Source organism: Selenomonadales bacterium 4137-cl, from assembly GCA_032334055.1.
Taxonomy (GTDB): Bacteria; Bacillota; Negativicutes; order Sporomusales; family UBA7701; genus Anaeroselena; species Anaeroselena agilis.
In genome coordinates, this window is the sequence record JAUOZS010000001.1 from 2498205 (window position 1) to 2551672 (window position 53468).

Annotated in this window: 75 protein-coding genes, 1 tRNA gene and 2 pseudogenes (2 of these 78 cut by a window edge); 4 read left to right on the forward strand and 74 right to left on the reverse strand. The window is 58.8% G+C overall.

Annotation, left to right across the window (positions count from 1 at the left end; genetic code table 11):
• The 40 genes from Q4T40_13095 to Q4T40_13290 all read right to left on the reverse strand — a co-directional run.
• Positions 1-196, reverse strand: the start of a protein-coding gene (locus tag Q4T40_13095) for a hypothetical protein (protein ID MDT8902186.1). The gene continues 401 nt to the left of window position 1, outside the view; 196 of the gene's 597 nt are visible here — the first part of the coding sequence; the start codon lies at positions 194-196; the stop codon falls past the left edge of the window.
• Between the two features lie 63 nt (positions 197-259).
• On the reverse strand, positions 260-652 hold the full coding sequence (locus Q4T40_13100; protein MDT8902187.1) for a hypothetical protein: 393 nt from the start codon (positions 650-652) through the stop codon (positions 260-262).
• Entirely contained in the window at positions 649-1038 is a 390-nt protein-coding gene (locus Q4T40_13105) for a hypothetical protein (GenBank protein MDT8902188.1), read from the reverse strand. The genes Q4T40_13100 and Q4T40_13105 overlap by 4 nt, the downstream gene beginning before the upstream one ends.
• 56 nt (positions 1039-1094) lie before the next feature.
• A complete protein-coding gene (locus tag Q4T40_13110; GenBank protein MDT8902189.1) occupies positions 1095-2087 on the reverse strand; it encodes a hypothetical protein in 993 nt (330 codons plus the stop codon).
• A gap of 61 nt (positions 2088-2148) precedes the next feature.
• Positions 2149-2865 carry a hypothetical protein gene (locus Q4T40_13115; GenBank protein MDT8902190.1) on the reverse strand — a complete coding sequence of 239 codons (717 nt, stop codon included), beginning with the start codon at positions 2863-2865 and terminating at the stop codon, positions 2149-2151.
• A gap of 64 nt (positions 2866-2929) precedes the next feature.
• A complete protein-coding gene (locus Q4T40_13120) occupies positions 2930-3292 on the reverse strand; it encodes a DUF2829 domain-containing protein (protein MDT8902191.1) in 363 nt (120 codons plus the stop codon).
• Between the two features lie 66 nt (positions 3293-3358).
• Entirely contained in the window at positions 3359-3697 is a 339-nt protein-coding gene (locus Q4T40_13125; protein ID MDT8902192.1) for a hypothetical protein, read from the reverse strand.
• Positions 3698-5374 (reverse strand): portal protein, encoded by a 1677-nt coding sequence (locus tag Q4T40_13130; protein ID MDT8902193.1) that lies wholly within the window; start codon positions 5372-5374, stop codon positions 3698-3700.
• Positions 5374-5697 carry a hypothetical protein gene (locus Q4T40_13135; GenBank protein MDT8902194.1) on the reverse strand — a complete coding sequence of 108 codons (324 nt, stop codon included), beginning with the start codon at positions 5695-5697 and terminating at the stop codon, positions 5374-5376. The genes Q4T40_13130 and Q4T40_13135 overlap by 1 nt, the downstream gene beginning before the upstream one ends.
• A 15-nt stretch (positions 5698-5712) precedes the next feature.
• Positions 5713-7089, reverse strand: a complete 1377-nt coding sequence (locus Q4T40_13140; protein MDT8902195.1) for a hypothetical protein — start codon at positions 7087-7089, stop codon at positions 5713-5715.
• Positions 7001-7471: a phBC6A51 family helix-turn-helix protein gene (locus tag Q4T40_13145; GenBank protein MDT8902196.1), complete on the reverse strand. Its 471-nt coding sequence runs from the start codon at positions 7469-7471 to the stop codon at positions 7001-7003. Before Q4T40_13145 ends, Q4T40_13140 begins: the two co-directional genes overlap by 89 nt.
• Entirely contained in the window at positions 7464-8087 is a 624-nt protein-coding gene (locus tag Q4T40_13150) for a putative metallopeptidase (protein MDT8902197.1), read from the reverse strand. The genes Q4T40_13145 and Q4T40_13150 overlap by 8 nt, the downstream gene beginning before the upstream one ends.
• A complete protein-coding gene (locus Q4T40_13155; protein MDT8902198.1) occupies positions 8071-8334 on the reverse strand; it encodes a hypothetical protein in 264 nt (87 codons plus the stop codon). Before Q4T40_13155 ends, Q4T40_13150 begins: the two co-directional genes overlap by 17 nt.
• A 12-nt stretch (positions 8335-8346) precedes the next feature.
• Positions 8347-8607, reverse strand: a complete 261-nt coding sequence (locus tag Q4T40_13160) for a hypothetical protein (protein MDT8902199.1) — start codon at positions 8605-8607, stop codon at positions 8347-8349.
• A gap of 87 nt (positions 8608-8694) precedes the next feature.
• Entirely contained in the window at positions 8695-9063 is a 369-nt protein-coding gene (locus Q4T40_13165; GenBank protein ID MDT8902200.1) for a hypothetical protein, read from the reverse strand.
• Positions 9060-9341: a hypothetical protein gene (locus Q4T40_13170; protein MDT8902201.1), complete on the reverse strand. Its 282-nt coding sequence runs from the start codon at positions 9339-9341 to the stop codon at positions 9060-9062. Before Q4T40_13170 ends, Q4T40_13165 begins: the two co-directional genes overlap by 4 nt.
• 20 nt (positions 9342-9361) lie before the next feature.
• A complete protein-coding gene (locus Q4T40_13175) occupies positions 9362-10267 on the reverse strand; it encodes a phage Gp37/Gp68 family protein (GenBank protein ID MDT8902202.1) in 906 nt (301 codons plus the stop codon).
• Entirely contained in the window at positions 10257-10535 is a 279-nt protein-coding gene (locus Q4T40_13180; GenBank protein ID MDT8902203.1) for a hypothetical protein, read from the reverse strand. Before Q4T40_13180 ends, Q4T40_13175 begins: the two co-directional genes overlap by 11 nt.
• A complete protein-coding gene (locus Q4T40_13185) occupies positions 10522-10755 on the reverse strand; it encodes a hypothetical protein (protein MDT8902204.1) in 234 nt (77 codons plus the stop codon). The genes Q4T40_13180 and Q4T40_13185 overlap by 14 nt, the downstream gene beginning before the upstream one ends.
• The gene (locus tag Q4T40_13190) at positions 10748-11008 is read right to left on the reverse strand and encodes a hypothetical protein (protein ID MDT8902205.1); all 261 of its coding nucleotides are present in this window, start codon (positions 11006-11008) and stop codon (positions 10748-10750) included. Before Q4T40_13190 ends, Q4T40_13185 begins: the two co-directional genes overlap by 8 nt.
• On the reverse strand, positions 10995-11771 hold the full coding sequence (locus Q4T40_13195; GenBank protein ID MDT8902206.1) for a hypothetical protein: 777 nt from the start codon (positions 11769-11771) through the stop codon (positions 10995-10997). The genes Q4T40_13190 and Q4T40_13195 overlap by 14 nt, the downstream gene beginning before the upstream one ends.
• Entirely contained in the window at positions 11768-12022 is a 255-nt protein-coding gene (locus tag Q4T40_13200; protein ID MDT8902207.1) for a hypothetical protein, read from the reverse strand. Before Q4T40_13200 ends, Q4T40_13195 begins: the two co-directional genes overlap by 4 nt.
• Complete coding sequence (locus tag Q4T40_13205) at positions 11991-12875, reverse strand: hypothetical protein (GenBank protein ID MDT8902208.1); 885 nt, start codon at positions 12873-12875, stop codon at positions 11991-11993. The genes Q4T40_13200 and Q4T40_13205 overlap by 32 nt, the downstream gene beginning before the upstream one ends.
• Positions 12875-13369: a hypothetical protein gene (locus tag Q4T40_13210; GenBank protein MDT8902209.1), complete on the reverse strand. Its 495-nt coding sequence runs from the start codon at positions 13367-13369 to the stop codon at positions 12875-12877. The genes Q4T40_13205 and Q4T40_13210 overlap by 1 nt, the downstream gene beginning before the upstream one ends.
• 1 nt (position 13370) lies before the next feature.
• On the reverse strand, positions 13371-13697 hold the full coding sequence (locus Q4T40_13215; protein ID MDT8902210.1) for a VRR-NUC domain-containing protein: 327 nt from the start codon (positions 13695-13697) through the stop codon (positions 13371-13373).
• Positions 13694-14290 (reverse strand): MmcB family DNA repair protein, encoded by a 597-nt coding sequence (locus Q4T40_13220; GenBank protein MDT8902211.1) that lies wholly within the window; start codon positions 14288-14290, stop codon positions 13694-13696. The genes Q4T40_13215 and Q4T40_13220 overlap by 4 nt, the downstream gene beginning before the upstream one ends.
• A complete protein-coding gene (locus Q4T40_13225) occupies positions 14287-14799 on the reverse strand; it encodes a hypothetical protein (protein MDT8902212.1) in 513 nt (170 codons plus the stop codon). The genes Q4T40_13220 and Q4T40_13225 overlap by 4 nt, the downstream gene beginning before the upstream one ends.
• Positions 14789-14992: a hypothetical protein gene (locus Q4T40_13230; protein ID MDT8902213.1), complete on the reverse strand. Its 204-nt coding sequence runs from the start codon at positions 14990-14992 to the stop codon at positions 14789-14791. Before Q4T40_13230 ends, Q4T40_13225 begins: the two co-directional genes overlap by 11 nt.
• Before the next feature lie 13 nt (positions 14993-15005).
• Positions 15006-15677 carry a hypothetical protein gene (locus tag Q4T40_13235; GenBank protein MDT8902214.1) on the reverse strand — a complete coding sequence of 224 codons (672 nt, stop codon included), beginning with the start codon at positions 15675-15677 and terminating at the stop codon, positions 15006-15008.
• A 26-nt stretch (positions 15678-15703) separates the two neighbouring features.
• Positions 15704-15895: a hypothetical protein gene (locus Q4T40_13240; protein MDT8902215.1), complete on the reverse strand. Its 192-nt coding sequence runs from the start codon at positions 15893-15895 to the stop codon at positions 15704-15706.
• A 61-nt stretch (positions 15896-15956) separates the two neighbouring features.
• On the reverse strand, positions 15957-16682 hold the full coding sequence (locus Q4T40_13245; GenBank protein ID MDT8902216.1) for a hypothetical protein: 726 nt from the start codon (positions 16680-16682) through the stop codon (positions 15957-15959).
• Positions 16682-16990 (reverse strand): hypothetical protein, encoded by a 309-nt coding sequence (locus Q4T40_13250; protein ID MDT8902217.1) that lies wholly within the window; start codon positions 16988-16990, stop codon positions 16682-16684. Before Q4T40_13250 ends, Q4T40_13245 begins: the two co-directional genes overlap by 1 nt.
• Before the next feature lie 24 nt (positions 16991-17014).
• Positions 17015-17581, reverse strand: a complete 567-nt coding sequence (locus Q4T40_13255; protein MDT8902218.1) for a hypothetical protein — start codon at positions 17579-17581, stop codon at positions 17015-17017.
• Positions 17582-17595: 14 nt separating this feature from the next.
• Positions 17596-18417, reverse strand: coding sequence for a PD-(D/E)XK nuclease-like domain-containing protein (locus Q4T40_13260; protein ID MDT8902219.1), 822 nt, complete (start codon positions 18415-18417; stop codon positions 17596-17598).
• Positions 18377-19309, reverse strand: a complete 933-nt coding sequence (locus Q4T40_13265) for a hypothetical protein (protein ID MDT8902220.1) — start codon at positions 19307-19309, stop codon at positions 18377-18379. The genes Q4T40_13260 and Q4T40_13265 overlap by 41 nt, the downstream gene beginning before the upstream one ends.
• Before the next feature lie 2 nt (positions 19310-19311).
• Complete coding sequence (locus Q4T40_13270) at positions 19312-19554, reverse strand: C2H2-type zinc finger protein (GenBank protein ID MDT8902221.1); 243 nt, start codon at positions 19552-19554, stop codon at positions 19312-19314.
• Entirely contained in the window at positions 19544-21118 is a 1575-nt protein-coding gene (locus tag Q4T40_13275; protein MDT8902222.1) for a hypothetical protein, read from the reverse strand. Before Q4T40_13275 ends, Q4T40_13270 begins: the two co-directional genes overlap by 11 nt.
• Entirely contained in the window at positions 21021-21608 is a 588-nt protein-coding gene (locus Q4T40_13280) for a hypothetical protein (protein MDT8902223.1), read from the reverse strand. Before Q4T40_13280 ends, Q4T40_13275 begins: the two co-directional genes overlap by 98 nt.
• A gap of 222 nt (positions 21609-21830) precedes the next feature.
• Positions 21831-22034 (reverse strand): helix-turn-helix domain-containing protein, encoded by a 204-nt coding sequence (locus Q4T40_13285; protein ID MDT8902224.1) that lies wholly within the window; start codon positions 22032-22034, stop codon positions 21831-21833.
• Between the two features lie 63 nt (positions 22035-22097).
• Complete coding sequence (locus Q4T40_13290; GenBank protein ID MDT8902225.1) at positions 22098-22343, reverse strand: hypothetical protein; 246 nt, start codon at positions 22341-22343, stop codon at positions 22098-22100.
• Between the two features lie 170 nt (positions 22344-22513).
• Here Q4T40_13290 and Q4T40_13295 point away from each other — a divergent pair, with 170 nt between their 5' ends.
• From Q4T40_13295 to Q4T40_13305, 3 genes are read left to right on the forward strand one after another with little or no spacing between them, the layout of a single operon-like run.
• On the forward strand, positions 22514-23149 hold the full coding sequence (locus tag Q4T40_13295; protein ID MDT8902226.1) for a S24 family peptidase: 636 nt from the start codon (positions 22514-22516) through the stop codon (positions 23147-23149).
• Between the two features lie 15 nt (positions 23150-23164).
• Positions 23165-23476, forward strand: a complete 312-nt coding sequence (locus tag Q4T40_13300; GenBank protein MDT8902227.1) for a hypothetical protein — start codon at positions 23165-23167, stop codon at positions 23474-23476.
• 3 nt (positions 23477-23479) lie between these two features.
• Complete coding sequence (locus Q4T40_13305; protein ID MDT8902228.1) at positions 23480-24757, forward strand: tyrosine-type recombinase/integrase; 1278 nt, start codon at positions 23480-23482, stop codon at positions 24755-24757.
• An 84-nt stretch (positions 24758-24841) separates the two neighbouring features.
• Here the strand turns inward: Q4T40_13305 and Q4T40_13310 are convergent.
• The 34 genes and pseudogenes from Q4T40_13310 to Q4T40_13475 form a co-directional block, all read right to left on the reverse strand.
• Positions 24842-24917 (reverse strand) — tRNA-Ala (locus Q4T40_13310).
• A 124-nt stretch (positions 24918-25041) separates the two neighbouring features.
• Complete coding sequence (locus Q4T40_13315) at positions 25042-25653, reverse strand: Fe-Mn family superoxide dismutase (GenBank protein ID MDT8902229.1); 612 nt, start codon at positions 25651-25653, stop codon at positions 25042-25044.
• The gene (locus tag Q4T40_13320) at positions 25610-26542 is read right to left on the reverse strand and encodes a S1-like domain-containing RNA-binding protein (GenBank protein ID MDT8902230.1); all 933 of its coding nucleotides are present in this window, start codon (positions 26540-26542) and stop codon (positions 25610-25612) included. Before Q4T40_13320 ends, Q4T40_13315 begins: the two co-directional genes overlap by 44 nt.
• A gap of 4 nt (positions 26543-26546) precedes the next feature.
• Entirely contained in the window at positions 26547-26891 is a 345-nt protein-coding gene (gene rsfS, locus Q4T40_13325; protein MDT8902231.1) for a ribosome silencing factor, read from the reverse strand.
• A 178-nt stretch (positions 26892-27069) separates the two neighbouring features.
• Positions 27070-28074, reverse strand: coding sequence for an LCP family protein (locus Q4T40_13330; GenBank protein ID MDT8902232.1), 1005 nt, complete (start codon positions 28072-28074; stop codon positions 27070-27072).
• A gap of 50 nt (positions 28075-28124) precedes the next feature.
• The gene (gene yqeK / locus Q4T40_13335; protein MDT8902233.1) at positions 28125-28691 is read right to left on the reverse strand and encodes a bis(5'-nucleosyl)-tetraphosphatase (symmetrical) YqeK; all 567 of its coding nucleotides are present in this window, start codon (positions 28689-28691) and stop codon (positions 28125-28127) included.
• Positions 28692-28834: 143 nt separating this feature from the next.
• On the reverse strand, positions 28835-29092 hold the full coding sequence (locus Q4T40_13340) for an RNA-binding protein (protein MDT8902234.1): 258 nt from the start codon (positions 29090-29092) through the stop codon (positions 28835-28837).
• Positions 29093-29264: 172 nt separating this feature from the next.
• A complete protein-coding gene (locus tag Q4T40_13345) occupies positions 29265-29726 on the reverse strand; it encodes a hypothetical protein (protein ID MDT8902235.1) in 462 nt (153 codons plus the stop codon).
• 7 nt (positions 29727-29733) lie between these two features.
• Positions 29734-31386, reverse strand: coding sequence for an EAL domain-containing protein (locus tag Q4T40_13350; protein MDT8902236.1), 1653 nt, complete (start codon positions 31384-31386; stop codon positions 29734-29736).
• Between the two features lie 320 nt (positions 31387-31706).
• Positions 31707-32615, reverse strand: a pseudogene (locus Q4T40_13355) (ABC transporter substrate binding protein).
• Positions 32616-32813: 198 nt separating this feature from the next.
• Positions 32814-33428: a nicotinate-nucleotide adenylyltransferase gene (nadD, locus tag Q4T40_13360; GenBank protein MDT8902237.1), complete on the reverse strand. Its 615-nt coding sequence runs from the start codon at positions 33426-33428 to the stop codon at positions 32814-32816.
• Between the two features lie 98 nt (positions 33429-33526).
• On the reverse strand, positions 33527-33673 hold the full coding sequence (locus Q4T40_13365) for a hypothetical protein (protein MDT8902238.1): 147 nt from the start codon (positions 33671-33673) through the stop codon (positions 33527-33529).
• 52 nt (positions 33674-33725) lie between these two features.
• Positions 33726-34940, reverse strand: coding sequence for an ABC transporter permease (locus tag Q4T40_13370; GenBank protein MDT8902239.1), 1215 nt, complete (start codon positions 34938-34940; stop codon positions 33726-33728).
• Positions 34916-35629, reverse strand: coding sequence for an ABC transporter ATP-binding protein (locus Q4T40_13375; protein ID MDT8902240.1), 714 nt, complete (start codon positions 35627-35629; stop codon positions 34916-34918). Before Q4T40_13375 ends, Q4T40_13370 begins: the two co-directional genes overlap by 25 nt.
• A 12-nt stretch (positions 35630-35641) precedes the next feature.
• A complete protein-coding gene (locus Q4T40_13380) occupies positions 35642-36724 on the reverse strand; it encodes an efflux RND transporter periplasmic adaptor subunit (protein MDT8902241.1) in 1083 nt (360 codons plus the stop codon).
• Positions 36725-37056: 332 nt separating this feature from the next.
• Positions 37057-38310 carry a glutamate-5-semialdehyde dehydrogenase gene (locus Q4T40_13385; GenBank protein MDT8902242.1) on the reverse strand — a complete coding sequence of 418 codons (1254 nt, stop codon included), beginning with the start codon at positions 38308-38310 and terminating at the stop codon, positions 37057-37059.
• Between the two features lie 14 nt (positions 38311-38324).
• A complete protein-coding gene (gene proB, locus Q4T40_13390; protein MDT8902243.1) occupies positions 38325-39449 on the reverse strand; it encodes a glutamate 5-kinase in 1125 nt (374 codons plus the stop codon).
• Positions 39450-39915: 466 nt separating this feature from the next.
• A pseudogene (locus tag Q4T40_13395) lies at positions 39916-40197 on the reverse strand (YhbY family RNA-binding protein).
• Positions 40198-40257: 60 nt separating this feature from the next.
• On the reverse strand, positions 40258-41532 hold the full coding sequence (gene obgE, locus Q4T40_13400; GenBank protein ID MDT8902244.1) for a GTPase ObgE: 1275 nt from the start codon (positions 41530-41532) through the stop codon (positions 40258-40260).
• Between the two features lie 61 nt (positions 41533-41593).
• Positions 41594-41812, reverse strand: coding sequence for a Spo0B domain-containing protein (locus tag Q4T40_13405; GenBank protein MDT8902245.1), 219 nt, complete (start codon positions 41810-41812; stop codon positions 41594-41596).
• Between the two features lie 115 nt (positions 41813-41927).
• Positions 41928-42221 carry a 50S ribosomal protein L27 gene (gene rpmA, locus Q4T40_13410; GenBank protein MDT8902246.1) on the reverse strand — a complete coding sequence of 98 codons (294 nt, stop codon included), beginning with the start codon at positions 42219-42221 and terminating at the stop codon, positions 41928-41930.
• A gap of 5 nt (positions 42222-42226) precedes the next feature.
• On the reverse strand, positions 42227-42547 hold the full coding sequence (locus tag Q4T40_13415) for a ribosomal-processing cysteine protease Prp (GenBank protein ID MDT8902247.1): 321 nt from the start codon (positions 42545-42547) through the stop codon (positions 42227-42229).
• Position 42548: 1 nt separating this feature from the next.
• Positions 42549-42863 carry a 50S ribosomal protein L21 gene (gene rplU / locus Q4T40_13420; protein ID MDT8902248.1) on the reverse strand — a complete coding sequence of 105 codons (315 nt, stop codon included), beginning with the start codon at positions 42861-42863 and terminating at the stop codon, positions 42549-42551.
• Between the two features lie 233 nt (positions 42864-43096).
• Positions 43097-44530, reverse strand: a complete 1434-nt coding sequence (locus tag Q4T40_13425) for an Rne/Rng family ribonuclease (protein MDT8902249.1) — start codon at positions 44528-44530, stop codon at positions 43097-43099.
• 25 nt (positions 44531-44555) lie between these two features.
• The gene (locus tag Q4T40_13430) at positions 44556-45251 is read right to left on the reverse strand and encodes a TIGR03936 family radical SAM-associated protein (protein ID MDT8902250.1); all 696 of its coding nucleotides are present in this window, start codon (positions 45249-45251) and stop codon (positions 44556-44558) included.
• Complete coding sequence (locus Q4T40_13435) at positions 45248-47101, reverse strand: TIGR03960 family B12-binding radical SAM protein (protein ID MDT8902251.1); 1854 nt, start codon at positions 47099-47101, stop codon at positions 45248-45250. The genes Q4T40_13430 and Q4T40_13435 overlap by 4 nt, the downstream gene beginning before the upstream one ends.
• Positions 47102-47299: 198 nt before the next feature.
• Positions 47300-48172, reverse strand: a complete 873-nt coding sequence (locus tag Q4T40_13440) for a M50 family metallopeptidase (protein ID MDT8902252.1) — start codon at positions 48170-48172, stop codon at positions 47300-47302.
• Between the two features lie 4 nt (positions 48173-48176).
• A complete protein-coding gene (locus tag Q4T40_13445) occupies positions 48177-48908 on the reverse strand; it encodes a M23 family metallopeptidase (GenBank protein MDT8902253.1) in 732 nt (243 codons plus the stop codon).
• 124 nt (positions 48909-49032) lie between these two features.
• Complete coding sequence (locus tag Q4T40_13450; GenBank protein ID MDT8902254.1) at positions 49033-49476, reverse strand: DUF3795 domain-containing protein; 444 nt, start codon at positions 49474-49476, stop codon at positions 49033-49035.
• 11 nt (positions 49477-49487) lie between these two features.
• Entirely contained in the window at positions 49488-50594 is a 1107-nt protein-coding gene (gene rodA, locus Q4T40_13455) for a rod shape-determining protein RodA (protein MDT8902255.1), read from the reverse strand.
• 162 nt (positions 50595-50756) lie between these two features.
• Entirely contained in the window at positions 50757-51038 is a 282-nt protein-coding gene (gene minE, locus Q4T40_13460; GenBank protein MDT8902256.1) for a cell division topological specificity factor MinE, read from the reverse strand.
• Between the two features lie 2 nt (positions 51039-51040).
• Positions 51041-51841, reverse strand: a complete 801-nt coding sequence (gene minD / locus Q4T40_13465; GenBank protein MDT8902257.1) for a septum site-determining protein MinD — start codon at positions 51839-51841, stop codon at positions 51041-51043.
• A 16-nt stretch (positions 51842-51857) separates the two neighbouring features.
• Positions 51858-52484, reverse strand: coding sequence for a septum site-determining protein MinC (locus tag Q4T40_13470; protein ID MDT8902258.1), 627 nt, complete (start codon positions 52482-52484; stop codon positions 51858-51860).
• Positions 52485-52586: 102 nt separating this feature from the next.
• Complete coding sequence (locus tag Q4T40_13475; protein MDT8902259.1) at positions 52587-52802, reverse strand: KTSC domain-containing protein; 216 nt, start codon at positions 52800-52802, stop codon at positions 52587-52589.
• Positions 52803-52999: 197 nt separating this feature from the next.
• Between Q4T40_13475 and Q4T40_13480 the strand changes: the two genes are divergently transcribed.
• Positions 53000-53468 carry the 5' portion of a molybdopterin-dependent oxidoreductase gene (locus tag Q4T40_13480; GenBank protein ID MDT8902260.1) on the forward strand. It continues 1532 nt past the right edge of the window, so 469 of the gene's 2001 nt are visible here — the first part of the coding sequence; its start codon is at positions 53000-53002; the stop codon falls past the right edge of the window.

The following is a 53468-nucleotide window of genomic DNA, read 5'->3' on the forward strand; positions in this document are numbered from 1 at the left end:
TTTCGTTGGCAACCGCGGCCAGCTGCGCCCGCTTCATGCAGAAGTTCCAGGGATAATCCCGCAGCGCACTATCCCGAACATTAGGCCAAAAGAGGTTACAGGCCCGGGCGCTGGGGGATGCCTGATCCAGCGCGGTGATGGTTTGCCCGCCGAAGCGCTGCAGCGCCATATTGCAGATATCAACCAAACTAGCCACAGTTCCACCCCCTTGATAAATGAAGAAGGGGGCGCAAGCAGCACCCCCCTTTCATTTTTGCACTTATTCCGTTGCGGCCAGCGCCGCGAGAGCGTTGGCCAGTTCATCCTTCGTGGCGAAGATCTTTGCCGCGTCCAGCGCCGCGAAGATCGTGGCCTTGTTTGCGGCCGGTTCCACAGTAACGCCTTTTTCCGTGGCGAACAGGATCATGGTGTTTTTCGTGATTCGGTCCAGGCGCTTCATGTCGAAATCGCCGGCGTTCGCAGGCGGATCGGCGGGCGGCTGCACCGGGGGAGCAGCAGGAGGCGCGGGCGGCGGGGTAAATTCCGCCGAAACCACGGATCCGGCGCCGTCAGGTTTGAAGTGTTCGTTCGGCTGCGCTTCCTGTTCGATGAAATCGCCGGGATAGAACAGCCGGCCGTTGAAAGTGCAGTGAACTTTCGCTATCCACTTCATCCGATCTTCACATCCGGCTTGATGGATGCGAACACCTTACCGCCCGAAGGATCGGCGGTAGCAGCCATGGACAGCCTGATCCATTCGTCATGTTCGAACGGCAGGAATGCCTGCATCAGCGTTTTCCCGGCCACTTCCTGATTGATCCCTGCGGCCGGCGTGAAGGTGAACAGATCCACCGGCGTGGTGAACGCTTCGTCAGATGCGGTTTGCACCGTGATCCCGGTGATCTTCTTGCCGGCTGCGAAGGCAGCGGTCAGCGCCACATCGATCAGCAGCGGCCGGTAGGCGCGCCCTTTGCCGACATACACGGCGGTGGAGGTTTTCGGCGTGGCGTCGATGGTCAGGTTTTCGGCCAGGATCAGCTTGGCATCAATGTTAGCCATAGGTTTTTCCTCCTTAAATTAATCTAGGCAAGGGGGGATTCGCTCCCCCCGCCCGATCAGGTCAGTTCGGATTCGGTGTTCAGGATGGCATCGCAGCGCCGGAAGGGAACGCCCCAGAAATGGGTGATCTTCTTGCCGGCGAAGGTGTCGATGGTCAGGTTAACGTTGGCCTTGTTCTGCGCCAGCTGGTCGATCTTCGTCATGGCCTTCCGGTTCAGGTAGATCGCGGCCTTGCCCGCATCGATATCTTCGACACGGTTATAGGCGTCGATCAGGTAATTGATGAAGTTGTCAGCCGTGATCGTGGCCAGATCGATGTTGCAGAGGCGGACGCCATACCGGTAATCGCGGACAGACAGGCCAAGATCCCAATTGTATTGGGATTCATAGGCCCAGAACTCCTTGTTTTGATCGTCATACGCTTTGACGCGGCCATTATCCCGGTAGCGGAAACCGGCCGGCGTACCTTCGGGATAGAAACCGTGGATCTGGTTCTGCCCCCATACGACGATGTAGATGGAAGTCAGCGCGTTGCCGGCGCCGCCACAGTCGATCACGTATTCCGCGGCTTCGCACTTGGCGATATCCGGGGAATAGTAGTAGGCGCCCAGGCCGGTGAACTTGGCGGGGTTGATCTTCTCATCGCCATAGAACAGGGTGAGCGCCATTTCCTTGTTCATGGCCTGCTGATGCGCCTGGTTCTCGCCAAGGCGCCATTCGTTGCCGCGTTCGCTGTTCACTCCGCCGTTCTTTTCCAGCAGGCGTTCGTCCACCTTGGCCAGCGCTTCCATGCCGCCGCTGGTGAAGGTGATCTGCGAAGTCCCGCTGATGCCGGGAGTAACGCCGCGGTTGATCATGCGCCACGCGACTTCCGGCAGCTTCGTGCGCACCGTGGTCATGTGCGCGCTCTTTTCGTTGGCTTCGGTGACGATCATATCATCCAGGATCCGGTTCGTCTGCGATTGCATTTCGATGATCTTCTGGATGGTCTTGTCGAAGCCTTGCCGAGTGGCGAAGTCCTGATAGGTTGCGAAGTTAGTGGTGGCCATCGATAATTTCCCTCCAATCTTTTGATTGTCACCTTTTGGTGACGGTCAGGGCATAAAAAAACTACTGACTATTGTTGAAGAACAGCGTCTTGATGCTGGGCGCGTTGGCCGGATCGCTGCCCCCGGGCAGGCTATCTTCCTTGACCGTGTTGCCCACGGCCAGCAGGAACTTGACAACCTCCTTGTGATTGCCCAGGCCCGACACGTTGAGCAGTTCACGCAGCTTGCCTTCTTTGTCATAGGCTTTAAGCGCGCGGTCAGCAATGCCCAGGTTTTCCTGCAGCTTGGCGCCGCCGATCTCCGGATCCTTCTCCGTTTCCTCGCCCCAGGCGTTGACCTGCTGATCGATCTGCTCCTTGAATTGCGCGACTTCCTTCTGCCGCTGCGCCTGATACATGGACGCGAACTCTTTGGCCGCACCGTTCGGCAGCTTGTACTTCTTGCCGATATCGGTGAACTGTTTGGCCAAATCCTGATCCAGCTTTACTTCAGCCGGCAGGCCGAAGTCATAATCCCCTTCGGGAACCTTCAGATCAGGATTGTTCGGATCAGCGGGCGGATTCTGCGGATCTGCCGGATTCGCAGGCGGCGGCGTCCCAGGCGCCGGGGGATTAGCAGGCGGGGGAGAACCGGGGGGAGGATTCGCCGGGGGATTAGCGGGAGGATTGGCAGGAGGATTCCCGGGCGGATCTCCTTCGGCAAACAACTGCAGATCGAACGAACTCACTCCCGCACCGGTGTTATCCTTGGCGGGAACAGAGTGTTTTTGGAATAACATGGACAGACCCCCTTTTGATTTTTGGGCAAACGAAAAGCGCCTAGCAGGTACTAAGCGCCTTCGATTATTGGACTATGAACCAATCATCGGCTAGGATATCGGATCCGCTGGGAACCCAATGCGCGAAGTCACCTTGCGCGGTGAACAGCATCAGGTACGGCCGGAAGCGGCACACCGTTCCTTCGGGGATCCCGGTTGCTTCGGACGTGTTTTTATTCAGCGGGATGCCATCGGGATATCCTTTTTGCAGGAAGGCATACATCCCTTTGCCGTTCCAGCCAATGCGGGCCACCTTGCGGCCATCCTTTATAGCCGTGAGCGCCACGGCGAAACCACAAGTGGCCACCGGCAGCGGTTCGCCATTCTTCCACCGATTGCCGCAGCTGCCGCAGACATTATCGCCATCAGGCCGGCGTTCCGTTTCCACCCGCGGACTTCTGCATTTGGGACACAACATACTATCTTCCCCTTTCAATTCGGCCGTTTTGGGCCATTATTCTCCGTCAGCTTCGCGCTGTTCGGCCAGCTTGACCATGCGGGCATCGTCGTTTTCGCGGATCAGACTTTCCCGCTGCATGATAGGGAACAGATCCGGATCAGCTTCCATCAGATCCTTGAAAAGTTCCTGGCCGACAGCCTGCATCCCGCAGTTATAGAAGGTTTTCGAATTGCCGGTGAACGGATTGCCGAACGTGCCGCACATATTGAGCAGCCGCATGATGAACCGGCGCCCAGCTGGTTCCTTGGCCACCTGGACGATATCGGACAGTTCCCGATCTCGCAGGTATTCGGCCACTTCTTCCAGCGTCTGCGGTTGCCGCTTGCTTGTCATCTACGCAGCACCCCCCATCAGGACGGTCAGCGCGTTGGACCGCGACATATCGGCCTGCGAAAGATTCTTCGCGGCATCGGCGGCAGCGGCGGCGCTGGCCATCATCTGCTGCTGCTGCAGCGCCTGTTCGCGGGCGGCGCGGATCTTGCGCACGTCCTCTATGCTGCGGACGATTTCCGGCGACAGGCCAACGGCTTCGGAATACTTCCGGACAGCCTGATCCAGATCCAGAACGTCCAGCACATCCGGCTGCGCGGTTGCGACCTGCGTGGCGAACGCCACAGCCTGCGCAATGGTGTTCGTGGCCACCATCTTCTGCGCTTGCGCTAAAATGCTGATGTAATCGACCTTGATCACCTTGCCGTGAAGTTCCCGGGGGATCTCCGGAAGGAGATTGGCACGCTGCAGGATGGCGAAGGACCGCGCGATCATCGGATCATAGAAGTCATTCTGCAGCCGTTCCAGCGTAGGCCCGATTATGAGCAGCTTTTCTTCATGCCGTTCTGCGACTTCGCGGGCGGTGATCTCCCGGCGATCCGATTCCACCATCATCAGGAACAGATCGGCGTAAAAGGCGCGCCGCACCCGCTGTTCAACGCGGTCAATCTCTGCAGCCAGGTGCTGAATGTTCTGGTTGACCAGGAACAACGGCGTGACCCCGTTGCCGCCGTTGTCATCGGCAAACGTGATCGATCCCGGCAGCAGGCTGATCAGCGTGGCTTTTGCAGAGGACGGCGCTTTGATCGGCGGCCTGTTGGCCAGCTTGATCGTCAGCAGCTTGTCCTTTTCCATCACCTGCAGCTGCTTAACCCCGGGCAGCGCTTTCCACCCCGGCCCGCGGCCGTAGTAATCGGCGCTGCGGAATACCTGCCAGCGCGGGACCATGATCGGAAATTCCTCGAACCCGCGAACCGCAAGATAGCGATCCTTTACGTTCGGTTCCCAATAGACGGAGCGGAACGGCTTGTTCAGCGCGTCCACCATATCCGGGATCCGTTCGTCATTCGGTTCGATCAGGTGATAAACCATGAACCGTTCGCCCAGCTTGCCATCTTTATAGCAGTTCCTTACTGCGTCCGATACCATATCCAGGCCAAATTCCTTGACCATATCATAGACCGTCATCAGCCGCTTGCGGGCGAAGGTGTTCACCCTGCCGTCCGGTCCGCACGCCACCGCGTATTCGCCGATGGTGAACGATGTGCCGCGCATAACGTTTTCGAAATCTTCCAGGATAGCCATCGCGCCTGTTCCCGGCCCGCCTAGTTCTTCGTAAACGTTATGAGTGCATTCGTAAATGTTGGTTCGGGCATAGATCCCAAGGATCTGTTCGGCACATTTGTCCAGGAATCGGCGCACCGGCGCGTATTCGGACAGTTCCGGATCCAGCAGGCCCAGCCGGAACCACGGCCGGGATAGGCTTGTCATGCCGCTTTGCATACCCGCTGCCAGGATGCCGTTCGCGTCAACAGCTGTTTCATTAATGATCTGACCGTCCCGGCGTTCGCCGCGATTCGGTTCATCATCATCAAAAGCCCCGCGATACGGCGCGATGTAACTGCAGATCTCCTTCCACCGCGGGCGCCAATTTTCATATACCTGGTAGCAATCTTCGAAGCGGCGTTCAATGAACTTTCTTTCCGGTAAGCCCCCCAGCTTGCGGGCCAGATTGTCCATTACTGACCCAGCAGCGTTTTACGCTGCACCGGCGCCGCGCCAGTAACCCCGCGCGGGCTGGTCAGCAGCGTTTTGCGCATCCCGGCAGCAGCCATCTGCTTGCGCCGTTCGTCGGCTTGCGCGACCTGGACATTAACATCCGTGGGCGCTGCGGCTGCGCTAGGGGGCGGAGCAGCAGCCTGTTCAGTTGCCGGCGCGTTCGGGACACCGGGCATCATGCCTTCCATAGCGGCACCAGCTGCTGCACCCATGGCGACAGGCGCAACCACAGCCGCGGTACTGGCGCCCATGCCCAGGCCGGTAAGAATTGGTACAGTACACATCGCTTTTCCTCCCCTCTAATCTTTGAATGGATCAAAATCCTGCCTTGCGAATACAACACCCCCTTGCTGTCGATACTGCGCGATAGCTTCCATTCTATCTTTAGGCTGAACCGGGAACGCGAAAGTTACGGCCAGGCCATCCCCAAGATCCGGAGACTTGCCCAGCCGCTTTTTGATATCGTCCTTGCTTTCCAGCTTCATGCGATTGTTCGCGTCATAGCTGAATGTAGGGACCACCAGATCCGTTTTCAGTTCGGGCAGGTTCGGGATCGCGCCGCCGAGCAGGAACCATTCGTACATCAGCCCCCACATTTCGCTGCGCTTATCCACATACTGATTCGGCGCTATCGGCGTGCCTCCAAAAGCGACTTCGGTGATATCGACATATCCCAGCTGCCGCATCCTGTCGATTATTCCGGCGCCGTGGCCGGCATCGCAGAATGTCATATCCGGCCGAAATGATTCCACCTTCCGCGTCAGGTGGCCGACCAGCGTCATGTTGTCCACCTTGCGGTAAATCTCCGGATTCAGCATCTGCAATCCCCAGCGTGGAACGAACACGCTGCGATCATCACCGAAGCGCGCCGGATCGACGCCAAGGATCTTAGGCGATCCCTGCAGATCCCGCGGCGTGAAGATCTTGGCAGCTGCGGCCGTGACGATATCGATGGTAAGCAGAACATTATCGGCCGATGCCGTGAAGTCGCACAGAAATTCCTGGCGGAACTGCGCATCGGACATTGTACGGCGCATATCTTCCAGTTCCTGCGGACTAAGCACGCCGGTTTCATCGGCCCGGAACAGCGCGCAGTACCACGCTGGATTGTTTTCAGCCATAGCCTTCTGCGCGTACAGGTAGATATCATAAAACTGATTCTGGCCTTTCGGCGTACCCATGAACACGCACCAGCCGTTCCGATCCGCCAGCAGCGGCCGGATAACCGATCCCCAAACATCAGGCTTAAACTGGCCGTATTCATCCAGGATTGCGCCGTCCAGGTAGATGCCGCGGATCGCGTCCGGATTGTCGGCGCCCATGATGTAGATCCGGGAAGTAGTTCCGTTGCAGTTCGGGATCTCCACCCACAGTTCGGATTCATTGACCTTCCGCCCGGGGAAGGGGATCGTGAACCGCTTCAGGTAATCCCAGGCGATCATCTTGGCCTGTTTGAGCAGCGGCGCCATGTACGCATAGCGGCCATGCGGCAGGCGAAGGTTGACGGCCATCTTGATCATATGATTAATCGCCAGATAGGTTTTCCCCATCCGGCGATGCGCTACGACCACATTGAAGCGATGCGATTCAAGGTTCGGATGAATTACTGTCTGCGGAAAGCGCGGCCGGTATGGGATTATCACCCGCTGCGGCTGCATCGCCGGCGCCTGATCCATCTAATTCACCCTCCCAAACGCAAACAAAAGCATGTTGCACCGGCCCGCCCTTCGGTCCCGATACTTCATGCTTCTGCTTTATTTCGCCGCGCAGTTCGAAGAACAATTTTGCGGCCGGGATATCTCCCATCTTCATCTTCCGGATTATCGCCATGTAACCATCGGCCACGGCGCTATCGGTGTACTTGTGAACGCGGTCCTGCAGGTACTTGTTGAACGCAGGATCCTGGCGCCATCGCCAGAGGGTACTTTCCGCAATTCCGACCTGCGCGCATTTCGCTTTCGCCGGCCGCATATCGTCAGGATTTATCAGCAGTTCAATGATAGCGATCTGTTCAGCCGTTGGAACGAAATCCTTGCAAATCTTTTCATCTTCAGGCATCATTACCACCTTCCAAAAGATCAGGCACTTCCGCGCCCGGGCTATTCCATTCCAGGCCGGCTTCGGCCAAGATGCTGGCGAAATCCTCCACGCTATGTTCTTCGATCCCGCCGTCAAACTTGATATGCTTCAGTTCGTGCAGCATCAGCCATGCCCGCTGCCGTTCGTCCAGGCACATCCCCATTATGTTCGGTTCATAGAACGTGATGATGAACCTGAAATCCGTCAGCGCCCGAAAGCTGTCACGGACCGCGCGGCATTCAGCCAGAACCATCTTCGCGCTGCCCTTCTTCTTCTTCGGCTCCCAGCTGGTGACGTAGCAGATCCGTTCCCGACCTATAAACCCATCGATCACAGCCGCCACTTCCATGCGCACATCAATAACCTTATCGGCCAGCGCGCGCAGATCCGGATCCACGCGGCAATCGTAGCACTCCACTTCATCCGTATCGTATTCCTTCACGATCCGGTTCCCATCGGGCAGATCCAGGATGATATCGAACCGCTTATGCGGGGGATCGCCAAGTTCAGGATTGCCGTCCATTTCCTTCCGCGTGCGCCGGCGCAGGATGACGCCGCGAACCGGGACGAACACCCGATCACCTTCCAGGAACATAATTCACATCCAATCCCGGCCGCTTCACGCGGATCGCCGGCAGCGTCTTGCCCAGCAACGTCAGCGGCGTTGTCCTGCACTCCCGGCAAACATCGCCCACGGTAACAGAACGCCCCTCTTTTTTGCACTTCAGCAGGAAGTCATACACGCGCTGTTCTTTTCGGGATAGCCGCACGTCCAGCACCCCAAAAATTAAAAGCGCCACCCATTTCAGGCGGCGCCGGATAATTTTACTCGATATCAACATAACACGGTTTTTTCATTTTGCGGAACTTGTCTGATAAAAATTTTCCTCCTTTTCATTATCCATCAGCTGCAGCGTCAGATCACCTTTGTCGTTCGTGAGCATCAGCAGGCAGGTATCCGGATTGATTTTTTGCGCATCGGCCGCTGTCAGTACGATCTTGCCACCCTTCCTGGCGATCAAGGCGCCCAGCAGCAGCGCGGGATCTGGATTGGTTATTCCGTGAGAGCGAAGCGCGCGATGAAAAGATGATTTTGATGGACAGGCACTTGACATTTTCACCCCTCCGGGCAGATTTTTCCGATTAAGGTAATAGCTGTTATTCTTGACCGCTTAGTCAAATTCCTGCCTTTGTCAAATAATTTAATACAATTGTCCTAGCTTGTCGGACTTTATTCCTAGTTGCCGCAATCCCTTCACCTGCTCAATTATCACATCCACCAGGGCAATCGCGGCCGGAACGGATTCGGCCTTCATATGTTCCACGCGCTGAAGTCCAAAGGCCGGCCGCATCACGCTGCGAATCGCTTCATAAAGCATCCAGTATGGACGCCTTCGCGGTTGCTCTACCTCCTGGACCCGGTTAGATAAATGCTGGTGAACTTCGTACCAATGGGACCGGCGCAGGGGATGGCAGATCTTTTCGCATGGCTTGTTTGCCAGATCCAGTTCCCGCAATATTTCCAGCTTTATTTCCCGCTTCAGCGCGGCCACATCAACGGCGCCGCTCATGCTTCCACCGCGCTTTCTTCGAAAACATCCACCACCGGCCCCATGTACGCCACTTCATCCAGGCGCACCCGGAGGATCACCCCGGGCAGGCCATCGAACTCCACCAGCAACGTCCCATTGTTTACGCCGACCACCGTTCCCTTCGTTTCCGGCTGCAGCACCAGCTGGTTCGTGTGCATGCCGGCCACCTTCATCCCGCCGAACGGTCCCTGATCGGTGATCGCCGGCAGCGTGATCACCATGACCTTCGGAATCTTCAGCACAACATGTTCGACCACCCGCGTCACCATGAACGCCATCAGCTGTTCACCACCTTCGGGAACTCTTTGTGCAGCTGGCCGTCCAGAAGATCCCCAGGCATTTCTTTGCCACGCCTGATGAAGTTCATAGGCGGATCCTCCATCGTCCAGCACCCGCGGTTCGGATACATCACCCGCTGCGTGCAATCCATATCCGGCAACCACGTTCCCCAGCTTTTGAAGAAGAACGGCACACCCGCGGCAGCACATTGATCGCGCGCGCTGCGGAACCAATCCGGATGCGCCGGCCGCGCATCCGGCCCGGATTCGGCGCCGGCAATAAACCAATCTATAAAGGGTTGTGTCCAGTAATAATTTAAGCCATCAGGCATCCGCCGAGCGCCATTCCATCCAAACGGTAACTTGATCGGCCCCAGCGCCGGTTCATAGGACACGAACCGCACCGCTGCCGGCACTTGCAGTAAAACCGGGATGCGCTTGTCCGCCCACTCCTGATTCTCTGCGGTCACGCCCATCCAAACATTCGGATAATCGATGCGTCGGCCCCGGCCGTTCATCCACCGCGCAAACGCCAGCAACCGTTCCGGCCGCTTAGTCAGCACCTGAAAGATATGATTCGCGGATCCGGCTGGCCATACAGCCCCACAGTCGAAAAAGATATCCCATACTTTTTCAATGAACGCGAACGGCACTTCTTCATGGAACAGATCGCCCATGCTGCCGATAAAGATCTTCCGCGGTTTCCGCCACCGCAACGGAAGATGCAGCTTATTTTCAGCCAGCGTCACCCGAAACGGATCTTCCGGATCATAGCCAGGCGTACCCATAGCCGCCTGCCGTTTGGCCATGGTCCGGGCATAGCAGTTCGCGCAGCCCGGGGAAATCGGATCGCATCCGTGGAATGGATTCCAGGTTTCATCCGTCCATTCGATCTTAGTGGCCACCCACGGCGCCCCCTTTCACCAGCTGCAGCTGCCCAGGCCGCGGCGCGTACCAATCATAATCCTGGCCGCGCTCAACCGCCACCAGCACGCGATCAATCGCGGAACGGTCCTGCGCCATGATCCGATTTTTCGCCACCTGCTTCGGCAGCTGCGCGTACATGCTTTCCCCGGCCGGAATAAACGCGACTACTTCGCCGGTTTTCTCCTTTTCGTAGCTTCCCGCCTGCGAAGTCCATTTCACCCGCGACCCAACTTTAATTTTGAACATTTTCAATTCCTCCCTTTCCGATCCAATCGCTGCGCAGCAGTTGGTAATTCAACAGCACCACGCCGGTATAACCCTTCTCCTGCTCGATCAGGTTGCATATTTCGTGGATATCGTCAAAGTTCGAAATGGCCTGTTTCCTGATGATTTCAAGGCATCCGAACCCATCCAGGAAATAGTAACTGACAAAATACCGATGGATCCACCCCGATTGATCAGGCATGGCCGGCGCCCTCCCATTGCCATTCTTTTAAAGTTACATTGTCGTTTTCGTCCCGGCAATTCTGGCAGATGGCTATCATATCGTCAAGATCATCAAAGTTTTCTGGCCGAATGGAGCAGTTCCCGCAATTCCTCATCGCTGCGATCTGCGCCCGCAGTTCTTCGATCTTGATCTGGTCCCGGGTTTTCTCACAATGGATGCAAACATTCTGCTGGCACGGCCGCAGCAGGAAAACGTGATCATGCTTTTCCATTGCCGCCGCCACCCTTCGGATAATTTTTGCAGGCCGGCGAACAGCCCGCTTTTCCTCCCCGATACATGCAATCGCCGCACAAAACATCCTGAAGATCTGCCGGCAGCTGCGCGGCCCGCCTGTTTTCGTCGGCCACCGGATCCGTGAAATCGCATAGCATTTCCTGGCGGAACTGAACATCAGGCATCGGCCCCGGGCATTCCGGAAACTCATAATACCCGCGATCACGGTTCTTCTGCTGCACCTTCTCCTTCGCGGCCACCGGATCCACCCCATGCCGGCACTTCAGGATGTAAAGCAGTGTTTCGCAGCTGGTTTGCAGATCCACCAATTCTTCGGCCAGCGCCGGCCAATCTTCTTTTGCTAACTCTGCCCATACCTCCCGCAATTCGCTTTTGATGTGCCAATACTGCTGTTCGATACTGGCATTGGCGAACTTCAGGCCGGGGATCAGTTCGGACCGGCGCAGGCGATCCAGTTCCCGGGCCATCTTTTCGTTCTCCTGGTAGGCTTCGGCCACCATTACGAACTGCGCAAAGTGATCATAAAGCACCGTTCGGCCACTTCCCCTTGTGCAATTGGCGGCAATTCTGATCGGAATCGCATCCACGCCATACTTCTGGCGGATCATCCTGGCCTGCGATTCAGTTCCACATATCACACTTGCCCCGATCTTCCGAGCCGCTTCACAGATCGCCGTTGTTTTACCGGTCTGCCTTATCCGCATTTCAATATCCATAAAATCATTCAGCATTTCGGTCACTTTTCATCACCCTTTCCCAAATATTCAACCTTGCCCGCGGCGATCAGCGCCGCCTTGTCCGGATATCCGCAGCCTTCCGCATGCGCGTTCGTCAGTTCGGCCAGCAACCGACCGCAGACCAGACACCGGCAGGCGCCACGGAAATGAACCCCTTTGAAGTGCAGCGCCCGCGGCGGATCCGGCCGGCCCTGATTATAGACCGCCGCCTTGCTATGCTTGTCAACCCTCCGAGATCCCGCCATCGTGCGCATCAGCTTCACCCTTTCCCACAGATCCGGTAAACCCTAAAACCTCCTTGTATCTTGCCGGCCGCGACCAGATCTGATGAACCATCTTCCATTCATCCGAATAATCTTTCCATGCCCTGCCCTGATACAACTGCGCAAACGGTAGCGCCCCAAAATCAAAAACGGTCCGCAGCCTGTCCAGATTTTCTTCCATATCATTGCCGATCAGGACATACACCCGGATCTTCCACCGCGGGAACCCCGCCGCCAACAGCTTTTTGATCGCTGGTTCGACGATCCGAAGGGATCCCCGCGTATCAGCTGCCAGCCAAAGTTCTTCCACCCGCAGCCCACGCAGTTCTTCGACCACCCAATCAGTCAGCAGCGCCGCTTCAAGCCCGCCCTTGAACATGATCCTGGCCTGCCCCTTCAGCATATCGAACACCGAACGTAGATGCGGCGGGGAAGTAGCCAGCACGTTATTATCGCCGACGATATGCCCAGGCCAGATTTTAAGTTCGCGCAGCCTTCCTTCCCTGACAGGGACAAAGCAAGGCGCCAATTCATCCCCAAAATCCCACACGCAGCTGTTAGTACATCCCCGGCTAGTGATGGTTATCCCCTGCTTACAATACAGGCCAGGAGTAAATTCGCCGCCAGGATCATCGAACGCAGGCCCGCCAACCTTTACCGGCTTATCAGTTTGCGCCTGCCAATCCAACTGCAGTTTCAGCGCCCTTGGAATATCCCATGTGAAAACGCATACCACATGCACTTCATCATGGTCAGGTATAAACAGCCCCGGGCTACCAAAGAAGCAGAGATCATCATCCGGGCAGTAACTGGTCCGCCTTGCAAAAACCCTGATTATTCGCATCACAGCAACCCCCTGGCCACGGCCGCGCGAACCGTGATCTGAATGATGAAATCCCAATAGCCTTCCAGCGTCTGCTTGCTGCGGTATGTATCAGCTTCATCCTTGGCATGCAGCTTGGCCATTTCCGCCGCGAACTCCGTTTCCGCCTGCCGCATCCACCCCTGCGATCCCCGCTTCCACCGATGCTTCCGCCAGATCCGGATCACGATCAGGTACATTTCAGGCAGGCCGGCTTCGACCTCCCGGATCAACGCCAGCCAGCGCCGCACCTTTTCCGTATCTTCTTCCGCATCCAGGATCGCCATCGTTTTCCGGACAGTGGGATCCGATATCGCCGATGCGTTCCGGCATTGATCCCCCCGCAGAGAGGACGGCCCCGCTTCTTCCACATCCTTGATCCGTTCGGTCAGCAGCTCCAGCTGATCTTCATAATGCTTCATGTACTTTTCGGCCACGCGATTCTGCTTAAAATACCGGTCAACCAGATGCGCCATCTTATCCCCTCCCTATCAGATCCATGATATCTTCCAGACCGCGGACGATCCGGTATTCCCCGCCATGCGCCCGCACTTCGTTCATAAACTCGATCTGTTCCGGCTTTTGCCGGCCGGTTTTGGTCTTGTACTCCACGAACACTACGCGCCCCCGGCGAAGGATCAGCCGATCCGAAAACCCCTTCTTGATCCGGCGCTTGTTCTGGATCTCCCGCACATACCATCCGGCCCGCTGCAGCGCTTCGTCACATTCGGCTTCCACCGCCGATTCCAGGCGATCATCCGGCCGCTGCTTGAAATCAAACCCTTCCGGCCAGCGAATTGTCATAGTTGATACCCTTCCGGAACCGCCATTGCCGGCCTTCCGCGTTTCAATGCGTAAAGTTCATTCTGAACATCGTAATAACTGTCACGCCAATTCTTGATAGTCCGTTCATCCTCTGCTGCCTTGCTTTCCAATTTACGAACTTTCCTGACAGCGGCCTTTACTTTCTCTGTTTCCGAATAGGTTCGGTTGAAAACCAGATACTTGAAAACCTCGAAAAGTTTAGGCTGATCTAATTCTCGCCGACGCGCTTTTTTGATGATCGTGAGCGCGCCGCGCTCGTTGCAAAAGATTAGCCCTATCCCTTCGGGCAGTTCGTGCGGACCTACCATGTTTTCCGGAACCACAAAGTAGAACGACGAGCAAACCGGTAAATACTCTTGCCATTTAACATCCCGAAGGAAGTCGCTACGGCTGACTTTAACCTCAAAGCCTTCAGTAAACAGGTTGATAAATTGCCGGTCCTTGACCGCAAACCCATCCAGAATGCGCTGCTGGCGGCCGTAATAGCTCCCATCCTTTACGTGGGCAAAGAACCGAAACTTGCGTTTGCGGCAATATTCGCCCAATGCCCGAAGTATGTCAGATTCAGTCACCGCTGCACCTTCTCCCGCAGCTGGCGCCGCAGTTCTTTGTTTTCCACGTCCAGCATATCGGCCCGCTTCATCTGCTCATCACGCCCCCGGGCGATCACTTCACGCTGGTTCGTCACGCTATCCAGCTTATCAAGCAGCTGGCGGACCTTCACGATTACGGCGCCGGGATCGCATTTCGCTGCTTCCGCCTTCGGATCCACCAGCGCATCGATCCGCTGCAGCGCCTTCCACAGCGATTGATTGGAATAAGGGACAGGCGCAACCGTCCCGGGCGGCATCGCGTTTACGCCGGCCATCGTCGCTTCGATCTCCGGATCTACTTTGTAAACAATCGGCTGCATATCCCCGATAAGTGACATTTTTCGGCCACACACAGAGCATGAAAAAGCCACCACGCCGGATTCCAATTCCACCAGCGTTTCTTCGATCAGCCGGCGCTGCACCGACGTCAGGTTGTTTTCCTTCAGCGCCCTGGACAGAAGGCTTTTGCAGCGCTCATTATCCGCCACGAACGTCACCCCCCTGCTTCGGGAAAAGAACGCGAATATCTATGTAATGATTCTTTTTGCGCAGCCCCAGGCGAAGGACGATCTGACAAGCAGGGCAGCAGCACAGCGCGTATCCCTTGATATCCGGTTCAACCCCGGCGATGCTCAACCGCTGGCCGCAGCCAGGGCAATAGATGATATCTTGTTCCACCACGTTCATCCTCCCCCTACTTGTACTTATCATTCTTATACCAGCAGCTGCAGCTTACCTTGATCACCGGCAGGCCCGATCCTTCTTCCGGCTTATATTCAACGATCCCCAGACCGTTGCACTTCGGGCAATCAGGAACTGCCAATCGCTTTGCCTTTTCAAAACGGTTCATCTGATCGTTCTCCCAAATTTCCTGTGGCGTCAACCCTTTCAAATTTTCCGCCCCCTGCCCGTGTTTTTTTTCTTTCTTACCATTAGAACCTTTATTACCCTTTCTTGTTTGTGTCCGCGACCTGTCCGCCTGCTGTTCGCCTGCTGTCCGCGAATTGTCCGGTTTACTGTCCGGATAGCTGTCCGCATTTTCGGGAACTGTTTGGTATAACTCCCAATTTACAACGGTTACAAGGCTAAATTTGTTGTTCGCCTGAATGTCTATGGAACTGTTCGTTTTTAGGAAGTTCATGGCGCGCCACACCGCAGAAGGTGATAACTTTAATTCTTTTGCCGCCTTTTCCCGGCCGAAGATAAATTGTCCCGGTTTCAGTTCAATGCGCTGTAGCCCCACAAGTTGACTGTGTTCTTTGTAACTGGCCTTCATCAAGCACCAGCACCATACCCGCCACAGCCGTTCATTTTGAAATATCGGCCCTCCCATCGAACAGCGCCACAGCTTTACATAGCCGTCCATAAAATTACCCCTTTATCCCGGCCTGATCAGTTCGGTTTCCTCCGTATCTGCCGCGGTTTCTTCTCCGGTATAACCACCACCGGTTCCTCCACTTTATGCCTAGCGCCCCGGTGTTCCCGCTTCCATCCCTTTAGCATGATATCCCGGGATGCGGCCGTGTCCGTTTCGATCTGCAGCTTGGACCCACAGGAACAGGAATAGGTTTCTTCGATCAGCATGATATGCCCCCCCTGCGGGGGAAAGGCGCCGGCGCCGGCCGGCACCCCCTCCCGCTGCAGTTTAGATCTTGCCGGTGACGATCAGGTATCCGTCCAGTTCGGCATGTATCTTGGCGATCTCGGCCGCAACCGCTTCCTGCTTGTACCGTGGCAGCTTCGGGCAGGATAGTTGGAACAGCACCTTTTCCGATTCGCTGCGCGGTTTGACCACTTCGATTTCGACTTCCACCGGGACGATGTTCCCGCTTTCGTTGAAAATCTCCATGTTGACCAGGATCATCTGCGGGATCCGAACAGTCCCTTCCGCTTCGCCGACCCTCATGGAAAAGGTGTAATTATTGCGATCATCGAAGGTGAAGTCGCCGGTTATGTTGGTGACGAACTTGAAATTCTGCAGCGCAGCCATCAGCGGTTCGATTTCTAATAGTTCATCCGGTTCGCGCCGCTGCAGGAATTTGATGAACTGTCGCTGATCCAGCTGGCCACCCTTCAGCAGCGGTTCCCATTCCTGATATTGCTGCGAATGTTTGAAGGCATAGTTCAGCCGGTCCTGATCCCGGTCATGCACCGTATCATTCAGGATCACCTGCACCCCGGAATCGGAATAAGCGATAATGCAATCTTCCTTGCTGGCCTTCGATTTGATCAACCGGATCAGGCTGTCAGTCGAATACGCCTGATATTCGAACGCCTTGTGGACATATATCGGCGCCGCCTGCCCCTCCCGGATGATCAGTTCGTTTCCTTTTCCTTCGACGGATCCCACATGAACATCAAGATTTTCCATTAATTCGTATCCTCCTTAAACATATTGACCAGCTTGGGTTTCTCCATCGGCGCTTCCGTTTTCAGCCCATAGTTCTCCGTGATCTGGCAGATGCTTGCCTTCTTGATCGCCGGGAACGTGGGCGAAATGGAGAAGGCTGCGGCGACCATTGTGGTCGTGTCCGGAACCCGGGCAAATTCCAGGCCGATGGTGATCTTCCCCTTCTGCCCCTGCCCTAGCGCGCAGATCAGCCCGGGCAGGATTTCCTGGAACTTCTTTTCAAGTTCCCCCTGGCATACCGTGGATAGAGTGACTTCGACTTCGGGCATGGTATTGAACCCCCTTTCGTTATATTAAAGCAGTTTCTGCTGCTTCGCCTTGACTTCGCGCTGCGGGATCGGCTGCGCATCGGTCAGTTTACCGGTCCAGGTTTTTGTGCTATCATCGAATTGAAGCGGGAACTTCATGTTCAGCGGGATCCCCTTCGCTTCCAGCACGCGCATCAGCGCCATGTTCGCCACCTGATAACCGTTAACCTGACCTTCGCCGTTTCTGTGGAGAGTTACCGGAAACCCGGTTTCCTCCACACGGATCTGAAGCAGGCCCGCTTCACGATCCACCTTGAACCCCAGCGTATCTTTTTCCGTAAGTTCACATTCCTTTACCGCGTGGTGATTCAGCGTAATCTGCCACGCGCTTTTTCTTGCCAGCAGGGAAACCATCGACCCGCGCGGCCGATTCGCCAGCGCCGGAACGTCCGGACCTTTGCGGCCGATCCAATCGGCAGCTTCCTGCGGCGCGTGCATCGGCGCCCCCTGCAGTTCCGCAGGCTGTTCTTTCAGCATCAGATCAACTACGCCGATACAGGCCACCAGACAGCTTTTCACCAGATCCAGGTTTTGCTTTTGCGTGATTTCCACCCCGATCTCCCTCCTTATTCAAACTCCCGATAGAATACAATCTGATCCAGCTTTTTTGTCAGGCGGCAGTAAGCGCAGCAGCCGCAGCGCGCCGGCTCGATCTTCCCCGCCTTCACCGCCAGGATCCGCGGCATGTTCTTTTCGATCTCCCGCAGTTCGGCGGCGTAGCGGTCCGGTTCTTTCAGGCTGATGATCTCCTTGTCCGGGGGATCCTCCTTCGACGCCACCACCATGATCGGTTCCAGGTATTCCCCCAGACCGCGGCCAGATGCCAGCCGTTCCACTTCGGTATAAATCGCTGCCTGCCGCGGGTATTTCCAGTATTCGATGAAGGACACCCATTCGCGCAGTTCCCGGTCATACTCCCTAGCCCGGATGCTTTTGGCCGACTTCAGTTCCACCAGCCTGCCCTGCTCCCGGTTCAGCGAATCGATCTGCACCTTCCACCAGCAGCCGAACATGAACGCGGTCAGGATCACTTCCTTCTGCCCCTGTAGCACCCACATGGCGAAGGGATCCATCCGGAGGCAATCGATCATGCTCTGCACCTTCACGAACGGCGCCTTCAATTCGCCGTCCTTCTTGCAGATCTCGCTGCGGTACTTAGCGAAGAACTCTGCCAGCTTATCCGGCCCATGGTTCCAGGCGTGAAACAGCCGACCGGCCAGCAGCGATTCGCGTTCTTCCTCCTTGTACTCTCCGCTGATCTTCGCCATGGCCATCGCTTCGCAGGCCAAGAAATCATTGTACTGCCCCCGGGACATAAACAGCTGGTTCGCTTCCAGCGAATGATAGTTATCGTTTGTCAGCTTTAGCGCCGGCGCTGCCGTTGCCATCGAACATTCCTCCCTGTTCCGCAGTTTGGCCGGCGCCCGCCGTAGCAGCCTGCGCCGCCTTGAACATCGCTTCAGTATTCGTCGTTTCCCCGGCCTCGGCCGCGGGCAGCTTGAACCCTTCGAAAACATCCTCCCGCTTGGAAACGCCATCCTTGATAGCGTTGTAAACCTTACCGAGCCGAAGCACATCCTTTTCGGAGAACCGCGCCGTAGGCAGGCCGATCAGCTTTTCCAGCATTTCCTTTGTCACCTGAAAATCCGTAAGGAACTTGTCCACCATATTCCGGATGCGATCCCCCAGCGGTTCGGGATTGGCGCCTATCAGGGTTTTGTCGCATTCCTTAACGGCCGCTTCCACGATATCCCCCGGAATGATCCCCAGGATGCAGGCCCGCAGGCGCCGCGCGCCCATGTTGGCCGTCAGTTCGTAAACATCGCGCGGATCATCCAGCTTCTTGATGAACCCCTTGGCCTTGCGTTCGTGCGGCACATAAAATTCCCGCGTCTGTCGCACATTGGTTTCAAGATCCCAGCAGTAGGCCAGCATAACGCTTTTGTCATCGCGCTGTTCCAGCTGCATGATGCCGTAATCCAGATTGCCCCACTCGCGGGCAAGGACTTCAGCCATCCGGATGCTGGGACCATCCACCTTTTCCCCGCCGCGGGAATATTCGTATGTGGCGACTTCGGCCAGCGACTTGCGCCGACAGGCGTTCATTATCCGGGCATAAGCCAGATCAGCATCCCGCGGGAACCGTTTGGCCAGGACAGCCATGGCCTGAATCTCCTGCGCTGCCCGCGTCACCAGCGCTTCGACGCCGGCGCCACGATGCGCTTGCAGTTCGGCCGGCGAAGCCGTGTTGAAGGTTTGAACGCTGGTCCCTTCGTTCATGCCTACCCCTCCCCTTGTGCGTCGATTTGCACAATTTCCCGGAAAGCATACCGCGCTACCGATTCCCTTCCGTCGCCATCACGGAAACTAACATGCAGATTATCGGGATAGATTTTGCCGGCCGTAACCTTCAACGGTTTAACAGCGTAAGGCTGGGGATGATCTTTTTCGTGCTGTTCGCACTTCGCGGCGTCTTTGAAGGTTTTCCCGCAGATCTCGCAGGAATAACTGGTTTTAGTGAGCATTTGCCACCGCCTCCGTTTCGATCACCAGATCGCCGTCCGTGACCTCCGTCACGAAATACTGGAACGCCTTATCCACCAGGATCTGTTTTAGGAACTCCGCTTTTACCGTAGCGTCCAGGTGTTCCAGCTTGTCCACGCAGATCAGCTTCAGCGGGTTATCCTTCGCGTAGGCCCGGGCGATATCCAGGCACACCCGCACCTGCTTGGAAGTTGATAGGTTCGACAGCGGCAGACCTTTGATCGTCACCATGCCGTTTTCATCGACGCCCAACCCTTCCAGCGGCAGTTCCACCGTGGCCAGCAGTTCGGCCGGCTTCGCGCGGCAGATCTGCACGAATCTATCAAGCAGCGTAGCGCGTTCTTCGTACCCCTTCAGGCGATTGGCGATCTCCGCGACCTGTTTGGCCAGGGGGATGAATCCCTTCATTTCCTCCGCGTGCTTGGCTTTGAATTGCAGCGGTTCCGGATCTACGGCCGGATTGTTAGCCAGATAGGTTTCCGCGTTCTTTTTGGTTTCTGCCTGCTGATCCAGTTCGCGCTGCTTGTTCGCTTCGATCCCCTTCAGCGCTTCCTGCAGCTGCAGATCCAGCGCTTCAGTTTTGGCCTGCAGGCCGGTATCGTTCAGGTTATTCCAGCGCTCAACCAGGACGGCCCGTTGCTTTTCCAGTTCAGCAATCTGATTATTGATATCGGTCAGCTGTGCTTCGATTTCCAACTTGGCCTTGTTGACTTCACCCAGCGCCTGCTGCGCCTTGAAGTTCCGAAAATCCTGCGCTTCATTGGCCTGCAGCTGGTATTTGTTTTTGATGTTGGCCACGTCCTGATCATACCGATCAATGACCAGCTGCGCCTTCTCCCGGGTGCTGTTGACGTTTTCGATGGCGCGGATCTGATCGTACATGGCCGACAGCTGCACGTTCTCCCAATCTTCCAGGCGGTAGTTATCGGGCAGGTTCTTCCTGACCGCGTCCAGTTCGGCTTCCGCGGACCGCACATCGCTGTTCGCCTGATGCCGGCCATCGTACCACCATTTTTCCATTTCCCGGACCACCTGCAGGCCATGCTTGGAGTAATCGACGGCCGGGATCTGATCAGGCCCGAACCATTCGGCAGCATCTTCGGCCGTGACGGAGATCGGCAGCATCCCCAGGAGGATCCCGGTCTGTTCCGTATCCTTCTTGGCCATGAAATCCACCGGATTGAAGGCAAACACATCGCCCTTCCGCTTGCCGACCACTCCGAACAGTTCCTTCAGGTAGCTTTCCGGCGTAGTAATGGGATGCCCCTTGATCGTTACCTTGGCGCTGGGATCTCCTTCGGCCGGGATACTGCGTTCGACTTTTAGACCATCATCGGTTTCCAGTTCCAGATAAGCCTGATCCTCGCCGGTTCGGACGAACTTCGCCCGCCGCTGCTGGTTATATAGCGCCTTTTCGATACATTCCAGGATCGAAGTTTTCCCGCGCTCATTCCCCCCGCGGATCAGATTCACATGGCCGGCGTTCACCACCAGTTCCTTGATCCCCAGCGCGTTCCGGATCACCAGCCGCTTGATCATCGACATTCGCGGATCCCCCTTTCATTGGAATAATCCTTTGTTTCTGGCGCTGCAGCACTTCTTTGCGCAGCTTCCATTCCTGCTGCTGAACCCCCAGCAGCACTTCATCCTTGTGCGTGAACATCGCTTCCTTCTGGATCGTGTCCTTGACCGCTTGCAGAGCAGCTTCGTATTCCACGGTATCCAGCGGGATCATCGAAAGATAGCCGGCCATCGCGTCCATCAGGGTATGCTTGCCTGACATATAGGAGTAGAAAAGATCCCGGCCTATCTGATCGGCGCGTTCTTTTGCAATCAACTCTATGTAGTTATCAGGGATCTTTGCCGTCTTTTTGGCCGTTCTCTCCGTGGTGACCACCGGCTGCGGCGCCTCTGCATAGTCCCGGAACGGATACCCGCGCACCCACCGATCAGCCCACGCCGCCATCCGGGTTACTTCCTCCTGGATCACGGCCAGATTTAGCGGCAGGATGCAGACAGTATCATGCGTTTTCACATCATCACCCCCTTACCATGGAATTTGACCGGTCAGGCGCCAGTACAAGATGATCGCGTGCGCCCACGCATAGGCCAGCGCTGCGCAGAGGAAAAGCAGAATTGCCACCCACTTCACCAGCAGCCATATTCGCCGATTGCGCTTTTCCCGCGCAGCCCGCTGATCAGCTAACCGATGCGCCATGGAAGTCCGGAGGATCCTCCGGTAAACCGATGCCACCACCTAGCACACCCCCTTCCAGTTATGGAACCAATCAATGATCAGCCAGACCGGATAGCGCGGCTGTTTCCCCACATACCTATGCGGGATCTCTTTCCGGCGCGTCAATTCGTAAATGGTATCCTTTGATACGCCGAGCAGTTTGGCAGTTTGAATCGCATTCAGCAAATCGTCCGCGCAAATCTTATCCGGCTTCGGAATGACCACTTTTCACACCGCCTTTCGTTTACAACTCTCAATCAACAAAAGCCACCACATTTCCCGTTGTTGTCATTTTTTAATTACAATAGGGGTAAAAAAATACTCTGACGAATACCCAGGAAATGCGGTTTTGAATGCGGCAATCGTGCCACCGCCTGCAGAGGAACCAACCTTGAATAATTTCGTAATTTGTCCTCTGCTTAATCCGACAAAATGTGCCAAAGCTGCTTTATTCTTGATTTTGTGATCATTCATGGCGCGTTCAATATTTGCGATTATCGGACACATTTTTACATTTTTCGATACTTCCGACATAACATGCTCCCCTCCTTTCGCATGAAGATTGTAATTTTTTGTTGTCATTTTTATTCTACACTTCGACATTTACTGCTGTCAACAAAAATTTACTTTTCCACTCATAACCGTTTACTATTGGAAACAGTTATGGTAAAATATTGATGAATTGAAAAGAAAGGATGGATTCCATGTCCGATATCACTCCTGTAGGTGAATTAATATTATCTGCCATAGAAGAAAAAGGATGGAGCCAACGAGAACTTGCAGCACGCGCTGGGATTAGCAATACAGAAGTTGGGAAAATAATAAAAAAAGGGGAGCGCAAAAAGCCCCCAATAAACAATGTTATTAAAATAGCTAAAGCCCTCGGAAAACCTACTGAACCATTCTTAAATGCGTTAGGCGTTACAATTCTTTCATTAGCACCAACCACATCAGGCGGACGCGTAAAAATCCCGATTATAGGAACAGTAAAAGCTGGATACAATGGGCTAGCCTATGAAGATTTTATGGGTGACGAATGGACTGATCGAGACGAATTAAGCGTAGGGTATGATTATCGATGGTTAAAAGTTAAAGGCGATAGTATGATCAACGCAGGCATATTTGATGGAGATTTAGCCTTAGTTAGAATTCAATCAGATGTTGAAAATGGATCGCTGGCCGTAATAGTAATTGATGGTGAAGAAGGAACAATTAAGAGAGTTTATAAAGAGAACGGCACCCTGATACTCCAATCAGCAAATCCTAACATCCCCCCGCGGATCGTCAAAGAAGATTATTACATTATGGGAGTAGTAAAGCAAATTAAGAGAAAATTTTAGAGAGAGGCGAAAAGCATGTATTTAATGCTGTTTTCTTTAGGATTTTGCGGATGGGGAAGCTACTATTTTTTAAAAGGAATCAGCGCCGGATATAATACAGATATTTTGCTAGGTGGTGTTTTTATGGGATTAGGCCTAAATATTTCCCTTATACACCCCATGACAATTATATTAAGTATCGTCGCTTCTGTTGTCGGATACTTTTTTTTATCAAGCTGGTATTATGGATTATTTGGTTACTGGCTAGTTCAATCCGGGATATTTTTAATTATGACAGGAATTCCATTTATTGCCGCCACAATAACTGCTTTTCTCGCAAGGAGGTAATCAGTGAGCATACAGGAAAAGAACGGAATATGGTATGCGGTTATCATGTACCGGGATCCCCTAACCAACAAGAAGAAGTATAAATGGGTGCGGGCCGGGAAATCCTCTAAGGAGGCCGAAAAGCTGGAACGCAGCCTGCGGACCGATCTTGACCGGGGGAATATCACCTTTTCGGATAAAACCACCCTGGAAAAGTTTCTCAACCAATGGTTGGAAATAGTAATTAAACCAAATTTACGTGCATCAACATACGCTAATTACAAAGTCCAGATAAAGAATATCAGCAAGAATCTTGGCAACACCGATCTGATCAAACTGAAGGCCCCACAAATTCAGGCGCACTATAACAGCGAATTGCAGCGCCCGCTGAAAAAAGACAAGGATGGCAACGTGGTGAAAACCGTCCGTCCCACATCCGTCCGTCTGCAGCACTCCATCCTGACCATGGCCCTGGATAAAGCGGTGGAATGGCAGCTGATCCCAAAGAACCCCTGCAACTTTACCGATCCCCCACAGAAGAACAAACCGAAAAATGCCGCCTACGCGCCCCAGCACGTCCAAACGGCCATTGATATAGCGGAGGATACCAATCTATACTTACCGGTCTTGCTGGGCTTCCTGTGCGGCCTACGGCGGGGAGAAATATGTGGCCTCCGCTGGTCGGATCTGAACTTAAGGGAAAAGTACGCGAAGGTGCAGCACAGTCTGGACCGGATGAATATCGATGATGCGATCAGGCTGCACAAGGATGGCATAGTGGCATGGTACGGCTACCCCAGCAAGGATAATAAATCCGTCCTGGCGCTGGGGCCGGTCAAAACAGATGAAAGCGAAGGATACGTTTCCCTGCCGACAATCGTTATCAACGAACTCCGCATGGAACTCCTGGCGCAGATCATCCAGATGGAACGGCTTGGACCCTCCTATCACGATCATGATTTCGTTTGGATATGGGATGACGGCCGGCCGCATGATCCGGATTACTTATACCACTCTTTCAAGAAGATGATCCGGCGCCAGAATAAGGCGGTGGACGATGATTCGAAGATCCCGGCCAACGAAAAGGAAGCCCGGAAGTTACCCGATATTCGGCCCCACGATATGCGCCATACACACGCCACCCTGCTGCTGCGCAGCAAGATCGATACCAAGATCGTCAGCCAAAAGCTACGCCACAAAAAGGCGTCATTCACCCAGGATTATTACCAGCACGTTCACAAGGATATGCAGGAAGAAACGGCCAATGTAATGGATGAAATGTTTGGGAAAAAAGACGATTAATTTTTTTGTGGCCGCGGGATTAGAAAACGGATTAGATAAACGAAAAAGGTTCCGGAGAAAAATCCCCGGAACCCTTGTCGTGACTGGTGGAGGTAAGCGGGATCGAACCGCTGACCTCTTGAATGCCATTCAAGCGCTCTCCCAGCTGAGCTATACCCCCATATTCACTTGGTGCGGTTGTCCTGCCGACATAGAGTATAATATCATAACGGGCGAAGTAATGTCAACAGGTTTTCTGGTGGTACTTTTTAGGGGGATGCGTCGGCATCCCCCGCCCCGTTTCCTCACAGTAGCCGGCCTTCGGCCGCCTCCCAGTTGATGTTGCGGAAGAAGGCCTCGATGTAGTCGGCCCGCCTGGCGGCGTAGTCGAGCATGTAGGCGTGTTCGAAGACGTCCATAACGAGGATGGGGTTGCAGCCTGCCGGATGCCCGGTGTCGTGCTCGTTGATCCAGAAGTTGATGAGCCGGCCATTGTTTACGTCCTGATACAGAACGACCCAGCCTATGCCCCGCATCGCGCCGGTTACCTTAAAATCCTTGGCCCATTCGCCCGGGCCGCCGAAGTCCTCGGTCATCCGGGCGGCCAGCAAACCTTCGGGGACGAGGATGCCGTCGCCACCAAGGTTTTCGAAGTAGAGCTCGTGCAGGCGCATGCCGTTGAATTCCCAGCCCAGGCGACGTCTGAGTTCGGCGTATTCGGGGGAGGATGTTTTCCCGGCCGGCGCCGCTTCGCGAAGGAGGCCGAGGAGTTTGTTGGTGTTGGCGACATAGCCCTGATAAAGGCCAAAATGGGTTTTAAGCAACGTTTCGCTGAACCCGTCCATGCCGAGGAGGGAGGAGTAGTCGCTGGCGTTATATAGAATCTCCGTGCCGGTCAGGTTGGCCTGTTGTCCCAAGGCGGTCCCCTCCTTCGCTGTCGTCGGGTTGTTTAAGGTATGTCCAGCCTTCGCGCTGTTCGACCAAGCCGGCTTTCATCAGGCGGCCGAGGGCGCGCTTGAAAGATGCTTTGCTGATGCGGAATTTCTCTTTGACAGTCTCCGGCGGGGTGGCGTCGCTGTACGGCATGCTGCCGTCGCGGGAGCGGAGCATGGCGAGGATGGCTTCGGCATCGATGTCCATGGCCTCTTGCTTGACCGGCCTGGTAGAGATGTTGATGCGGCCGTCGTCGCGGACAAAGGTGACGCGGGCGGTTATCTCCTGGCCGAGGCTGGGGCGTTCGGCGGTTTCGCTGTGATGGAGGAAGGCTATATGCCTGTCAGTGGTGAAGAGGAAGGCGCCTTCGTCGGTGAGGTTGTATACCGAGCCTGTTATCCGGTCGCCAAGCTTGACGTCTTCGGCCGGCCGCGCCGCCCGCCTGAGCTCGTCCTCGACTTCCATAGTGACGGCCGGACGGCCGGATTTGTCGCGGTAAAGCTTGATCCACACCTTGTCGCCCCGGCGAACCCGGCCTTTCATGCCGGCGAAGGGCATGAATACGCCGCGTTCGGCGCCGATGTCGACGAATGCCCCGTCCCTGGTGGTGTTGATGACGGCGGCTCTGGCGACCTGCCCCTCCCGCATCTTCGGCAGCCGCATGCTGGCGGTGAGGCGGCCCTTGGGGTCTAGGTAAAGGTAAACGGGCAGCTTCTCGCCCACGGTCACTTCGCGGGTTTGCTGGGCGCGATGGAGCAGGATGTCGTCGGTCGTTTTGCCGGTGCCGGCGTCGAGGAAGGCGCCCGGTTCGCCCGTGCGCACGACGGCAAGCGTGCGGACGGTGCCCGGCTTGAGTTCTGTATCGTTAGTCATGATATCACTCTTGGTAGGAGTATGACTTGGCGTCGCCCCAAAGACGTTCCAGGCTGTAATACCGGCGGTCTTCCTCGACGAAGATGTGTGCGACGCAGGCGCCGTAGTCCATCAGTATCCAGCGGGCCTCCCGGTAGCCCTCCTTGCGCAGCAGGGTTATCCCCGCTTCCTCTAGCCTCTCTTCGATATTATCGGCGATCGCCTGCACCTGGGTGGTGGAATTGGCGCTACAGATGACAAAGTGGTCGGCGACCAGCGAAACCCCCTCCAGGTCTAAAATGACGATGTCGCGGGCTTTTTTGTCACTGGCCGCTGCCGCCGCCAACTCGGCCAAGTTTGCTTCGGTCATGCTTTACCTCCTGAAATCGGTGCCTTCCTTTAGTAATCTCATTCTTATCATATTCTATTCTTGCTGATTATGCCCGTTTCCTGCCGCCGCTTCCCCTCCCCGTACCGCTCTTGAGGAAAAAGAAGCCCCCTATGGGAAGGGCTGGGCCCGTCCGTCATAGGGGGGTGCAAGCGATTCGTTATAAGTTGCCGCGCGTCTTGCTGGGAAGGTTGCCGCTGACTTTGGCGCCGCCGGCCGAAAAAAGCGTCTGGACGAGCGCCTTGGTCCCCTCTTTGTCCGCGACCCAGTAGCTGAGTCCGTCGATAGTGGCAAAATCGCCGGGCAGCAGTTCGGCCTTTAACCCGCCGTCCTTGAAGCCCTTGAGGGTGTTGGCGAGCGTGAGCATGGTGAGCGGCGGCATGTCGCTGGCCACGTACTGCCTGAGGGTGGCGGAGAGAGCCGGCAGCTTGAGCAGCGTTCCGACCTGGAGCATTTCGTCGGTCATGGCTTTCAGGAAACGCTGCTGGCGGTGCACCCGGCCGATATCGCCGAGTTCGTCGTGACGGAAGCGGATATACTGGCCGGCTTTCTCGCCGTCGAGGTGCTGGTAACCTTTCTTGAGGTGGATGCTCAAACCGGCATACGGGTCGTCGTAGTTCATGTCCCGCTCGACGTACAGGTCCACCCCGCCGAGGATATCTACGACGCTGACAAAGCCTTTCCAGTCCATAGCGATATAATAGTTGATAGGCACACCCAGGAAGGCCTCCACCGTCCGGGTGGCAAGCTCGGGGCCGCCGTATGCGTAGGCGTGGGTGATCTTGTCGTAGCCGGCGCGGCCGGGGATGGCCACCCGCGTGTCTCGGGGGATGGAGAGCATGCTGACCGCCCCGTCGGCCGGGTCGACGCTGGCAACGATCATCGTATCCGAGCGTTTCGGCGCGCCGGGTGTTTCGTTGTCCCCCTCGTCGATGCCGAGAATCAGAATATTGACCCGTTTGCCGAGCGCGGTATCAGCGGTAATCCGGGTTTCGGGCGTAGAGCCACCGCCGGGCAGGGCGGCGGTGTCGAACATTTTCAAGTAGGCGTAGAGGGCGGCGCCGGCAAATGCCGTCACGAAGACGACGAATACGGCGAAGACAAGGAACACGCGCGACCAGCGGATCTTGCGGCGCGCACGGGTCGAGTCCAGGCGGCTGCGCATATCAACCCCCCTCTCTAGAGCTTTTCTACAGCCTCCAAATTAATAATCGGTTAATTCTTTATCTTCATCAGCAGGGCGTTGCGCCCTTCGACCGTCGCCGGATGGATGAGCCGCCGTTCGGCGAGAAGATGGCTCAGAGTCTGATCGTAGGCGGCCAACAGGGCCACGGGCAGATCTTCCCCGGCCAGCTCCCGCAGGCGGTCGACCCCCGGAAACGACCTTGCGGGTTCGATATAGTCGGCAAGAAAGACGATTTCATCAAGCAGCGCCATCGACGGCCCACCTGTGGTATGCCAACGGATGGCTGCAAGCACCTCCGGGTCGTCCACGCCAAAATCGCGGCTGGCAATCATCGCGCCGACCGGCGCATGCAAAAGCATGGGCTCCCGTTTTTCGACATCATTCACCACTATACCAGACGCCGCGGCGACCTGCAATAGGATGTTGCTGGGCATGCCGCGGGCGCAGTCGTGGAGAAGCCCCGCCAGCCGGGCTTTGCCGACGTCGGCGCCATACTTGGCGGCCAAAACGGCGGCCGTTTCGCTGACACCCCGGGAATGCTCAAGGCGCTTGGGTGACAAAACTTTCGTCAGTTGTGCGAACATCTTATCAGTCATTGCCTTCACCTTTTGCTAAAATTCGCTATTATCCACCCGATTCCTGCGTCCGCCAGCCGGCGGCGGACAGAGGAAAGGACTTGGCATACCGCCAAGTCCCGAGGAAATAAAATGCCTCCCTCGAAAGGAGGCACTTGTTTCAACTAGTATTGTCCCTGCCGCGGCTTGGCCTCATTTACGACAACCTGGCGGCCGCCGAAGTCGGCGCCGTTCATCGCGGCAATCATGTTGTCCACATCAGCGTCCTCGACCTCGACAAAACCAAAGCCCCTTGATCTGCCTGTTTCTTTGTCAGTGATGATGCGACTGGATATAACCGAACCGTGCGGACGGAACGCTTCCGCGAGATCGGCTTCCGTTGTGCCCCAGGGCAAGTTACCGACATAGAGAGTTTTCGCCATTAAAGGAATCACCCCTCTTTCCAATGAACTCGACTGCTGCTTACACCATCAGTATCTGCCGATTCGCGGCCTTTATGCCTGCCTTATAATGGGAGGGACATACGCCGGGGATCGATGGTAATAAAGGATAATAGCTGCAAAGCGCGGCCTTTTGTATTTCCCGGCAATTATTTTACCAGTTCCACGTACCGTCCCTGTTCCAGCGGCCGGGGAGCGGCTTCAATATCCCGAGGCTCTGGAGGAGACGCCCCGACATGCTGCGGTCCGGCTGCCGGAAATAGCCCTTGCTTTTGGCTTGGGGATCGGGGGCGCAGTTCATTTTCTTCGCCTCGCCGGCGGTCGTCAGCAGCAGTCCGGCGGCGTCCCGCCCGCTGTTTTCCAGGTAGGGGGGCGGATAGTAAACCCGCTGGTCGAGGTCGGCGTAGACCCATGCGGCGGCAGGAGCCGGGACGGTATTATCGAAAAAAAAGCCGGCGACGAACATGCACAACACGACGACGAGCAGCCTCGCCAGCCCCCTGGGCCGCCGCTCCCGCTTCCGCCCGGCAAGATACTTGTCCGCCGTTTCCCGCCGCCGGCTTTCCCGGGCGCTGCCTCCAGGCCCCGGGGTAAAAAAGGCGCTCCCCGTTTTCATCTATCGATCACTTTCCCTCGCGCTCGCCGAGGCGCAGCAGCAGTCCGGGCACGTCCTGCTGGGCGACCGGCCTGCTGTAGTAGAAGCCCTGGACAAAGTCGCACTTGTATTTTATCAGTTTCGCCAGCTGACCTTCGGTCTCGACTCCCTCGGCGACCACCTGCAGGCGTGCGCGGTGGGCGAGGCTGATGATCGAGCCGATTATCTCCCGCTGGCCGTCGATGTCGTTCAGATCATCGACGAACGACTTGTCGATCTTGATGATATCGACAGGCAACTGACGAAGGTATTTAAGCGACGAATATCCTGTGCCGAAATCATCGAGGTAAATCCTCACGCCAAAGCGCCGGATCTCGGCGAGTTTGTCGATGTTGGCCTCGAAGTTGTCCATCAGCACGCTTTCGGTAATTTCGAAGGCGACGTCCCGCGGATCGACACCCGTCGCGCCAATTACTTCCCGTACCCAGTCGACGAAGTCACCGCGAATAAGCTGGACAACCGACAGGTTGACGCTGACGACGGGATGGCCGGCGCCCTGACGGCGCATAGCGGCGGCGAAAGAGCAGGCGTTGCGGAAAACCCAGTCGCCGATCGGCACAATCAGGCCCGTTTCTTCCGCTATTTTGACGAATTCGCCGGGCATGACTATTCTATCGGGACGCTGCCAACGCAGCAGTGCCTCAAGACCGGATACGCGCCCTGTGGCCGTTTCGATGAACGGCTGGTACGACAGGCGCAGTTCCCCGTTGGGGATCGCCTCGCGAAGATCTCGCTCGGTCATCATCTTCCGCCGCACAAGTTCGTCCATCGAGCGGTCGAAAAACACGTGGCGGTTCTTGCCGAGTTCCTTGGCCTTATACATGGCTAGGTCGGCATTTTTAAACAGTTCTTCGGCCGATACCCCGTCGTCAGGGAACACGGTCACCCCGACGCTGACGGTTACATACACGCTTTTGCCGTTGAGGCTGAGCGGGTTGGCGAAAATAGCCAGCAGACGGTCGGCGTATTCAGCCGCCCGGCCACGGTCGGCGTCTTCAATGAGGACGATGAACTCGTCGCCGCCGACGCGGGCGACGAAGTGGCGGTCGTCATCAATGTCCCGCAGCTGCCGGCTTACGAGGACAAGCAGTTTATCGCCGTGGGAGTGGCCGAAAGTGTCGTTGATGACTTTAAAGTTGTCGAGGTCGATGAACACGATTGCTCCCCGCAGGCCTTCGGCCGTCCCGGCGGCGAGGTCCTGGAGCTTGCGGTTAAGCGCCGCCCGGTTGGCGATGCCGGTGAGCGAGTCGTGGTAAGCCATATGGCGAACAAGTTCTTCCTTGGCCTTGCGTTCCGAAATATCGGTTATCGATCCCGCCATTCTGACGGGCCGGCCGGCTTCGTCCAGGAGCGCTTTACCCCTGGTCATGATCCACTTTAAGCCGCCGGGGGTTTTGATTCTGTGCTCATAGACGAAATGCGGGGTCTTGCCCTGCAGATGACCGCGCAGGGCGGCGAGAACCTTGCGCCGTTCGCCGGCCGGCACGGCCTTGGCGAAATACTGGTCCAATCCGATGATCGTCTGCCGGTCCAGGCCGACAAGCTCGGTGCAGTGTTCCGAAAGATAAACCTCGTTGGTGGCGAAATCCCAGTCCCACAGGCCGTCGTTGGCCCCGACCAAGGCCAGTTTATACCGCTCCTCGCTCTCCTGCAGCGCCTGTTTGGCGGCGCTTCGTACTGGGCCTGGAGTTCTTCCTGCGACGCGAGGATTTCCTCGTAGAGGCCGCCGAGTTCCTCGTTGCTTTTCATCAATTTGCGTTCCGCCGCCCGACGCCGCCGGATGCTGTTTATCAGGATAAGGATATACGCCGCCATCACGCAGAAGATCGCCGCCGCGGCGGTAATCACCTGTCTGTGCTGCTCGTAGAACGACAGGGGCTTGTTGACGAACGCGGCGCCTTCCGGCACTTTGTCGGCTGGCAGTTTGTGCTTCGCGAGCTGTCGGTAATCGATAACGGTGCTGCCTCCCGGCGCGGATACGGGCGGTATGGCGGACGCCCGCTCGCCGGCCAGCACCCTCAGCGCGAGCGCGGCGGCGTCCTGTCCTTGGCGGCGGCCGCTGAGCACGCTCCCCCCCACCGCGCCGTAGCCTGTCTCGAAATCGTAGAGAATATAGACCGGCACCCGGCTGTTTTCGGCGAAGAACCTGACGTAGCGTTCAAGTTCCATTACATGTCCGGCGGTGTCGCGCGAATAGGTCGTAACCAGTACGGCGGAATCGTCGGGGAGACTCCTGAGCGTCGCGGCGACCATATCGTGGTTGAGGTAGTTTAAGGGGATGACGGACAGGCCCTCTTTGATGCGCGGGGCGGCCACCTCGACCGGCACCCATGTGGCGGCGCCGCTCTCGGTATTGTCGAAGAGGAGATAAATATATTTGAGTTTGGGGTTAAGGCCGGCCATCAACCTGATGGTACCCTCGTAGTCCGGCTGTTCGAAGACGCCGGTAACGTTGGGTTCGTCGCCCAGGATCTTTCCGGCCGCCGCGTGGTAGACGCCGGAGAAGATCAGCGGGGCGCCGGAAAAAAGCTCCTTCCGGTGCTGGAGGGCGAAGATTACGGCCATGTCGTCGGTGGCCATCACGATATCAATCTTCTTGCGGGCGTACTTTTCCTTCAGAAGCTCGTACATCAGCCGGAGATTCTCCCTGGTGGGATGATTCTTCCAGTCGATATATTCCACGTAAAAAACCGGATCGGCGCCGGAATTGCGCAGCCCGGATATTATGCCGTCCGTCTGCTCGTCCGTCCACGGCAGCCCCTTGTTGTACGAGTTGAGGATAAGTACGGCCGGCGGCGGGGCCTGTTCGGCGGCGGCGGGACTAAAGCCGCCGAGGCATAAAAGGGCCATGCCGATTAGCAGCAGTTTAAGAGCCACGTTAAGACACTCCTTAGCGAGGTTGCCGCCAGGCAATCGACGGCGACATACTTCACTTTACCGCTGCCCCTGGATTTTCCTGCAAAATGCGACATAAATTACATCTTTGCTGAATTATCGGCAAAAAAACGAAAAGACCCGGACCGCGCCGAGTCTTGTTTATCCCAGGGCTTAGCCGATATACAGCCCTTCTTTGAGTATGTAGCTTTCCACGCTCTCCGGGACAATGTATTTGATCGACCGGCCCTTCTTGACCCGGTCGCGGATATCGGTGGAGGATATCTCCAGCTCGGGGGTGGTCAGGCGGTGGATGCGGGCCGCTCCCTTGGGCCCGAAATGGCGAATGACGTCGTCGATAGCGCTTACGCAACCGGGGCGGGTAGTGGCGACGAAATCGCACAGATCGAGGAGTTCGTCGATGTTGTTCCAGGTAGGCAGGTCGCCGACGGCGTCGGCGCCGGTGATGAAGTAGAATTTCGCCCGTTCGGCGTAGCGCTCGTGGAGGATTCTGACGGTATCGATGGTGTAGGAAGGCCCCGGGCGCTCCATCTCGATGGCGGACACGAAGAAGTGGGGGTTGGAATAGGTAGCCATCGCGGTCATGATGTAGCGATGCAGGGCGGGCGTGACCTGCGAATCCTGCTTGTGGGGCGGATTGGCGGCCGGGATGAACAACACCTTGTCGAGGCGGTACTCAATCCTCACCGCGTCCGCGGTAACGAGATGGCCGATATGGATGGGGTCGAAGGTCCCGCCCATTATGCCGATTTTCTGTGTTGTATGCATCGTTTCTCCTCTGCAGACGCATTTTCGCGCATCATAATTATAACAGAGGCTCGTCCCGCTGGAAAGAATAATATAAAACCGCCCCGTCAGGAGCGGTTTTACAGCAGTTTGCCAATCATATCAAAAACAATCCTGACCATCGCCATGACGGCGGCGATGACCACGGCGGCCCTCAAGCAGTCCATGAGGTCATGCCGCGTTTTTTCGGTTTTCAACCAACTCCACAGGGCGTGGATGTAACCCAATGCGATCCGCTCCCGCATCCTTTTCTGTTATTATACCACGTTTTCCGCGCCGTTATTCGTACCGCAGCGCTTCAATGGGGTCGAGCAGGGCGGCTTTGCGGGCCGGGTAGAGGCCGAAGAACAGGCCGATCATAACCGAGAAGACAAAGGCGACGATGATCGAGAGCGGCGAAACGACGGTGTTCCAGCCGGCGACGTAGGAGATGGCGTACGAGCCGGCCATGCCTACGCCGATGCCGATAAGGCCGCCGGTGACGCCGATAACGACCGCCTCGATGAGGAACTGGAGCAGGATGTTCCGGAAAGTGGCGCCAAGGGCTTTGCGGATGCCGATCTCCCTGGTTCTTTCCGTCACCGACACGAGCATGATGTTCATTATGCCGATGCCGCCGACCACCAGGGAGATGGCGGCGACATTACCGAGCAGCAGGGTGATGGTGCCGGTGGTCTCCTGCGCGGTAGCCATGACGGACGCCAGGTTGCGGACGGTGAAGTTGTCGGGCACGCCGGGCGCCAGGCGGTGCCGGGCCCGAAGCAGGGCGCCGATGTCTTCCTGGACCTTGTCGATGACCTCGGGGGATTCGGCCTGAACGCTGATGTTGTTCAGATGGGTGATGCCGAGCAGTCGTTCCTGGGCGGTGGTAAGGGGCACGATGACGGTGTCGTCCTGGTCGTAGCCGCCGGCTGACTGGCCTTTGGACTCGAGGACGCCGACGACCCGGAAGGGGGCCTTGTTGATGCGGATGGTCTGACCAAGCGGCGAAACGTCGCCGAAGAGGTTGTCGGCGACCGTTTTGCCGAGGACGGCCACCCGCGCGCGGGTATCGATATCCTTGCTGGTGAAGAAGGTGCCGCTGCCGACGGCGAAATTGCGTACGTCGAGATATTCCGGGGTTGTTCCGAGGACGTTGGTGGTCCAGTTCTGGTTACCGTACACCAACTGGAAGGAGCGGCTTACGCTGGGCGCGACCGCGGCGACGCCGGCGATCTCGCGGGAGATGGCCCGGGAGTCGTTATTGGTGAGGGTGGTGCTGGAGCCGGCCGCCAGACGCACGCCGGACGGCGTCGTCGCCCCCGGCATGACGATGATGAGGTTGGAGCCGAGGCCGGCGATAGAGGTCTCGACCTTCTGCCGGACGCCCATGCCGATGGATACCATGGCGATGACCGCGCCGACGCCGATGATGATGCCGAGCATGGTGAGGAAGGCGCGGAGCTTGTTGGCTTTTAGGCCGTCGAGGGCTATGAGGACGCTTTCCCAGAACATTGTGCCGCCTCCTCGCCGCGCTCGTCGCGGATTATTATCCCGTCGCGGACATGGACGACCCGTTTGGCGCAGGCGGCAATGTCCGGTTCGTGGGTGATGAGTACGACCGTCCGTCCCTGCTTGTTGAGGTCATGGAAGATCGTCATTATCTCGTTGCCTGATTTGGTGTCGAGGTTGCCGGTGGGCTCGTCGGCCATGATGATGGCCGGGTCGTTGACGAGCGAGCGGGCGATGGCCACCCGCTGGCGCTGGCCGCCGGACAGTTCGTTGGGCCGGTGGTGCTGGCGGTCGGCAAGGCCGACGAGAGCCAGGGCCTTGGCCGCCTTTTCCAGCCGGCTATGCCTGTCGACCCCGGCGTAAACCATCGGCAGGGCGACGTTCTGGAGGGCCGACATGCGGGGCAGCAGGTTGAAGCTCTGGAAGACGAAGCCGATCTTACGGTTGCGGATGATGGCCAGAGCGTCATCGCCGAGGGTGGCCACCTCCTCCCCGTCGAGGAGGTACGAGCCGCTGGTCGGCCGATCCAGACAGCCGAGGATGTTCATCAGGGTCGACTTGCCCGATCCGGACGGGCCCATGATGGCGGTGAACTCGCCGGCGGCCACGTCGAGGCTTACGCCGGCCAGGGCGTGGACGGTGTTGTCGCCCATCTGATAGATCTTTGTTATGTCACGCAGAGCGATGGTCATGTCTCTCCCTCCTCAGCGGATGCCGCGCAGCGGGTTGCCCCCCGGATGGCCGCCCTGGCCCGGGGCCTTGCTGGCCGACAGGAGGATTTTGTCGCCGTCTTTGAGGCCGTCGGCGATTTCCACCCTGTCGTCGCTGGCGAGGCCGAGCTTAACGGTTACGTTCTGCGGCTTGCCGTCCTTCATGACCTGGACATACTGCTGGCCCTTGGTCTGCTTGACCGCAGACAGCGGTACGATCAGCACGTTCTTGCTCTCGCCGACGTGGATGGAAACCCTGGCTGTCATCGTCGGCTTCAGCAGCCCCTGGGGAGAGTCGATGTCGACGGTGACCGGGTAGTAAACAACGTTCGACTGGATGGAAGCCTTGTTGGAAACGTTGGACACCGTGCCGGCGAAGGTCTTGTCCGGGTAGGCGTCGACGGTGAAGCTGACTTTTTGGCCCTTCTTCACCCGGCCGACGTCCGATTCATCCACCTGGACGGAGATCTGCATCTTGGACATGTCGGCAATCGTCATCAGCACCATCGGCGTCGAAATGCCGGGGGAGACCGTCTGGCCGGCCGGGATGGGCTTGCCAATGACGATGCCGTCGATAGGGGCCTTGATGATTGTGTCGTTGAGCTGGGAGGCAGCGTCGTCGTGAGTGGCCTGGGCCACCTGGTACTCCATGCGGGACGCGTCGAGCTGCTGGGTCGATATGGCGCCGATAGCGGCTAGCTGTCGGTTGCGCTCGTAATTGGCGGCGGCGTTGGCCAGCTTCGCCTGCGCCTGGGACACCGTCGTCCGCAGGCGGTCGTCGTCGAGAAGGATGAGTACCTGATCCGCCTTGACGATATCATTCTCATTCACTTTGACCTCGACGATCCGGCCGGTGATTTTCGAGCTTACGTCGACGCTGTTTACCGGCGAAATCGTGCCGGTGGCGGAAACAATCGCCTGGACGTCGCCGCGCTCGACCGCCATGACCGTACCGGTGAACGCCGGCTTCTTGCTTTTGGCGTAGTAATCGCTGCCGAATTTGGCCGCTACCGCCAGGATAATCAGGGCGATGATCCACCATTTGTATTGCCGGATTTTTTGCCATATGGCCTGCATAGCAAGCACCCCCCGAGTGTTTCTATCATCAGTGTACACACGACTGACTGACTAGTCAATCGGTTGCCTGAGCGGCTTTTGGCCCGGAAAAGCCTTCCAGTGCTTATAATACAAGGTATTGCGGGAGTTTGTGAAAAATGTGTGAAAATTGGAAGAGTCCGGGAAAGAGGCACGGCAGGGCGCTTTGGCCGCCCTCTTTAGCATAATAATACATGCACTTTGTGGTAAATTTGTGACAACAGCTGTATTTTAGCGGATATTTCCGCCGAAAACAAAAATCAACCCTCCCGGCTTGCGATCCGCCGGGAGGGTTGCCGGTTTTATCATACCGGTTATCTTATCTGCCCCGTGCCATTCACCAGATACTTGACGCTCGTCAGCTCGCGCAGGCCCATGGGGCCGCGGGCGTGGAGCTTTTGGGTGCTGATGCCGATCTCCGCCCCGAAACCGAACTCGAACCCGTCAGTGAAGCGGGTGGAAGCGTTGACGTATACGGCGGCGGCGTCGACCTCGGCCTGAAAGCGGCGGGCGCTCTCCAGGTTGCTGGTGACGATCGCCTCAGAGTGGCGGGTGCCGTAGGCGGCGATGTGGGCCAGCGCCTCCGCGAGGCTGTTGACGATCCTCACCGACACGATCAGGTCGTGGTACTCGGTGGCCCAATCGGTCTCCCCGGCTTCTTTGACAGCCGGGTGGTAGCACATCGTGCCGGTGCAGCCGCGCACCTCCACCCCCGCTTCGTGGTAGGCGGCCAGCATCGGCGGCAGGAAGTCCTCGGCCACCGCCCGGTGGACGAGGAGGGTCTCCATGGCGTTGCAGACGCCGGGGCGGGATACCTTGGCGTTGAAGGCGATATCTTTGGCCATCGTCAGGTCGGCGCTGGCGTCGACGAAAACGTGGCAAACGCCGATGCCGGTCTCGATGACCGGCACGGTGCTGTTTTCCACCACCGTCTGAATGAGGCCGGCCCCGCCGCGGGGGATGATGACGTCGATATAGTCGTTGAGCCTGAGCATGGCGTTGACCGCCGCCCGGTCGGTGGTGGCGATGAGCTGGATGGACCCGGCCGGCGCCCCCGCTTCCTCGGCCGCCTTAGCCAGAATGCCGGCGACCGCGAGGTTGGAGTTGATGGCCTCCGAGCCGCCGCGCAGAATGACGGCGTTGCCGGACTTCAGGCACAGGCCGGCGGCGTCGGCGGTGACGTTGGGGCGGGCCTCGTAGATGATGCCGATTACCCCGAGGGGTACCCGTACCTTGGCGATGGCAAGGCCGTTGGGCCGCTGCCAGCCTTCGACGGTCTCGCCGACCGGGTCGGGCAGGGCGGCGAGCTGCCGCAGGCCGGCGGCCATGTCGGCGATTCTAGCCTTGGTCAGGGCGAGCCGGTCGAGGAGAGCGGTCGACATGCCCTTGGCTTCCCCGGCGACCATATCCTCGGCGTTGGCGGCGAGGATATGGTCGGCGCCCGCTTCAAGGCCGTCGGCCATGGCATGAAGCGCCTTGTTCTTCACCGTTGCCGGCGTCACAGCCAGTCTGGCGGCCGCCTTTTTGGCGATGGCGCCCTTCTCTTTCAGTTCGGCCAGATAATCCATATAAAATTCCCTCCTCAAACAAGCAAAACCATGTTATCGCGGTGGATGACCTCGTCGTAGGGCTTGCCGCCAAGAAGATCGGCGATCTCGTTGGTATGGGCGCCCATTATCCGGCGGGTGTCGGCCGCGTTGTAGTTGGCGATGCCGCGGGCGATCTCGCGTCCCTCGGCGGTCAGGATGCGGATGGTGTTGCCGTGCTCGAAACCGCCGTCCACCGCCGTTATACCGGCGGCCAGCAGGCTCGCGCCCCGCAGGATGGCCTGCTCGCAGCCATCGTCGACCGTCACCGCGCCGCGGATGCGCGCCCCGAACGCCAGCCAGCGCTTGCGGACCTGCAGGCGGTTGACCTTCGGCAGAAAGATCGTGCCGATTTCCGCACCGCTCAAAATATCCCGCACCACCCCGCCGCGCGCTCCGGAGGCGATAAGCATGACGACGCCGGAATTGACGGCGATTTTGGCGGCCTGAAGCTTGGTGCGCATGCCGCCGGTGCCCTTATCGGTACCGGGGCCGCCGGCCAGAGCTTCGACCGCCGGCGTAATGTCGGCGACCTCGGGAATAAGCGTCGCCGACGGGTCGGTCTGGGGATTGGCGGTGTAAAGGCCCTCGATGTCGGACAGGATGATGAGCAGGTCGGCCTCGACGATGCTGGCCACCATGGCCGAGAGGGTATCGTTGTCGCCGATCTTCAGCTCGTCGACGGCAACAACGTCGTTCTCGTTGATGACCGGCACAACCCCCATCGCCAACAGCGTCATGAGGGTGTTGCGGGAATTGGCGTAGCGGCTGCGGTTAACCGAGTCCTCCCTTGTCAGCAGAACCTGGGCCACCACCTGGCCGTACTCGGCGAACAGTTTTTCGTAGGTATGCATGAGGATGCCCTGGCCCACGGCCGCGGCAGCCTGTTTCTCGGGAATTGTCTTAGGTTTTTCTTTTAGCCCTAGCCGGTCCATGCCCGCCGCCACCGCGCCGGACGTTACCAGCAGTATTTGTTTGCCCTGGTTTGCCAGATCGGACAGTTCCCGCACCAGCTTTTCGATTCCCTGCAGATTTAGCTTGCCGGTGCTGTGGGTCAACGTACTTGAGCCCACCTTGACGACGATCCGTTTGGCCTCTCCCAGGCTCCGCCTGGTAAGCATAATTCTCTCTCCCGTCCTTTTTCAGCCCCGGTACCGGTTTGCCCGCGCCACGCGGCTTCGGCCCGAAGGCTTTTTCGGCGGCCGGTTTGCCTGCGCCACGCGGCTTTGGTCCGAAGGCTTTCTCGGCGGCCGGTTTCGCCGCGCCACGCGGCTTTGGTCCGAAGGCTTTCTCGGCGGCCGGTTTCGCCGCGCCACGCGGCTTTGATCCGAAGGCTTTCTCGGCGGCCGGTTTGCCCGCGCCACGAGGCTTCGGCCCGAAGGCTCTCTCCGTCGCCGGTTTCGCCGTCCCGCGCGGCTTCGGCCCGAAGGCTTTATCGGCGCTTGGCGTGGCCGCACCCCGCGGTTTCGGCGCAAGAGTTCTTCCCGCGGCCGGGTTGACGGCACCGCGCGGCTTAGGCTTAGCCGGCCGGTCAGCCGGCGGTGGGACGGGCTTGGCGGCCGGCGCGATCGGGCCGGCCACGGGAAATTCGATCTTCGGCTTGTCGGCGTTGCGCTTGAACAGCAGGCCGTTGCGGCCGATCACCTGGACGAGCTCGGCTCCGACTCCTTCGGCGAGCTGGGCGATGGCGTCCGCCGGCTCCTCGGGGCTGTTCTTGAGCACCCGTACCTTGATAAGCTCCCGCCCGGCGATTACGCCAGCCGCGCCGGATACCACCGACGGAGCGACGCCGGCCTTGCCGATCTGCACCACCGGCTCCAGCTTGCCGCCGAGCGCCTTGAGGTAGCGTTTTTCCTTGTTGGTCAGCATGCGCTTACTCCGCCTTCCTGCCAGGCTGGTCCGGCTTTCCGGACAGCCCGGGGGTTTTCCCTATGATTCCTTGAACTCGAACTCCGCTCCCCGGATGCGGACGGTGTCGCCTTCTTTGATGCCCCGTTCCTTGAGGTCGGCTTCGATGCCGAGCCGCCGCCAGGCCAGCTGGAAGCGGCGGAGAGCTTCGTCGTTGGCGAAGTTGGTCATGGCGACGAGCTTCTCGATCTCCTTGCCTTCGACGACATACGCGCCGTCGTCGTCGCGCCTGATGGTAAAGGGCGCCTCCGGTTTGGCCGTATAGACGACGGTGTCGACCGGCGGGGCCGGCTCGTCCTTGTATTCGGCCAGCAGCGCCACGGCCCGGTCCAAGAGCGCCGGCAGGCCGTCGCCGGTGGCGGCGGACACGGGGAATATCTCCCGTCCCTCCGCGGCGATGTGCTCGGCCACCCGCGGGTAATTCTCCCGCGCATCCGGCAGGTCCATCTTATTGGCGGCCACGATCTGCGGCCGCGACGCCAGGCGTTCGCTGTAAAGTTTAAGCTCGTCATTGATCTTATGGTAGTCGTCGATCGGGTCGCGGCCCTCCTGGCCGGACACGTCGAGGACGTGGATAATGATCCTCGTCCTCTCGATATGGCGGAGAAAATCGTGACCGAGGCCTTTACCTTCATGGGCGCCCTCGATCAGGCCGGGGATGTCGGCCAGCACAAAACTCTGGCCCTCCCGCACGCTGACCACGCCGAGCACCGGCGTAAGGGTGGTGAAATGATAGGCGGCGATCTCGGGTTTGGCGGCGGAAACCCTGGCCAGAAGGCTGGATTTGCCGACGCTGGGATAGCCCACCAGGCCGACGTCGGCCAGCACCTTGAGCTCGAGGAGCAGGCCGCGTTCCTCTCCCGGTTCGCCGCGCTCGGCGAAGGTGGGGGCGCGGTGGACGCTGGACACGAAGCGGGCGTTGCCCCGCCCGCCGCGGCCTCCCTTGGCCGCCACCAGTTCCTGCCCCTCGGCGGTCAGGTCGCCGAGGACCTCGCCGGTGGCTTCGTCGCGCACCACCGTGCCCGGCGGTACCTTGACGTAGAGATTGTCGGCCTGACGGCCGTACATGTTGCTGGTCTGGCCCTTGTCACCCGAATCGGCCTTGAATTTGCGCTTGTAGCGAAAATCAATGAGGGTGTTGAGGCTGGCGTCGACAACCAGCACGATGTCGCCGCCGCGGCCGCCGTCGCCGCCGCTGGGTCCGCCCTTGGGAACGAACTTCTCGCGGCGGAAGCTGGACATGCCGTCGCCGCCGTCGCCGGCCTTGACGTGGATTTTTGCCCGGTCTATGAACATCGAATCACCTTTGTTTCTAAAAACGTCGCATTGTATGTAATATATGCCAGCAGGCGATAATTTATGAGCCGGCGGTGCGCCGGCAGGACGGCTGCCTGACATGCTGGCGGAGCGGCCCGGCCAAAAACTCGGGGTCCTTAGCCAGGTCGTCGAGGTAAGCAAGCGCCTTTTCGGTCCGGCCAAGCTGCAGCAGGGCGTGAACGACCTGGATGTGGTTGATGAAATCGTGGCGTTGCGCTCTGAGCGCTCGTACCAGTTCCTCGCAGACCTCTTCGGCCATCGGCCGCACCTCCCGGCGAAACAGTATGTTACCCTTCGCGCCGCAGCCGTAAAAATCCTGCAAAGTAAAAGCCCGCGGGATTACCGCGGGCATTCCAAGCACACAATCGAGAGGCCTACATTACGGCTTCTTCTACAGGGTACACGCTGATCTGGCGATTCTCGCGGCCCTTGCGCTCGAAGGCCACCTTGCCGGCTACCTTCGCGAACAGGGTGTCGTCCTTGCCGATGCCGACGTTCTTGCCGGGATGGAAGTGGGTGCCACGCTGGCGGACGAGGATGCTGCCGGCGGTTACCACCTGGCCGTCGTGGCGTTTCACGCCAAGGCGCTTGGACTCGCTGTCGCGGCCGTTGCGCGAGCTGCCGACGCCTTTTTTATGGGCGAACAGCTGAAGATCGAATTTGAACATTGCCTTCACCTCCTGTGTTCGGTTATGCGAACACTCTGCGGACTTTGTTTCGCAATCTCGGCCAGGCCGAGGAGCATTGTTTCCAGGATGGCGCTTGTCGACGCGTCGGCAGCGCCCTTGAGGTTAAGTATCAGCTTGCCGGACCCGATGTCAAGGTCGATATCCCGCCCCAGGTGCCGTTCCAGCCCCAGCACCGCTGTCTGGGTCAGCACCGCCACGCCTGCGCAGACGATATCGCGGCCGTGCGGCGCGGTGTCGGCGTGCCCGTTGGCCGAAAACCCGGTAATGGCTCCGGCGGCGTTACGGTAGATGTCGATCCTGACCATGTCAGGCTTTGATTTTTTCGATGACAACCTTGGTGAACGGTTGGCGATGACCCTGGCGGCGACGGTAGTTGGACTTCGCCTTGTACTTGAAGACGAGAATCTTCTTGCCTTTGCCGTGTTCGACCACCTTGCCGGTGACCTTGGCGCCGGACACTACCGGCGTGCCTACGACCAACTCGCCTTTCTTGACGACGGCCAGGACGCGGTCGAAGGTCACGGTGTCGCCTTCGCCCATTTCCAGCTTTTCGACAAGTACCTCGTCGCCTTCGCTGACGCGATACTGCTTGCCGCCGGTCTCAATGATTGCGTATACCACATTTACACCTCCCAGCATTAAATGGACTCGCCATCAAAGGCACTCTACGGCTTTTGATAACCCGTCAGCTGCGTTGTGCGCCTTGCATCTGACGGCTTCTGAACGGCCTAAGAGATTTCTAGAGCCTTTTCCGAGCGGTTTCGGGAACCATGGACGGCCTAAGCCGCCTACGGAATAAAATTTTATCACAGTACGGGGGTAATGTCAATTATGCCCTTCCGTTTACGGCGGGATTAGTCTTTATTGATGAACGAATACGCCTCCATGCCCATGTCGGCCACCGCTTCGACGGTGATTCGGCGCGCCGTCTCCTGGGAAAGGCGCTCGACCTCCCCCGGCCGCTGCAGCAGCTCGGCCACGCGGGGATGCACCTGGATGACGACGCGGCCGTGGGCGGCCGACTGGCCCTTGCCGAGCTGACGGAGCTGGCGCCTTACGGCGGCGGCCACCGTTTCCGGCGAGCGGACGAAGCCGCGACCCTCGCAGCACGGGCACTGGCTGTTGAGGACGGTGGTGATGTCCTGGCGGACCTTTTTGCGGGTCATCTCCACCAGGCCAAGGCCGGTCAGGCCGACGACGTTGGTGCGGGTGCGGTCCTTGCGAAGGTGTTCGTTCAGGGCGGCCAGCACATCCTGCTTGTGCTGCTCGCGGTCCATGTCGATGAAATCGGCGACGATGATGCCGCCGATGTCGCGAAGGCGGATCTGGCGGGCGATTTCGGCGGCCGCCTCCATGTTCACCGCGAAAACGGTATCAGCCAGCCTGGTTTTGCCGACGAATTTGCCGGTGTTGACGTCGATGACGGTCAGGGCTTCGGTGCGGTCGATGACGATGTAGCCGCCGCATTTCAGGTCGACCCGCCGCATGCTGAGCTTCTCAATCTCCCCTTCCAGGCGGTGGCGGGCGAAGATGTCCTCATCGCCGTCGTAAAGCTCCAGGCGGGGCAGCAGCTCGGGCGAGACGGCCCGCAGCAGCTCGACCACGCGGGCGTGGGCCTCGCGGTTGTCGAGGATGAATTTCTCGACATCGCCGCTGAGGTAGTCGCGGACGATGCGGATGAGGAGGTCGACGTCGCGGTAGAGCAGTGTCGGCGCTTTGACCATCTTGCCGCGGGCCGTAAGCGACTTCCACAGGTTCACGAGATAATCGCAGTCCTTGCGCAAATCGTCCTCGGTGCGGCCTTCGGCGACGGTGCGCACCACCAGTCCCATGCCCTTCGGGCGGACTTTGGCGGCCAGCTCCTTGAGGCGTTTGCGCTCGTCGGCCGTGCCGATGCGCCGCGACACGCCGATGAAGTCCACGGTGGGCATGAGCACCACGTAGCGGCCCGGCAGGGTGAGATGGGTGGTGAGGCGCGGTCCCTTGGTGCCGATGGCCTCCTTGGCCACCTGGACGACGATTTCCCGGCCGGTGGTGTAGGCCTCGCCCTTGCGGCGGGTCTTGCCGCCCAGGTCCCCCACGTACAAGAAAGCGTTGCGTTCGCGGCCGATGTCGACGAATACCGCCTGCATGCCGGGCAGGACGTTCTGGATTTTCCCCTTGTAAATGCTGCCGACGATGTGGCCGCTATGAGTCCTCTCGATTGCGACCTCGGCCAGTTCGCCGTTCTCGATGAGCGCCATTCTGGTCTCCTCGGGCACGACGTTGACGATGATTGTCTTGGCCATTTTCCCTTTCTCCCTTGGCGTCCCGCTAAATATCGAGGGGTGAGATCCGGCTGGTCCCGTCGGCGACGAAAAGGCCGGTGCGGGTGACGAGCGCGGCGTCCGGGTCAGCGGGCAATGCAAAATTATCCACAAGCACCTTTAACACTTCCGCCGGCTTGATGCTGCCGGTCGGCGTTATCCTGACCGCTAAGGCGAGCTCCATCCCGTCCGCCGTGGCGGTTGCCGACACCTCGCTTACGTAGGTTTTGACGTCGATCTCCCGTTTGCCCTTGGGATTCTCCTTGATGTAAGGCACGGCGGCCGCGGCGTTGAAGCGGCTGACCGCCTCCCGGGCGGGGCCGGCGGCCGCGGCGGGCAGTGGCAGGCTGATGCGGTAGGCGGCGAGGTTGACCACCGCCATCAGGGCGGCATGCCGGGCGCTCACCGGCCTGAGCCGCCGCACGGCGATGCCGGGGGGCAGATGGCGCGCGAGGGCCTCGCCCATCGCGGCCGGGTCCAGCTCATGCGTCAGTTCGATATCCATGTATTCGGCTTCGCTGGCCACGCCGACCGACAGGGCCGAGGCGAAGGCGATCTTCATGTGGGGGTTGAAGCCTTCGGAGTAGGCGGCCGGCAACTTGCTCCGTCTGACGGCCCGCTCGATCGACCGCATGTAGTCGAGGTGGGAGACGTAGCGGACTTCCTCGCCTTTGGTGATTTCAAGCCGGTATTTTGCGCTCATGACGACGTCCCCCAGTCGATGATGTCGACGCCCAGCCCCTGGCAGACGCCGCAGACGCGGCAGTCGCCCCGCCGGCAGTCGGGGGTCGGGTCGGCGGCGAGCGCCTGGCGGTACTCCCGCTCGAGGAAGGACTTGTCCACCCCGGCGCTGAGGTGGTCCCAGGGCAAGACCTCGTCGGCGGTCCGCTCCCGCCCGGCGTAAAAGTGCGGGTCGACGCCCGTCTCGTTGAAGGCGTCCTGCCAGACGGTGAACTTGAAATACTCCGACCAGCCGTCGAACTTCGCCCCCCGCCGCCAGGCGGCGAGCAGCACCTCGCCCAGGCGGCGGTCGCCGCGGGCGAAGACGGCTTCGAGGAAACTCACGTGGGCGTCGTGCCAACTGAAGGAGATGCTACGGTCCTTAAAGAGCGATTTCAGCAGCTGCTGCTTGCGCTCCAGCTCGGCGACGGCGTCCTGGCCGTACCACTGGAACGGAGTGTGCGGTTTGGGCACGAAAGAGGAGACGCTCACCGACACCCTGGCGCCCCGCTTGCCCTTCACCTCGCGGTAAATGTCGAGGACGCGGTAGGCAAGGGCGGCGATGCCTCTGATATCGTCGTCGGTCTCGGTGGGCAGGCCGATCATAAAATAGAGCTTGACCCCGGACCAGCCGGCCCGGAAGGCCGCGCCGACCGCCTCTTCGAGGTCTTTTTCCGTGACGCCCTTGTTGATGACGTCGCGCAGGCGCTGGGTGCCGGCCTCGGGAGCGAAGGTCAGGCCGCTCTTGCGGACCTTCTGCACCTCCTGGGCGAGCTCGATCGAGAAGCTGTCGATCCTCAGCGAAGGCAGCGACACGCTCACGCCCTGGTCTTTGAAGCGGTCGATGAGGAGGCCGACGGTGTCCTTGAGGCAGGAGTAGTCGGCCGAGCTGAGCGAGGTTAGGGATATCTCGCTGTAGCCGGTGCTGTCGACAAGCTCCTGGGCGAGCCGGAGAAGCGTCTCGGGCTTGCGCTCGCGCACCGGGCGGTAAAGAACGCCGGCCTGGCAGAAACGGCAGCCGCGGGTGCAGCCGCGGAACAGTTCGAGCATGATGCGGTCGTGGACGATCTCGAGGTAGGGCAGCACCGGTTTGGTCGGGTAGGGGGCATGCTCAAGGTCGGCGACGATGCGCTTGGTGACGACCGGGGCGGCGGCGGGATGATTGGCGGTTACGGCGGCCAGGGTGCCGTCGGCGTTGTAGGCCGCGTCGTAGAACGCCGGCACGTATACGCCGGGAATGGCGGCCGCCCGGGCGAGAAAACCGCGCCGGCCGCCGGGCTTGCCGGCCCTTTTCCAGTCCGCCACGGCTGCGGCCACGTCGTCGACCGCTTCCTCGGACTCGCCGAGCACGAAAAAGTCGATGAAATCGGCCAGCGGTTCGGCGTTGAAGGCGCACGGCCCCCCGGCGATGACAAGCGGGTGCTGCTCGCCGCGGTCCGCGCTCTTCAACGGGATGCCGGCAAGGTCGAGCATGTTGAGGATGTTGGTGTAGCTGAGCTCATACTGGAGGGTGAAGCCGACGACGTCGAACTCGGCCACCGGCCGGAAGCTCTCCATGGTGTGGAGGGGGATGCCGGCAGCCCGCATCTCGGCCTCCATGTCGGGCCAAGGGGCATATACCCGTTCCGCCGCGGCGTCGGAGCGACGGTTGATAATATGGTAGAGAATCTTCAGGCCCAGGTGGGACATACCCACCTCGTAGACGTCGGGGAAGGCCAGGGCAAAGGCGGCGTCGACCCGGGACGAATCCTTGACGACGCAGTTCTGCTCGTGGCCGGTGTAGCGGGCCGGCTTGGCGACCCGGCTCAAGACGGCGGGGGGAATTTTTATCATCGTATCCTCCGAGGAGCAGGCTGTCCTCAAAATAGGCACCTGCCTGTATCGTTATCCGGTTACAGCTATTATTCCCATATCGGGCCTTTCCCATAGGGCGGCAGAGTATAAGGCGGTCCGGCGCTCATGAAGGCTGGAAGGCCCAGGAAAAGACGTCTTTTGTTGTTCTCCCGCCAGGCGGGAAAATCCTGCCTCGCCTCACAAAAAATCCCCGATGCGGGACGAGAAGCCGCGCTCGGGCCACCCCTCCCAGACCTCGGTCTCGGTGAGGGCGCCCCGGAGGCGGCAATCGCCGTCGACCACCAGGACGACGTAGTATTGCTCGGGGCCGAACAGACGCACGACCTCGCTGACCCTGACGGAGGCCAGGGCGGTGACATGGACGGTCGGCATGACGCCGCGGGCGGTGAGTTCGGCCTTTTTATTCGCCAGTATGCGCATGGAACGGAAGCCGGCAGTCGCCGTTTCGGCCCGGGCGGCGTAGAACAGCCACGCAGCGGCTACGAGAAAGGTCAGGTTGACGGTGGACGACCGCCACAGCCCCACGCCGGCGGCCGCCACCAGGCCCACGGCCAGCAGCTTGCCGAAGCCGGCCACCGTCGCCGTCGCTTCGCTCCAGTCCCAGCGCAGCGCGAGCAGGGCCCTCAGAATGCGGCCGCCGTCGAGGGGCAGGGCCGGCAGGAGATTGAAGCCGGCCAGCGTGATGTTTACCTGATAATAAAAGTCCAGCCACAGGGCATGGGCAGGGTAGGCGGCGCGCGCCAAATAGACGGCGGCCGCCAGGACCAGGCTGGCTAGTGGTCCGGCAGCCGCCATTATGATTTCGCTCGCCGCCCCCGCCGTGTCCGCCCGGTCGATGCGGGCGACGCCCCCGAAGGGCAGGAGCTCGATCTCCCGCACCCGGTAGCCGAGAACGGTGGCGGCAGCGGCGTGCGCCGCTTCGTGCCACAGCACCGCGGCGAATACGGCCAGGGCTTTTCCGGCCAGTCCGGCGAAGGCGAACAGGACGACGAGGGCCAGAAACCAGTTGTTGAATATCAGCTGAACGCCTGCAACCTTACCGGCCCGCAAGCTTTCACTTCCCTTCCCGCCTGTCGGCCCCGCCCGTGATCCTTGGCAGCGGATCAACCGCCACGCCCTTCTCACGCACCTCGAAATACAGGAGCGGCGCCGCCGTCATCCCGGTCTTGCCCACCCTGGCCACCACCTGGCCCTGGCTGACCGTCTCCCCTTCCTTGACAAGAACCTCGCCCAGGTGTCCGTAAAGAGTCTCGACATCCCGGCCGTGCTCGACAACCAAAACCTTGCCGTAGCGGGCGCTGTCGGCGACTGCCTTGACCCGTCCGGCCGCGGCCGCTTTGACCGGCGCTCCCAGCCCCGCCTCCAGGCCGACCCCCTCCTGCATCACTTCCTGCTTGAGCACGGGGTGAACCTGCCAGCCGAACGGGGCGACGACCTTGCCGTCGACCGGTCTGGTCAGGTACAGGTAGGGATCGGCCGGCTTGGTGACGTTGCCTCCCATACGCTTGAACACCGAAATATCCATGCTGCCCGGCGCATAGCTCGCTACTTTTTCCGCCAGGTAGGCGAAATCGGTTTCGGTCGTGAGCGCGTACTTCACCGCGTCGGTGACCGCGCGGCCCAACGCCGTGTCCGACACCTGGGCGGCGTAGACGACGGCGAACAGCATGAGCGCGGCCACGGTGCGCCGCAGCCAGCCGTAGCCGTCCCCTGTATCGCGCTGCTGCCAGTGGTCCCTGGGTTCATGGCGCTGGCTTCCCCAGTTGGCGTTCCAGTGTCTGGCCATATTCCTCAGCTGCCCCCCCGCCAAGACATCGCTTTCTCTACTTGGATGTATATGACAGCGGGGGGAAAAAGATAACAAAAAAGTGCACAAGCTCCATGCCTGTGCACTTATAGTAGGTAATGCATCAATATCTTGGCAGCTTACCCTGTTCCTCACAGTAGGCGGCGGCGCCGATCTCCCTCATGCGGTCGTTGATCGACCGCCAGCGGTCGCGGAGCTTGCCCTCGAACTGCTTGTCGCAGGGGTATTCGCCGCACTGGAAGCAAAAATCCACTCCGTTGTCCTTGTGGCACGTCTTGGCGGTGCAGTCCAGCGGGCAGGTGACGTTGTCGCCCCGGCAGCCGCTGCAGGGCGCGGCGGCGAACGAGTCCAGAATCGCGGCGAACTGGCCGTAGTGGGCGAATTCGGGGCGGCCGGCGGCCTTCATCGCAGCCAGCCGTTGGTAATTGCCGAGCAGTTCTTTGAGCCGCGCGCTCAAAGCCCGGATCTCGCCGTCCCGGAAGTCGGCGCAACGGCTGCAGTCCAGGCCGCACGGGGCGAGGCGGGCTACCGCTTCATGGTATTCCATGCGATCACTCCCTAAAAGAGTATCTTCTGCCTGCGCATATAGATGTTCAGCAGGATACCGATGCTGACGAGGTTGGTGGTCAGCGAGCTGACCCCGTAGCTCATGAGGGGCAGCGGGATGCCCGTGACCGGCATGATGCCGGCGGTCATGCCGACGTTGACCAGCACGTGGAAGGCCAGCATCGAGGTGATGCCGGTGGCGAGCAGCATGCCGAAGCTGTCGCGGGCTTCGCCGGCAACCTTCACTCCCCGGTAGAGGAGGATGAGGTAAAGGGCGAGAACGACGAACGAGCCCACGAACCCGAACTCCTCGCCGATGACGGCGAAGATGAAGTCGGTGTGGTTTTCCGGCAAAAAGTTGAGCTGGCTCTGGGTACCGGCGAACAAGCCCTTGCCGAACAGCATCCCCGAGCCGATGGCAATCTTCGACTGGATGATGTGGTAACCGGAGCCGAGCGGATCGACGTTGGGATCGAGGAAGACGGTCAGCCGCATTTTCTGGTAGTCCTTGAGAAAATGCCAGAAGATCGGCATGAAAGCCAGGCCGGCGCCAATGATGGTAAGAAGATGCTTCATCCGTATGCCGGCGATGAAAAGCATGCCGAAAAGAATAGCGATGAAAACGAGCGACGTCCCGAGGTCGGGCTGTTTGAGCACCAGCAGGAAAGGCACGCCGACGAAGGCGAAAATTGGCACCAGATCCTTGTAAGTATTGAGCCGGCCCTGCCGTTTCTCCAGCAGGTGGGCCAGCGAAACAATCATTATCAGTTTGGCGAATTCCGACGGCTGGAGGCTGATGGGCCCGATCTGGATCCAGCGCTGGGCGCCGAGGGCCGAGTGGCCGACAAACATGACGGCCAGCAGCATGATAAGATTGACGGCGTACAGGATGTTGGCGTACTTGCCGAGCATTTTGTAGTCAAAATGCAGTAGGAGGAAGATGACGGCCAGGTTGGCGAGGGCGAACAGGCCCTGGCGCTGCACGTACCAGTAGCGGTCCTCGCCGGGGGTGTTGATGTGGGTGGCGCTGCCGATGATGACCAGGCTGATAAGAACAAGAAGAACCGTCACGGCGATGACGGTGAAGTCGAGATTTTTCAGGAGGCGCCGGCTGAGCATGGGTTTACCCTAACCTTCCGAGTTTATTCTTATATATTATAGCCGCATTTCGGCGCCCAGTCCAGGCGGAAAGAATGTGCAGAAAACGAAAGCTGTTTAGAAAGTCCGCCCGCGGGGCGTCGCCGCGAAAAGCCGCGCACGGACCAAATAAACAGCTTGCGGTCATTCCCCGGACAGCGCGCCGCGCTTCATCCTGTTCACCGGGATGCTCGCCACCAGCGCAACCTGCGACGTGTTCGTCTGGGTCAGGTTAACCTCCATATCCTTTTCGTTAATCTCCATATAATTGGATATGACCTTGATCATGTCTTCCTTGAGCACTTCCATGAACTGCGGCGACACGTTGACCCGGTCGTGGACGAGGACGAGGCGCAGCCGCTCCTTGGCGACATCCTTGGACTTGGACGTTTCCTTGCCGAACATCTTCTGCAACAGGTCAAACACCCTTATCCCTCCTTGAAGCCGAACATTTTTTTCAGTCTGCTGAAGAAGCCGCTGTCCGCCTCCATCGACATCAGCGGCACATTCTCGCCCATCATCCGCCGGACGATGTTCTTGTAGGCCGTGCTGGCCGCAGAGGCCGGGTTGACCACGGCCGGCTCGCCCCGGTTGGTGGAGATGACGATGTACTCGTCTTCAGGGATGATGCCCAAAAGGTCGACCGCCAGAATCTCAATAATGTCGTCGATGTCCATCATGTCGCCTTTTTTCACCATGTGCGGCCGGATGCGGTTGACGATCAGCTTGGGGTTGCTCTTGCCCTCGGCCTCAAGCAGGCCGATGATGCGGTCGGCGTCGCGCACCGCGGAAACCTCGGGCGTGGTGACGATGACGGCGCGGTCGGCGCCGGCGATGGCGTTCTTGAAGCCCTGTTCGATGCCGGCCGGACAGTCGATTAGAACATAGTCGAAATCCTGGGCAAGATCCTTGCACAGTTTCTGCATCTGATCGGGGCTGACGGCGTTCTTGTCGCGCGTCTGGGCCGCCGGCAGCAGGAAGAGCGTCTCGTAGCGCTTGTCGCGGATGAGGGCCTGCTTGAGGCGGCAGTTGCCTTCGGTGACGTCGACGAGGTCGTAGACGATCCTGTTTTCCAGCCCCATGACCACATCGAGGTTTCTGAGGCCGATATCGGCGTCGATAAGGACGACCTTCTTGCCCAGCAGGGCAAACCCGGTGCCGAGGTTGGCGGTGGTTGTCGTCTTGCCGACCCCGCCCTTGCCGGAGGTGATTACGATGACTTCGCCCATAAACCAAGATTCCTCCCTATCTGTTGGCTGGCTCGATTACAACGCTGCCTTCCTTTATGCGGGCCGTCTCGATATAAGCCGGCTTGTCCAGATCGTCGGGCGCCCTGGCAATCAGCCCGGCGATGCGAAGCTGGGTGGCAACGATCCTGTTGGCGGTGATGGTGGCGGTCTCATCGCCGTACGCGCCGGCATGGGCGACCCCCCGGCAGGCGCCGAGGATTATTATGTCCCGGCCGGCGATCACCTGGGCGCCGGGGTTGACGTCGCCGATGACAACCACCGACCCGGGATGGACGACCTTCTGGCCGCTCCTCACCGTCCTGGCGACGACCAGGGCGTTTATCTCGTACCCGTCCCGCTCGGCGGTTGCCGGGGCATCTTCTTCTCCGTCGCGGCCGTCGGGCCACTCCGGCGCGCAGACCAGCCCGAATTCGCCGAACACGGCGTCAAGCTGCCGCCTTTCGTCGGCGCCAAGCCGGGCGGCCGGCACTTTCACCATCGTACCGCGGGGGAAAAACTCTTCAGCGGCGGCCAGTTTGGCGGCCAACTGCTCCAGGGCGGCGGCGAAGTTTTCCGTGTTCAGAACAAGCTGCACCTCGCCGTTAACTCCTTTGAAGGCTACCATTTCGCCCTTTGCGGCCACAAAACCACCCTCGTAAATAACATAACACTGCTACCTTTCAGTAAATTCGCGCCGTCCGCCGATAATCCTGCCAATAATTCACAACCAAGGCCGAAATCGCCGCTAAATCTTGAAAATATGGCGATGACGGAAGCGGAAACGGATATGCTTTTCGAAATACTCGTCGCGGGAAACGGCGGTCATAAGCGATTCGTATACCACAAGGGGAACATCGCGGTACTCGCGCACGCCGCCGGCGTGAAACTCCACCTCAAGAACCCTGGTTTCGGCATCATAGCGGACAGAACGCAGGTTGGACTTCACTGTTGTTCCGCGCATGGTCATGCCGCCTTTCACTTGTCTTCCGGCCACCAATCGGCCTTGATATGATTTTTCTCGCCCAACGCCGTTTCTCCTGCCAATAACTCCCACCTGCGGCAAATAATCCGTCCAAACCGTCCGCCGTCACGATTGTCCCCTTTGCCCCGACATGGTAAGATTAAAGTGATAGATAACAAAGCAACGGGAGAGATATTATGGAAACTAAGATAAAACGCTCTGTCTGCCCGTACGACTGCCCCGACACCTGCGGCCTCCTGGTCACGGTCGAAAACGGCCGGGCGACCGCCGTGGCCGGCGATTCGGCCCATCCTTTCACCCGCGGCGCGCTCTGCCCGAAGATGACCCATTACGAGCGGACCGTCAACTCGCCGGACCGCCTCACCCGTCCCCTGCTGCGCACCGGTCCCAAGGGCTCGGGCGAATTCCGGCCGATATCCTGGCCGGAGGCCATCGACCGCATCGCCGGACAATGGCGCGCGATCATCGCCGCCCACGGCGCCGAGGCCATCCTCCCCTATTCCTACGCCGGCACCATGGGGCTCGTGCAGCGCAACGCCGGCCACGCCTTCTTCCACCGCCTGGGAGCCGCGCGGCTGGAGCGGACAATCTGCTCCTCTTCCAAGGATGTCGGCTGGAAAGCGGTGATGGGCAATACGCTCGCCA

Bases quoted from the DNA above. Each gene is read 5' to 3' on its own strand.
- Q4T40_13100 (MDT8902187.1), bottom strand. From the start codon at position 652: ATGAAGTGGATAGCGAAAGTTCACTGCACTTTCAACGGCCGGCTGTTC.
- Q4T40_13105 (MDT8902188.1), bottom strand. From the start codon at position 1,038: ATGGCTAACATTGATGCCAAGCTGATCCTGGCCGAAAACCTGACCATC.
- Q4T40_13110 (MDT8902189.1), bottom strand. From the start codon at position 2,087: ATGGCCACCACTAACTTCGCAACCTATCAGGACTTCGCCACTCGGCAA.
- Q4T40_13115 (MDT8902190.1), bottom strand. From the start codon at position 2,865: ATGTTATTCCAAAAACACTCTGTTCCCGCCAAGGATAACACCGGTGCG.
- Q4T40_13125 (MDT8902192.1), bottom strand. From the start codon at position 3,697: ATGACAAGCAAGCGGCAACCGCAGACGCTGGAAGAAGTGGCCGAATAC.
- Q4T40_13130 (MDT8902193.1), bottom strand. From the start codon at position 5,374: ATGGACAATCTGGCCCGCAAGCTGGGGGGCTTACCGGAAAGAAAGTTC.
- Q4T40_13135 (MDT8902194.1), bottom strand. From the start codon at position 5,697: ATGTGTACTGTACCAATTCTTACCGGCCTGGGCATGGGCGCCAGTACC.
- Q4T40_13140 (MDT8902195.1), bottom strand. From the start codon at position 7,089: ATGGATCAGGCGCCGGCGATGCAGCCGCAGCGGGTGATAATCCCATAC.
- Q4T40_13145 (MDT8902196.1), bottom strand. From the start codon at position 7,471: ATGCCTGAAGATGAAAAGATTTGCAAGGATTTCGTTCCAACGGCTGAA.
- Q4T40_13150 (MDT8902197.1), bottom strand. From the start codon at position 8,087: ATGTTCCTGGAAGGTGATCGGGTGTTCGTCCCGGTTCGCGGCGTCATC.
- Q4T40_13155 (MDT8902198.1), bottom strand. From the start codon at position 8,334: ATGTTGATATCGAGTAAAATTATCCGGCGCCGCCTGAAATGGGTGGCG.
- Q4T40_13160 (MDT8902199.1), bottom strand. From the start codon at position 8,607: ATGTCAAGTGCCTGTCCATCAAAATCATCTTTTCATCGCGCGCTTCGC.
- Q4T40_13165 (MDT8902200.1), bottom strand. From the start codon at position 9,063: ATGAGCGGCGCCGTTGATGTGGCCGCGCTGAAGCGGGAAATAAAGCTG.
- Q4T40_13180 (MDT8902203.1), bottom strand. From the start codon at position 10,535: ATGTTCAAAATTAAAGTTGGGTCGCGGGTGAAATGGACTTCGCAGGCG.
- Q4T40_13185 (MDT8902204.1), bottom strand. From the start codon at position 10,755: ATGCCTGATCAATCGGGGTGGATCCATCGGTATTTTGTCAGTTACTAT.
- Q4T40_13190 (MDT8902205.1), bottom strand. From the start codon at position 11,008: ATGGAAAAGCATGATCACGTTTTCCTGCTGCGGCCGTGCCAGCAGAAT.
- Q4T40_13200 (MDT8902207.1), bottom strand. From the start codon at position 12,022: ATGCGCACGATGGCGGGATCTCGGAGGGTTGACAAGCATAGCAAGGCG.
- Q4T40_13205 (MDT8902208.1), bottom strand. From the start codon at position 12,875: ATGCGAATAATCAGGGTTTTTGCAAGGCGGACCAGTTACTGCCCGGAT.
- Q4T40_13210 (MDT8902209.1), bottom strand. From the start codon at position 13,369: ATGGCGCATCTGGTTGACCGGTATTTTAAGCAGAATCGCGTGGCCGAA.
- Q4T40_13215 (MDT8902210.1), bottom strand. From the start codon at position 13,697: ATGACAATTCGCTGGCCGGAAGGGTTTGATTTCAAGCAGCGGCCGGAT.
- Q4T40_13235 (MDT8902214.1), bottom strand. From the start codon at position 15,677: ATGGACGGCTATGTAAAGCTGTGGCGCTGTTCGATGGGAGGGCCGATA.
- Q4T40_13240 (MDT8902215.1), bottom strand. From the start codon at position 15,895: ATGCTGATCGAAGAAACCTATTCCTGTTCCTGTGGGTCCAAGCTGCAG.
- Q4T40_13245 (MDT8902216.1), bottom strand. From the start codon at position 16,682: ATGGAAAATCTTGATGTTCATGTGGGATCCGTCGAAGGAAAAGGAAAC.
- Q4T40_13250 (MDT8902217.1), bottom strand. From the start codon at position 16,990: ATGCCCGAAGTCGAAGTCACTCTATCCACGGTATGCCAGGGGGAACTT.
- Q4T40_13260 (MDT8902219.1), bottom strand. From the start codon at position 18,417: ATGGCAACGGCAGCGCCGGCGCTAAAGCTGACAAACGATAACTATCAT.
- Q4T40_13265 (MDT8902220.1), bottom strand. From the start codon at position 19,309: ATGAACGAAGGGACCAGCGTTCAAACCTTCAACACGGCTTCGCCGGCC.
- Q4T40_13270 (MDT8902221.1), bottom strand. From the start codon at position 19,554: ATGCTCACTAAAACCAGTTATTCCTGCGAGATCTGCGGGAAAACCTTC.
- Q4T40_13275 (MDT8902222.1), bottom strand. From the start codon at position 21,118: ATGTCGATGATCAAGCGGCTGGTGATCCGGAACGCGCTGGGGATCAAG.
- Q4T40_13290 (MDT8902225.1), bottom strand. From the start codon at position 22,343: ATGTCGGAAGTATCGAAAAATGTAAAAATGTGTCCGATAATCGCAAAT.
- Q4T40_13295 (MDT8902226.1), top strand. From the start codon at position 22,514: ATGTCCGATATCACTCCTGTAGGTGAATTAATATTATCTGCCATAGAA.
- Q4T40_13300 (MDT8902227.1), top strand. From the start codon at position 23,165: ATGTATTTAATGCTGTTTTCTTTAGGATTTTGCGGATGGGGAAGCTAC.
- Q4T40_13320 (MDT8902230.1), bottom strand. From the start codon at position 26,542: ATGACTAACGATACAGAACTCAAGCCGGGCACCGTCCGCACGCTTGCC.
- rsfS (MDT8902231.1), bottom strand. From the start codon at position 26,891: ATGACCGAAGCAAACTTGGCCGAGTTGGCGGCGGCAGCGGCCAGTGAC.
- Q4T40_13330 (MDT8902232.1), bottom strand. From the start codon at position 28,074: ATGCGCAGCCGCCTGGACTCGACCCGTGCGCGCCGCAAGATCCGCTGG.
- yqeK (MDT8902233.1), bottom strand. From the start codon at position 28,691: ATGACTGATAAGATGTTCGCACAACTGACGAAAGTTTTGTCACCCAAG.
- Q4T40_13340 (MDT8902234.1), bottom strand. From the start codon at position 29,092: ATGGCGAAAACTCTCTATGTCGGTAACTTGCCCTGGGGCACAACGGAA.
- Q4T40_13345 (MDT8902235.1), bottom strand. From the start codon at position 29,726: ATGAAAACGGGGAGCGCCTTTTTTACCCCGGGGCCTGGAGGCAGCGCC.
- nadD (MDT8902237.1), bottom strand. From the start codon at position 33,428: ATGCATACAACACAGAAAATCGGCATAATGGGCGGGACCTTCGACCCC.
- Q4T40_13370 (MDT8902239.1), bottom strand. From the start codon at position 34,940: ATGTTCTGGGAAAGCGTCCTCATAGCCCTCGACGGCCTAAAAGCCAAC.
- Q4T40_13375 (MDT8902240.1), bottom strand. From the start codon at position 35,629: ATGACCATCGCTCTGCGTGACATAACAAAGATCTATCAGATGGGCGAC.
- Q4T40_13380 (MDT8902241.1), bottom strand. From the start codon at position 36,724: ATGCAGGCCATATGGCAAAAAATCCGGCAATACAAATGGTGGATCATC.
- Q4T40_13385 (MDT8902242.1), bottom strand. From the start codon at position 38,310: ATGGATTATCTGGCCGAACTGAAAGAGAAGGGCGCCATCGCCAAAAAG.
- proB (MDT8902243.1), bottom strand. From the start codon at position 39,449: ATGCTTACCAGGCGGAGCCTGGGAGAGGCCAAACGGATCGTCGTCAAG.
- obgE (MDT8902244.1), bottom strand. From the start codon at position 41,532: ATGTTCATAGACCGGGCAAAAATCCACGTCAAGGCCGGCGACGGCGGC.
- Q4T40_13405 (MDT8902245.1), bottom strand. From the start codon at position 41,812: ATGGCCGAAGAGGTCTGCGAGGAACTGGTACGAGCGCTCAGAGCGCAA.
- rpmA (MDT8902246.1), bottom strand. From the start codon at position 42,221: ATGTTCAAATTCGATCTTCAGCTGTTCGCCCATAAAAAAGGCGTCGGC.
- Q4T40_13415 (MDT8902247.1), bottom strand. From the start codon at position 42,547: ATGGTCAGGATCGACATCTACCGTAACGCCGCCGGAGCCATTACCGGG.
- Q4T40_13425 (MDT8902249.1), bottom strand. From the start codon at position 44,530: ATGGCCAAGACAATCATCGTCAACGTCGTGCCCGAGGAGACCAGAATG.
- Q4T40_13430 (MDT8902250.1), bottom strand. From the start codon at position 45,251: ATGAGCGCAAAATACCGGCTTGAAATCACCAAAGGCGAGGAAGTCCGC.
- Q4T40_13435 (MDT8902251.1), bottom strand. From the start codon at position 47,101: ATGATAAAAATTCCCCCCGCCGTCTTGAGCCGGGTCGCCAAGCCGGCC.
- Q4T40_13445 (MDT8902253.1), bottom strand. From the start codon at position 48,908: ATGGCCAGACACTGGAACGCCAACTGGGGAAGCCAGCGCCATGAACCC.
- Q4T40_13450 (MDT8902254.1), bottom strand. From the start codon at position 49,476: ATGGAATACCATGAAGCGGTAGCCCGCCTCGCCCCGTGCGGCCTGGAC.
- rodA (MDT8902255.1), bottom strand. From the start codon at position 50,594: ATGCTCAGCCGGCGCCTCCTGAAAAATCTCGACTTCACCGTCATCGCC.
- minD (MDT8902257.1), bottom strand. From the start codon at position 51,841: ATGGGCGAAGTCATCGTAATCACCTCCGGCAAGGGCGGGGTCGGCAAG.
- Q4T40_13475 (MDT8902259.1), bottom strand. From the start codon at position 52,802: ATGCGCGGAACAACAGTGAAGTCCAACCTGCGTTCTGTCCGCTATGAT.